The organism is Streptomyces sp. NPDC050418 (genome assembly GCF_044458745.1).
In the GTDB taxonomy this organism is placed as follows: Bacteria; Actinomycetota; Actinomycetes; order Streptomycetales; family Streptomycetaceae; genus Streptomyces.
This window is the reverse complement of the sequence record NZ_JBITIG010000008.1, coordinates 338,960-395,083: the sequence shown is the minus strand read 5'-3', so window position 1 is coordinate 395,083 and position 56,124 is coordinate 338,960. Positions and strand designations below refer to the sequence as shown.

Annotated in this window: 50 protein-coding genes and 1 pseudogene (2 of these 51 only partly in view); 24 read left to right on the top strand and 27 right to left on the bottom strand. The window is 71.3% G+C overall.

Features of this window, described 5'->3' with window-relative positions; all coding sequences use genetic code 11:
- A protein-coding gene (locus tag ACIBI4_RS21930) for a cytochrome P450 (protein WP_399205640.1) crosses the window boundary here: on the bottom strand, positions 1-104 show its start. 970 nt of this gene lie to the left of the window's left edge; the window shows 104 of its 1,074 coding nt (coding positions 1-104); it begins with the start codon at positions 102-104; the stop codon falls past the left edge of the window.
- A 261-nt stretch (positions 105-365) separates the two neighbouring features.
- Between ACIBI4_RS21930 and ACIBI4_RS21925 the strand changes: the two genes are divergently transcribed.
- The gene (locus ACIBI4_RS21925; RefSeq protein ID WP_399205639.1) at positions 366-1,064 is read left to right on the top strand and encodes a TetR/AcrR family transcriptional regulator; all 699 of its coding nucleotides are present in this window, start codon (positions 366-368) and stop codon (positions 1,062-1,064) included.
- On the opposite strand, the gene ACIBI4_RS21920 is transcribed toward ACIBI4_RS21925, so the two are convergent.
- From ACIBI4_RS21920 to ACIBI4_RS21910, 3 genes are all read right to left on the bottom strand, one after another.
- Positions 965-2,194, bottom strand: a complete 1,230-nt coding sequence (locus ACIBI4_RS21920; protein WP_399205638.1) for an MFS transporter — start codon at positions 2,192-2,194, stop codon at positions 965-967. The two genes, ACIBI4_RS21925 and ACIBI4_RS21920, sit on opposite strands and share 100 nt — an antisense overlap.
- A 4-nt stretch (positions 2,195-2,198) precedes the next feature.
- On the bottom strand, positions 2,199-3,551 hold the full coding sequence (locus tag ACIBI4_RS21915) for an NAD(P)-binding domain-containing protein (protein WP_399205637.1): 1,353 nt from the start codon (positions 3,549-3,551) through the stop codon (positions 2,199-2,201).
- Positions 3,552-3,627: 76 nt separating this feature from the next.
- Positions 3,628-3,804 (bottom strand): hypothetical protein, encoded by a 177-nt coding sequence (locus ACIBI4_RS21910; protein WP_399205636.1) that lies wholly within the window; start codon positions 3,802-3,804, stop codon positions 3,628-3,630.
- Positions 3,805-3,914: 110 nt separating this feature from the next.
- On the opposite strand from ACIBI4_RS21910, the gene ACIBI4_RS21905 reads away from it, so the two are divergent.
- On the top strand, positions 3,915-4,304 hold the full coding sequence (locus ACIBI4_RS21905; RefSeq protein WP_399205635.1) for an ArsR/SmtB family transcription factor: 390 nt from the start codon (positions 3,915-3,917) through the stop codon (positions 4,302-4,304).
- 142 nt (positions 4,305-4,446) lie between these two features.
- On the opposite strand, the gene ACIBI4_RS21900 is transcribed toward ACIBI4_RS21905, so the two are convergent.
- Genes ACIBI4_RS21900 through ACIBI4_RS21890 form a run of 3 tightly spaced genes read right to left on the bottom strand, consistent with a single transcriptional unit; the run spans position 4,447 to position 6,889 of the window.
- Positions 4,447-5,499, bottom strand: a complete 1,053-nt coding sequence (locus tag ACIBI4_RS21900) for an ArsO family NAD(P)H-dependent flavin-containing monooxygenase (protein WP_399205634.1) — start codon at positions 5,497-5,499, stop codon at positions 4,447-4,449.
- Entirely contained in the window at positions 5,496-6,584 is a 1,089-nt protein-coding gene (arsB, locus tag ACIBI4_RS21895; protein ID WP_399205633.1) for an ACR3 family arsenite efflux transporter, read from the bottom strand. Before arsB ends, ACIBI4_RS21900 begins: the two co-directional genes overlap by 4 nt.
- Positions 6,581-6,889 (bottom strand): ArsR/SmtB family transcription factor, encoded by a 309-nt coding sequence (locus tag ACIBI4_RS21890; RefSeq protein ID WP_399205632.1) that lies wholly within the window; start codon positions 6,887-6,889, stop codon positions 6,581-6,583. The genes arsB and ACIBI4_RS21890 overlap by 4 nt, the downstream gene beginning before the upstream one ends.
- Before the next feature lie 102 nt (positions 6,890-6,991).
- On the opposite strand from ACIBI4_RS21890, the gene ACIBI4_RS21885 reads away from it, so the two are divergent.
- The 3 genes and pseudogenes from ACIBI4_RS21885 to ACIBI4_RS21875 all read left to right on the top strand — a co-directional run bounded on the left by ACIBI4_RS21885 (position 6,992) and on the right by ACIBI4_RS21875 (position 9,738).
- Positions 6,992-7,405, top strand: coding sequence for an arsenate reductase ArsC (locus ACIBI4_RS21885; protein ID WP_399205631.1), 414 nt, complete (start codon positions 6,992-6,994; stop codon positions 7,403-7,405).
- Positions 7,402-7,748 (top strand): annotated as a pseudogene (locus ACIBI4_RS21880) (FAD-dependent oxidoreductase); the annotation flags it as partial. The gene ACIBI4_RS21885 and the pseudogene ACIBI4_RS21880, both read left to right, overlap by 4 nt.
- 64 nt (positions 7,749-7,812) lie before the next feature.
- Positions 7,813-9,738: a TerD family protein gene (locus ACIBI4_RS21875; protein ID WP_399205630.1), complete on the top strand. Its 1,926-nt coding sequence runs from the start codon at positions 7,813-7,815 to the stop codon at positions 9,736-9,738.
- A gap of 69 nt (positions 9,739-9,807) precedes the next feature.
- Here the strand turns inward: ACIBI4_RS21875 and ACIBI4_RS21870 are convergent, their stop codons facing one another.
- Together ACIBI4_RS21870 and ACIBI4_RS21865 are read right to left on the bottom strand one after the other, a co-directional pair.
- Positions 9,808-10,575, bottom strand: a complete 768-nt coding sequence (locus tag ACIBI4_RS21870) for a formylglycine-generating enzyme family protein (protein ID WP_399205629.1) — start codon at positions 10,573-10,575, stop codon at positions 9,808-9,810.
- Positions 10,576-10,689: 114 nt separating this feature from the next.
- Positions 10,690-11,493: a DUF1963 domain-containing protein gene (locus ACIBI4_RS21865; RefSeq protein WP_399205627.1), complete on the bottom strand. Its 804-nt coding sequence runs from the start codon at positions 11,491-11,493 to the stop codon at positions 10,690-10,692.
- 275 nt (positions 11,494-11,768) lie between these two features.
- Here ACIBI4_RS21865 and ACIBI4_RS21860 point away from each other — a divergent pair, with 275 nt between their 5' ends.
- The 5 genes from ACIBI4_RS21860 to ACIBI4_RS21840 all read left to right on the top strand — a co-directional run bounded on the left by ACIBI4_RS21860 (position 11,769) and on the right by ACIBI4_RS21840 (position 14,314).
- Positions 11,769-12,260 carry a GNAT family N-acetyltransferase gene (locus tag ACIBI4_RS21860; RefSeq protein WP_399205626.1) on the top strand — a complete coding sequence of 164 codons (492 nt, stop codon included), beginning with the start codon at positions 11,769-11,771 and terminating at the stop codon, positions 12,258-12,260.
- 179 nt (positions 12,261-12,439) lie between these two features.
- Entirely contained in the window at positions 12,440-13,105 is a 666-nt protein-coding gene (locus ACIBI4_RS21855) for a cysteine hydrolase family protein (protein ID WP_399205625.1), read from the top strand.
- Complete coding sequence (locus ACIBI4_RS21850; protein WP_399205624.1) at positions 13,102-13,608, top strand: putative immunity protein; 507 nt, start codon at positions 13,102-13,104, stop codon at positions 13,606-13,608. Before ACIBI4_RS21855 ends, ACIBI4_RS21850 begins: the two co-directional genes overlap by 4 nt.
- Before the next feature lie 19 nt (positions 13,609-13,627).
- On the top strand, positions 13,628-13,954 hold the full coding sequence (locus tag ACIBI4_RS21845; RefSeq protein WP_399205623.1) for a hypothetical protein: 327 nt from the start codon (positions 13,628-13,630) through the stop codon (positions 13,952-13,954).
- A gap of 117 nt (positions 13,955-14,071) precedes the next feature.
- Positions 14,072-14,314, top strand: coding sequence for a hypothetical protein (locus ACIBI4_RS21840; RefSeq protein ID WP_399205721.1), 243 nt, complete (start codon positions 14,072-14,074; stop codon positions 14,312-14,314).
- A gap of 142 nt (positions 14,315-14,456) precedes the next feature.
- Here the strand turns inward: ACIBI4_RS21840 and ACIBI4_RS21835 are convergent, their stop codons facing one another.
- The 5 genes from ACIBI4_RS21835 to ACIBI4_RS21815 all read right to left on the bottom strand — a co-directional run bounded on the left by ACIBI4_RS21835 (position 14,457) and on the right by ACIBI4_RS21815 (position 24,069).
- Positions 14,457-19,571, bottom strand: a complete 5,115-nt coding sequence (locus tag ACIBI4_RS21835) for a DUF5979 domain-containing protein (protein WP_399205622.1) — start codon at positions 19,569-19,571, stop codon at positions 14,457-14,459.
- A 245-nt stretch (positions 19,572-19,816) separates the two neighbouring features.
- Positions 19,817-20,836, bottom strand: a complete 1,020-nt coding sequence (locus ACIBI4_RS21830; protein WP_399205621.1) for a TIGR00341 family protein — start codon at positions 20,834-20,836, stop codon at positions 19,817-19,819.
- A gap of 3 nt (positions 20,837-20,839) precedes the next feature.
- Complete coding sequence (locus ACIBI4_RS21825; protein ID WP_399205620.1) at positions 20,840-22,198, bottom strand: chloride channel protein; 1,359 nt, start codon at positions 22,196-22,198, stop codon at positions 20,840-20,842.
- A gap of 57 nt (positions 22,199-22,255) precedes the next feature.
- Positions 22,256-22,666, bottom strand: a complete 411-nt coding sequence (locus ACIBI4_RS21820) for an SHOCT domain-containing protein (RefSeq protein ID WP_399205619.1) — start codon at positions 22,664-22,666, stop codon at positions 22,256-22,258.
- Complete coding sequence (locus tag ACIBI4_RS21815; RefSeq protein ID WP_399205618.1) at positions 22,663-24,069, bottom strand: hypothetical protein; 1,407 nt, start codon at positions 24,067-24,069, stop codon at positions 22,663-22,665. Before ACIBI4_RS21815 ends, ACIBI4_RS21820 begins: the two co-directional genes overlap by 4 nt.
- Positions 24,070-24,332: 263 nt before the next feature.
- Here ACIBI4_RS21815 and ACIBI4_RS21810 point away from each other — a divergent pair, with 263 nt between their 5' ends.
- Both ACIBI4_RS21810 and ACIBI4_RS21805 read left to right on the top strand, forming a co-directional pair.
- Positions 24,333-24,995 carry a hypothetical protein gene (locus ACIBI4_RS21810; RefSeq protein WP_399205617.1) on the top strand — a complete coding sequence of 221 codons (663 nt, stop codon included), beginning with the start codon at positions 24,333-24,335 and terminating at the stop codon, positions 24,993-24,995.
- Between the two features lie 93 nt (positions 24,996-25,088).
- Positions 25,089-25,748 (top strand): class F sortase, encoded by a 660-nt coding sequence (locus tag ACIBI4_RS21805; protein ID WP_399205616.1) that lies wholly within the window; start codon positions 25,089-25,091, stop codon positions 25,746-25,748.
- 16 nt (positions 25,749-25,764) lie between these two features.
- Here ACIBI4_RS21805 and ACIBI4_RS21800 read toward each other — a convergent pair whose 3' ends face one another.
- Positions 25,765-27,678, bottom strand: a complete 1,914-nt coding sequence (locus ACIBI4_RS21800; protein WP_399205615.1) for an AMP-dependent synthetase/ligase — start codon at positions 27,676-27,678, stop codon at positions 25,765-25,767.
- Between the two features lie 200 nt (positions 27,679-27,878).
- Between ACIBI4_RS21800 and ACIBI4_RS21795 the strand changes: the two genes are divergently transcribed.
- Both ACIBI4_RS21795 and ACIBI4_RS21790 read left to right on the top strand, forming a co-directional pair.
- Entirely contained in the window at positions 27,879-29,582 is a 1,704-nt protein-coding gene (locus tag ACIBI4_RS21795) for a hypothetical protein (protein ID WP_399205614.1), read from the top strand.
- A 161-nt stretch (positions 29,583-29,743) separates the two neighbouring features.
- Positions 29,744-29,935: a hypothetical protein gene (locus ACIBI4_RS21790; protein ID WP_399205613.1), complete on the top strand. Its 192-nt coding sequence runs from the start codon at positions 29,744-29,746 to the stop codon at positions 29,933-29,935.
- A 43-nt stretch (positions 29,936-29,978) separates the two neighbouring features.
- Here the strand turns inward: ACIBI4_RS21790 and ACIBI4_RS21785 are convergent, their stop codons facing one another.
- The 3 genes from ACIBI4_RS21785 to ACIBI4_RS21775 all read right to left on the bottom strand — a co-directional run bounded on the left by ACIBI4_RS21785 (position 29,979) and on the right by ACIBI4_RS21775 (position 35,435).
- The gene (locus ACIBI4_RS21785) at positions 29,979-31,652 is read right to left on the bottom strand and encodes a von Willebrand factor type A domain-containing protein (RefSeq protein WP_399205612.1); all 1,674 of its coding nucleotides are present in this window, start codon (positions 31,650-31,652) and stop codon (positions 29,979-29,981) included.
- A gap of 247 nt (positions 31,653-31,899) precedes the next feature.
- Positions 31,900-32,790, bottom strand: coding sequence for an ABC transporter permease (locus ACIBI4_RS21780; RefSeq protein WP_399205611.1), 891 nt, complete (start codon positions 32,788-32,790; stop codon positions 31,900-31,902).
- Positions 32,787-35,435 (bottom strand): alpha/beta fold hydrolase, encoded by a 2,649-nt coding sequence (locus ACIBI4_RS21775; protein ID WP_399205610.1) that lies wholly within the window; start codon positions 35,433-35,435, stop codon positions 32,787-32,789. Before ACIBI4_RS21775 ends, ACIBI4_RS21780 begins: the two co-directional genes overlap by 4 nt.
- Before the next feature lie 552 nt (positions 35,436-35,987).
- Here ACIBI4_RS21775 and ACIBI4_RS21770 point away from each other — a divergent pair.
- From ACIBI4_RS21770 to ACIBI4_RS21760, 3 genes are all read left to right on the top strand, one after another.
- Positions 35,988-37,283: a hypothetical protein gene (locus ACIBI4_RS21770; protein ID WP_399205609.1), complete on the top strand. Its 1,296-nt coding sequence runs from the start codon at positions 35,988-35,990 to the stop codon at positions 37,281-37,283.
- A 102-nt stretch (positions 37,284-37,385) separates the two neighbouring features.
- Positions 37,386-38,486 (top strand): WxL protein peptidoglycan domain-containing protein, encoded by a 1,101-nt coding sequence (locus tag ACIBI4_RS21765; protein ID WP_399205608.1) that lies wholly within the window; start codon positions 37,386-37,388, stop codon positions 38,484-38,486.
- The gene (locus ACIBI4_RS21760; RefSeq protein WP_399205607.1) at positions 38,450-38,863 is read left to right on the top strand and encodes a GNAT family N-acetyltransferase; all 414 of its coding nucleotides are present in this window, start codon (positions 38,450-38,452) and stop codon (positions 38,861-38,863) included. Before ACIBI4_RS21765 ends, ACIBI4_RS21760 begins: the two co-directional genes overlap by 37 nt.
- Positions 38,864-38,896: 33 nt before the next feature.
- Here ACIBI4_RS21760 and ACIBI4_RS21755 read toward each other — a convergent pair whose 3' ends face one another.
- Complete coding sequence (locus ACIBI4_RS21755; RefSeq protein WP_399205606.1) at positions 38,897-39,529, bottom strand: LysE/ArgO family amino acid transporter; 633 nt, start codon at positions 39,527-39,529, stop codon at positions 38,897-38,899.
- A 106-nt stretch (positions 39,530-39,635) separates the two neighbouring features.
- Between ACIBI4_RS21755 and ACIBI4_RS21750 the strand changes: the two genes are divergently transcribed.
- Positions 39,636-40,571, top strand: a complete 936-nt coding sequence (locus ACIBI4_RS21750; RefSeq protein ID WP_399205605.1) for a LysR family transcriptional regulator ArgP — start codon at positions 39,636-39,638, stop codon at positions 40,569-40,571.
- A 25-nt stretch (positions 40,572-40,596) separates the two neighbouring features.
- On the opposite strand, the gene ACIBI4_RS21745 is transcribed toward ACIBI4_RS21750, so the two are convergent.
- Positions 40,597-41,475, bottom strand: coding sequence for a LysR family transcriptional regulator (locus ACIBI4_RS21745; RefSeq protein ID WP_399205604.1), 879 nt, complete (start codon positions 41,473-41,475; stop codon positions 40,597-40,599).
- An 86-nt stretch (positions 41,476-41,561) separates the two neighbouring features.
- Here ACIBI4_RS21745 and ACIBI4_RS21740 point away from each other — a divergent pair, with 86 nt between their 5' ends.
- The gene (locus tag ACIBI4_RS21740) at positions 41,562-42,296 is read left to right on the top strand and encodes a gamma-glutamyl-gamma-aminobutyrate hydrolase family protein (RefSeq protein ID WP_399205602.1); all 735 of its coding nucleotides are present in this window, start codon (positions 41,562-41,564) and stop codon (positions 42,294-42,296) included.
- Positions 42,297-42,318: 22 nt separating this feature from the next.
- Here ACIBI4_RS21740 and mmsA read toward each other — a convergent pair whose 3' ends face one another.
- The 5 genes from mmsA to iolC are packed head-to-tail and all read right to left on the bottom strand — an operon-like array spanning position 42,319 to position 48,381.
- On the bottom strand, positions 42,319-43,821 hold the full coding sequence (mmsA, locus tag ACIBI4_RS21735) for a CoA-acylating methylmalonate-semialdehyde dehydrogenase (protein ID WP_399205601.1): 1,503 nt from the start codon (positions 43,819-43,821) through the stop codon (positions 42,319-42,321).
- A gap of 51 nt (positions 43,822-43,872) precedes the next feature.
- Positions 43,873-45,768: a 3D-(3,5/4)-trihydroxycyclohexane-1,2-dione acylhydrolase (decyclizing) gene (iolD, locus tag ACIBI4_RS21730; RefSeq protein ID WP_399205600.1), complete on the bottom strand. Its 1,896-nt coding sequence runs from the start codon at positions 45,766-45,768 to the stop codon at positions 43,873-43,875.
- Positions 45,765-46,568 carry a 5-deoxy-glucuronate isomerase gene (iolB, locus tag ACIBI4_RS21725; protein WP_399205599.1) on the bottom strand — a complete coding sequence of 268 codons (804 nt, stop codon included), beginning with the start codon at positions 46,566-46,568 and terminating at the stop codon, positions 45,765-45,767. Before iolB ends, iolD begins: the two co-directional genes overlap by 4 nt.
- Positions 46,569-46,576: 8 nt before the next feature.
- Positions 46,577-47,464, bottom strand: a complete 888-nt coding sequence (locus tag ACIBI4_RS21720) for a deoxyribose-phosphate aldolase (RefSeq protein WP_399205598.1) — start codon at positions 47,462-47,464, stop codon at positions 46,577-46,579.
- A complete protein-coding gene (gene iolC, locus ACIBI4_RS21715; protein ID WP_399205720.1) occupies positions 47,461-48,381 on the bottom strand; it encodes a 5-dehydro-2-deoxygluconokinase in 921 nt (306 codons plus the stop codon). The genes ACIBI4_RS21720 and iolC overlap by 4 nt, the downstream gene beginning before the upstream one ends.
- Positions 48,382-48,591: 210 nt before the next feature.
- Here iolC and ACIBI4_RS21710 point away from each other — a divergent pair, with 210 nt between their 5' ends.
- The 3 genes from ACIBI4_RS21710 to ACIBI4_RS21700 all read left to right on the top strand — a co-directional run bounded on the left by ACIBI4_RS21710 (position 48,592) and on the right by ACIBI4_RS21700 (position 51,010).
- On the top strand, positions 48,592-49,500 hold the full coding sequence (locus tag ACIBI4_RS21710) for a sugar phosphate isomerase/epimerase family protein (RefSeq protein WP_399205597.1): 909 nt from the start codon (positions 48,592-48,594) through the stop codon (positions 49,498-49,500).
- Positions 49,501-49,518: 18 nt separating this feature from the next.
- Positions 49,519-50,472 carry a helix-turn-helix domain-containing protein gene (locus ACIBI4_RS21705; RefSeq protein ID WP_399205596.1) on the top strand — a complete coding sequence of 318 codons (954 nt, stop codon included), beginning with the start codon at positions 49,519-49,521 and terminating at the stop codon, positions 50,470-50,472.
- 340 nt (positions 50,473-50,812) lie between these two features.
- A complete protein-coding gene (locus ACIBI4_RS21700; RefSeq protein WP_399205595.1) occupies positions 50,813-51,010 on the top strand; it encodes a helix-turn-helix transcriptional regulator in 198 nt (65 codons plus the stop codon).
- Positions 51,011-51,068: 58 nt separating this feature from the next.
- Here ACIBI4_RS21700 and ACIBI4_RS21695 read toward each other — a convergent pair whose 3' ends face one another.
- Positions 51,069-53,345: an MMPL family transporter gene (locus ACIBI4_RS21695; RefSeq protein WP_399205594.1), complete on the bottom strand. Its 2,277-nt coding sequence runs from the start codon at positions 53,343-53,345 to the stop codon at positions 51,069-51,071.
- A 200-nt stretch (positions 53,346-53,545) separates the two neighbouring features.
- Here ACIBI4_RS21695 and ACIBI4_RS21690 point away from each other — a divergent pair, with 200 nt between their 5' ends.
- Entirely contained in the window at positions 53,546-54,235 is a 690-nt protein-coding gene (locus ACIBI4_RS21690; RefSeq protein ID WP_399205593.1) for a TetR/AcrR family transcriptional regulator, read from the top strand.
- 1 nt (position 54,236) lies between these two features.
- Here the strand turns inward: ACIBI4_RS21690 and ACIBI4_RS21685 are convergent, their stop codons facing one another.
- Positions 54,237-55,448, bottom strand: coding sequence for a cation:proton antiporter (locus tag ACIBI4_RS21685; protein WP_399205592.1), 1,212 nt, complete (start codon positions 55,446-55,448; stop codon positions 54,237-54,239).
- A 114-nt stretch (positions 55,449-55,562) separates the two neighbouring features.
- Between ACIBI4_RS21685 and ACIBI4_RS21680 the strand changes: the two genes are divergently transcribed.
- Positions 55,563-56,124, top strand: the 5' portion of a protein-coding gene (locus ACIBI4_RS21680) for a PrsW family intramembrane metalloprotease (protein WP_399205591.1). The gene runs 344 nt beyond the window's last position; 562 of the gene's 906 nt are visible here — the first part of the coding sequence; its start codon is at positions 55,563-55,565; the stop codon falls past the right edge of the window.

Below are 56,124 nucleotides of genomic sequence, written 5' to 3'. Positions count from 1 at the left end.
CGGGCGGCCGCGGCGGGACATGGGTGGGAGCGGCCCAGCCGGTCGTCGTCCAGGAGCCGGCGGACCTCCTCGTGGCCGACCACGAGCCAGGCGGGATCCCCCACCCGCGTACGTACGCGGTGTACTGCGCCTTGGCGTTGGAGCGCGTGCAGCAGTGGAGGGAGTTCCAGTGGGTGAGGTTGCGCGAAGGGTAACTGCATGGCGTGAGACCCCCGGTCCCGCTCGTTTGTTTACTCGAACATAAACAACGTTATTTGTATACTCCGAAGCAAACAAGAAGGCAACTGCGCTGGGAGACAGCCGAGTTGAGAGACGAGCGCGCCTCATCCGATGAGCAGAGGTCCGAGCGGACGACCGTCCGGCGAATGCCGCGCGCCGAGCGGCGGGAGCAGATTCTGACGGCCGCGACCCGGGCCTTCGCCGGTGGCGGGTTCACGGCGACCGGGCTCGACGAGGTGGCCGCCGAGGCGGGCATCACCAAGGTGCTGCTCTACCGCCACTTCGAGTCGAAGGCCGATCTCTACCGTGCCGTTCTCGACCGGGCCTGCACCCGGATCGCCGAGGGTGTGGGCAGTGACGACTTCGACGACGACGCCATTCCGGCGCTGGTACGGGCCGCGTCGGCGGACCCGGACGCGTTCCGGCTGCTGTTCCGTCACGCCGCGAGGGAGCCGGAGTTCCGCGAGCTGGTCGACAGTCTGAGCGCCGCGTCCACGGAGGTGGCCCAGCGCAATCTCGCCAGGCTGCTGCCCGAAGGGCCGTGGCTGAACTGGGCGGCCGGCATCGTTCCCGCGTTCACCATCGAGGCGGTGATCCACTGGCTCGACGCGGGCCAACCCGACCCGGACCGGGCCGCCGACCACATCGCGCGGGCGGTGCACGGCATCATCGAGGCCGCCCGGCCTCTGCGATCACCTGACCTCTGCGCAGCCCGCCCCTCTACGACAGCCCGGCGACCTGGGGATCACTCGCTCCGGCGCCCCCGATCGGACGCCCCGCTCGCGAGCGCGAAGAGCACCGCGACCGCCGATACGCCGGACAGCGCGACGAACAGCCCCGGATAGCCGCCCAACAGGCCGGCGAGGCTCGCCCCGGCCCACGGCGCGAGTGCGGCGGCGACGGTCGCCGGGGCGGCGAGCAGGGCGGAGAGACGGCCGTAGTGGGCGGTGCCCCAGCGGTCGGAGACTGCGGTGGCCTGGAGGAGGGTCAGGTTGCCGCGGACCATTCCGGCGAGAACCGACAGGCCGATCAGCAGGGGCATGGGGCCGGGAACCAGGCCGAGGGCGGCGGTGGTTGCGCCGCCGGCGGCGATGAGGGTGACCGTGCGGGTGGTGACGCCGGTACGGGCGGCGAAGGCTGCGTAGAGGGTGCGGCCGAGGGTCTGGCCGGCGCCGCCGAGGCCGAGGGCCCAGGCCGCGGTGGTGGGGTCGGCGCCTCGTTCGGCGAGCAGGGGGACGAGGGCGACGACGACGGCATAGACGGCGAAGCCGGAGAGCATGAAGGCCGTGGCGAGGAGGAGGAAGGGGCGGCTGCGGGCCGTCTCGGCCGCGTCGGCGGTCTGCCGGGCGTGGGCGGCCGGTGCGGGTGGCCAGGGTGCGCGGAGCGCGAGGGCGTGGGCCGGGATGGTGATCGCAGCGAGTATCGCGGCGAGGATCAGGTACGTCGTACGCCAGTGGAAGTGCTCGGCCAGGGCTGCGGTGACGGGCGCGAAGACGGTGGAGGCGAGGCCGCCGGCCAGGGTCACGACGGTCAGTGCGCGGATCCGGTCGGCGCCCCACCAGCGGGTGACCGCGGCGAACGCCGGCTGGTAGAAGGTCGCTGACATCGCCAGGCCGGCGAGCAGCCAACCTCCGGTGAAAGCAGTCAGGTCGGGGGCGGACGCGATGGCGGTCACGGCCAGGACCGCCAGCAGGGACCCTGCGGTCATGACGGTGCGGGGGCCATGACGGTCGAGGATGCGGCCGACGGGTATGCCGGCCACGGCGGAGACGAGCAGGGCCGCGGAGAACGCGGCCGTCGTCGCGTTCGTGGACCAGCCGGTGTCGGCGGTGATGCGGGCGTTCAGGACCGGGAAGGCGTAGTAGACGATGCCCCAGCCGGTGATCTGTGTCGCGCACAGGGCGGGCAGGACGCCGCGAGGCCGCGACCGGTCGTCCGTTCCGGTCGCGGCCTCCTCGGCACGCAGGTCGGCCACCGGGTCAGCAGCCGCCGCCTGTGACGGGGGCGCCGATCTGGAGCGTGGCGGGCGCCCCGCAGCAGCCGCCGCCGTCACTCTCCTCGGCCTGCCCGGGCTCGTCGAACAGGCCCGCGCCGCCGCACACGCCGGTCTCGGGCAGCACCAACTCGACCCTCTCGGCGGCATCCTGGTCACCGGCGAGGGCCGCGGCGATGGAGCGGATCTGCTCGTATCCGGTCATGGCGAGGAAGGTCGGGGCGCGGCCGTAGGACTTCATGCCGGCCAGGTAGGCGTCCTTCTCCGGGTGGGAGAGCTCGTTCACGCCGTGCGGGTAGACCGTGCCGCAGGAGTGGACGTTCGGGTCGATCAGCGGGGCCAACTCGACCGGGGCCTGGAGGCGTTCGTCGAGTGCGAGGCGGAGTTCGTCGACGAAGGTGAGGTCGGGGCGGAAGCCGGTGAGGCCGATGGCCTCGTCGACCGGGTCGAGGCGGCGGCCGTCCTCGCCGACCAGGATCAGCTGTCCGTCCTCGGTCTTCTCGATGGCGGAGGTACGGAAGCCGGTCACGGCGTCCGCGTACCCGTCGTCGACGGCCGCCTTGGCCGCGAGGCCCAGGGCGCCGCGTGCGGGAAGCTGGTCGGCTTCGCCGCCCCCGAAAGTGCTGCCGCTGATGCCGCGGCGCAGGATCCACACCGCGTGGGTGCCGGGCTCCTCCTTTGCCAGGGCGGCGAGGGAGGCCAGGGCGGTGAAGGCGGAGGCGCCGGAGCCGACGACGGCGGTGCGCTTGCCTGCATAACGGGCTCGTACGGCCGGGTCGTTGAGGTCGGGGACGCGGTAGGAGACACGGTCCGCGGCAGCCTTCTCGCCGAGCGCCGGCAGGCCGTCGCCGCCGAGCGGGCTCGGGGTGGACCAGGTACCGGAGGCGTCGATCACGGCCCGGGCGAGCAGCCGGATCCCGGTGCCGTCGGCGTGCTCGACGTGGACGCTGAAGGGCTGCTGCTCACGCTCTGCGTCCACCACGCGGTCGCGGCCGGTGCGCGAGACTCCCGTAACCCTGGCGCCGTAGCGGACCTTGTCGCCGAGGACGTCGGCCAGCGGCTGCAGATAGCGCTCGGCCCAGTCGCCGCCGGTCGGATACGTGTCGCCGTCGGGGCGCACCCAGCCGGTGGGGGCGAGGAGCTTCTCCGCTGCAGGGGCGATGACTTCGGCCCAGGTGGAGAAGAGCCGTACGTGCGACCAGCCGCGTACCGCTGTCGCGGCGGACGGTCCCGCCTCCAGGACCAGCGGCTCGATACCGCGCTCGATCAGGTTCGCCGCGGCGGCCAGACCGATCGGTCCTGCACCGATCACGACCACCGGAAGCTGCTGCTCGCTCATGACTGCTGTCTCCTTGCTGAGGTCTGCGGGATGGGGCTGGAGTGACGAGGGCGGGTGTCCGGGGTGTCCGGAGCGCTCAGCGAACGGGCCCGAAGGCGGCCAGGGCGGTCTCAGTGGCACGAAGCCGGGGCTCGGAGCGGCAGGTGGTGTCGCAGACCTGGGCGCAGCTGTCACAGAAGCTGACGCCGTCCAGGTTGCGGCTCGACAGCCGCGTCTTGACGCCAGCCAGCAGAGCGGAGATGCGTACGGCCATGACGGCCCCCCTGTTTCGATGCTTGTCGATGACTTCGAGATGGAGTCTGTCACCCTGAATCGACGTTCGTCAACATAGACGTTCATCGAAGTGCCAGGTACGGTGGAGCCATGCCCGCTACGAAGACGCCACCGAAGACGCTGCCACTGATCGAGCCCGCCGCCGACGGGGCCGTCGAGCCGTGCTGCCCGCCGCTGACGGAGCGGACCTTCACGGCCGAGGAGGCCGAGCGGACCGCGAGGATGTTCAAGGCGCTCGGCGATCCGGTGCGGCTGCGGCTGTTCTCCGCCGTCGCCTCGCATGAGGGTGGCGAGGCGTGCGTGTGCGACATCTCGGACGTGGGGGTGTCCCAGCCGACCGTCTCCCACCACCTGAAGAAGCTCAAGGAGGCCGGCCTGCTCACCTCCGAGCGGCGCGGCACCTGGGTCTACTACCGCGTGGAGCCCTCCGTGGTGGCCGCGATGGGCCGGCTGCTGACCACACCGACCGGAGCCAACTGACCTTCAGCGCGCGGGCAGCGTGAGCTGTGCGCGATGGAAGTAGAAATGCTTCGCCGGGTAGCGGTAGACACGGGACCTCCCCGTCGGACACCCGCACCGACTGCGTCTCCTTCAGATCAGACGCGGGGGCGCGTATCGGACATCAGGCCAGCAGGGCTCGGATCTCGCGGGCGGCGTCACGGGCCGGGCGTCCCACGCCGATGAGGGTGGCGGAGGCGGGGCCGGTCCAGTCGCCGTAGCCGAGCAGGTGCAGGCGGGGTTCCCCGAGGGCGCGGGTGCCGTCGGTCGGGATGTGGCCACGCGTCCCGCGCAGGCCCAGCGGTGCGAGGTGGGAAAGCGCCGGGCGGAAGCCGGTGCACCAGATGATCGCGTCCGCCTGGGCCGCACTTCCGTCAGCCCACTGGATGCCGTCCGGGACCAGCCGGTTGAACATCGGGGATGCCTTGAGCAGCCCGCGGCCGCGGACCTCGCGGACCGGGGGTACGGCGACGATGTCGCCGAGGGAGGCGACTCCACCCGTATCCGGGCGCCCTTCTTCGAGGGCCCGGCGCCGTGCGGTGGCGGCGTCGAAGAGCGCACGGCCGTCGATGTCGTCCGCGAGGTAGCGCGGCGGACGCTGGGTGACCCAGGTCAGGTCGGCGTCGTACGCGAGATCGGCGGCGATCTGGGCGCCCGAGTTGCCGCCGCCCACCACCACGACGCGCTGACCGGCGAAGTCCCGCGGACTGCGGTAATCGATGGTGTGCAGCTGCCGGCCGTCGAATCGGCCGGGGACGGTGGGCAGGAAGGGCCGCCACCAGGTACCGGTGGCGCTGATGACCGCGCGGGCCCGCCAGCTGCCCGCATCGGTCTCGACGCGCAGGTGGGCCTGGCCGTCGCGGTGAACTCCGCCGACGCGTACGGGGCGTTGGACGGGCAGCTCGTAGCGCTTCTCGTACTCGCTCAGATACGTCACCACATGGGCGGCGTCCGGATACGTCTCGCCCGCCTGGGCGGGCATGAGCCATCCCGGCAGCGAGGAATAGGAGGCTGGGGAGAACAGGTGCAGCGAGTCCCAGGTCTGTTGCCATGCGCCGCCCGGGGTGGACTGTGCGTCGAGGACGACGAAGTCCACGCCGAGGCGGCGCAGGTGGTAACCGGCAGCGAGCCCGGCCTGGCCGCCGCCGATCACCACCACATCCGTGTACGAGGTCACTGGACCGCCGTGAACTTCTTGCGCCAGGCCAGCGAGACATATACGAGCGCGACCAGAACCGGAACTTCGATCAGCGGTCCGACGACACCGGACAGGGCCTGCCCCGACGTGACGCCGAAGGTGGCGATGGCGACCGCGATGGCGAGCTCGAAGTTGTTGCCGGCCGCGGTGAACGCGAGGGTCGCGGTCCGCTCGTAAGCGAGGCCGATCGCCTTGCCGAGCAAGAAGGTGCCGAACCACATCACGGCGAAGTAGACGAGCAGCGGCAGTGCGATCCGGATGACGTCGACCGGCTGCGAGGTGATCGTCTTGCCCTGCAGGGCGAAGAGGATGACGATCGTGAAGAGCAGGCCGTACAGCGCCCACGGGCCGATCTTCGGCAGGAACTTGGCCTCGTACGCCTCGCGGCCCAGCTTCTGCTCGCCGATACGGCGGGTCAGGAACCCTGCCAGGAGTGGGACGCCCAGGAAGATGACGACGTTCAGCGCGATCTTCCCCATGGAGATGTCGAGGTGTTCGCCCTCGCCGAGGCCCAGCCACCCCGGAAGAATGTCCAGGTAGAACCAGCCGAGCAGGCCGAACGCCAGGACCTGGAAGACCGAGTTGAGGGCCACGAGGACCGCAGCGGCTTCGCGGTCGCCGCACGCGAGGTCGTTCCAGATGATGACCATCGCGATGCAGCGGGCGAGCCCGACGATGATGAGTCCCGTGCGGTACTCGGGCAGATCGGCCAGGAAGATCCAGGCCAGCGCGAACATGATGGCCGGGCCGAGGATCCAGTTGATGACCAGGGACGAGATCATCAGCTTGCGGTCGCCGGTGACGGCGTCGAGCTTGTCGTAGCGGACCTTGGCCAGGACCGGATACATCATGATCAGCAGGCCGACCGCGATGGGCAGCGAGATGCCGCCGATCTCGACCTTCGCCAGCGCGTCGTTCAGACCGGGGATCAGCCGGCCGAGCCCCAGGCCGAGGCCCATGGCGAGCAGGATCCAGACGGCGAGAAAGCGGTCGAGCGTCGACAGTTTCGCGACGACCGAGGCGTCCTCGGCACGTATGGTCGCGGGTGGTTCGGTGCGGGTCACGGACAGGCTCTCTTGTTGTCGGCAGCGCAGCGTGCGGATTCGGCCAGGTCGGCGAACTGGCCGGCGAGCTGGGCGATGACGTCCGGCTTGAGCTTGTAGTAGGTGAAGCGGCCGCACGGTTCGGTCTCCACGACTCCGGCCTCGCGCAGCACTCTCAGGTGGTTGGAGAGGTTGGTCTGCTTGGCGCCGGTCTCGTCCACGAGGTGTGTGGTGCACAGCGTCTCGCGGGCGAGCAGAGTCACGATCTTGAGCCTGAGGGGGTCACCCAGGATTCGGATCAGTTCAGTGTCGACTGACGTCATCATGGACTGATACTCTCACATCAGCGCTAGCTGATACCACTCGGCGCTGATGTGTAGTGAGACCGCAGTCCCCGCGAGTCCCCGCGAGACAAGAGAGCCCTTCCGATGTCCGAGAAGCCGTCCGTCCTGTTCGTCTGCGTCCACAACGCCGGCCGTTCCCAGATGGCCGCCGCCTGGCTCAGCCACCTCGCGGGCGACCGTGTCGAGGTCCGCTCGGCGGGATCCGCGCCCGGCGACGCCGTGAACCCGGCCGCGGTGGAGGCCATGGCCGAGGTCGGCATCGACATCTCCGCCGAGGTGCCGAAGATCCTCACCGTGGAGGCGGTCAAGGAGTCCGACGTCTGCATCACGATGGGCTGCGGCGACACCTGCCCCGTCTTCCCCGGCAAGCGCTACCTCGACTGGCAGCTGGAGGACCCGGCCGGCCAGGGCGTCGCGGCCGTGCGCCCGATCCGTGACGAGATCAAGGTCCTGGTCGAGGGCCTGATCGCGGAGATCGCCCCGGAGGCGGCCAAGTGAGCGAGATACGTGACGTGGTCATCATCGGCTCGGGCCCGGCCGGCTACACCGCCGCCCTCTACACCGCCCGCGCCCAGTTGAGGCCGCTGCTGTTCGGCAGCTCGATCTTCGTGGGCGGCTCGCTGACCACCACCACTGAGGTGCGCGACCTGCGATGGCTTCTTCTTCCGTGACCGCGACATCGCCGTGGTCGGCGGCGACACCGCCACGGAGGAGGCCACCTTCCTCACCCGCTCGGTCACCACTCTTCACCGGCCAGCTCGAGTTGGACGCCGAGGGCTACCTGAAGGTCGCCTCGCCCTCGACCCGTACGAACATCCCAGGCGTCTTTGCCGCCGAAGACGAACAAACGTGGGCAAAAAGGCATCAGGTTGAATGTGTGCTGGATGTCAGATCATCCTTCCGCCATGAGTCTCGTCTCCGCCACCTTCGATGTGCCCGACAGGGGCGATTACGCACACGACTGGGCCTTGGTAGATGTGGAGACATCGGGTCTCATGGCCCGGCGGGATCGCGTCCTCTCCGTCGCTGTGATCACGATCGGTCCGGACGGCGAGCAGACCGGCGAGTTCTCCACCCTGCTCAATCCTGGCTGCGATCCGGGACCGGTGGAGGTACATGGGCTGACCGTCGAGCGATTGCAGGGGGCACCGACCTTCGGCCAGGTCGCCGGGCAGATCGGAGCGATGCTTCAGGACCGGGTGCTGGTCGCCCACAATGCCCAGTTCGACTACGAGTTCCTGGCCTACGAGTTCGCCCGTGCGCGGATGTGGCTGCCGGTTTCACAGCGGCTGTGCACCCTTGCGCTGAATCGACAGGTGGATCCGCCGACGGACGACATGAAGCTTGGCACCCTCGCCGCCCATTACGGCACCCCTCAGCAGCGCGCGCACGATGCGCTGGACGACACTCGAGTGCTGGCCGGAATCCTTCGGGCGTTACTGCGTGAGGCAGCTCGGCTCGACCTGCCCCTGCCGCTGGTGACCTGCCCGCCCCGGGCGGAGTCGCAGTTCACGCCGCAGCCGCCGAAGACACCCTGCGCTTACCGCAATCCCGGACGGCTGACTTCAGGTGGACCACTCCAGCAAGGGATGAAGGTCGCAATCACGGGTGAGACGGCCCACGCCAGGGCGGAACTGGTGGGGCGTGCGGTCGCCGCCGGGCTGAACATGATGACCTCCGTCAGCCGGCACACCAGTGTGCTGGTCACCAATGAACCGGCGTCCGATTCGGCAAAGGCCCGACGGGCCATTGCCGAGGGCGTACCGGTCATCGACGAGCCGACCTTCCTACGGCTGCTGGCCGACGTACGGCCGGGTACAGCGCATGAACCGGTTACAGCGCATGAGACGACGGCTGCCGTCGCCGCCCCTGCTCAGCCGGAAGCTGAAGTCGTTGCCGGAGACGCCGAGTCGGCGCCCTCCGCGCCCTCTGCCGAGGCGGTCCCGGAACCCGCAGCCCTCACCACGGCCGTACCCGGCACTGGGGTGCCCGCACCACGCGTACCAAAGCCGTCCGTCGGCACGCCGGACAAGCCGCTGGCCGGGCGTCGCGTGCTGGTGCTTGGTGGTATCCATGCCGATGCCGCAGCAGCTCGGACCCGCGTCGTCGAGCTCGGCGCGTCCGCGGCGATCAACCTGTCCGCCAGCGTCACCGACGTCGTACTCCTGGAGGGAGGGCAGAGCGACCGGCGCATGAGACGTATCACCGCCCTCCAACTCCCCGTGCACGACGTCCTCTGGCTCGCTTCTCCAACCGCCGGCGCCCCGGCCGAGGCGCTTCGAACGCAGGAGCCGCAGGTGATGCCCAGAGGCGGCGTCATCGACCTGCCCATGCCGCCACACGGCAGACCCGCGCCGGAGTGGTACGTCACCGCCGGCTGGGCCACGCAGGACGGGCACGAGATCGATGTCGTCGCCTTTCTCCTCGACGAGGACGAACAGGTCAACCACGACGAGGACTTCATCTTCTACGGCGCTCCCGAGAACCCCGCCGGAACCGTGCGGCTGCTCACCGGTGGCCCCACCGAACAGTCCATCGCTCTCGACCTGGCCTCCCTGCCGCTGGCGACGCGCAAGGTCGTCGTCGCCGCAGCCATCGACGGTGCCGCGACCTTCGGGACGGTCGGTGCGATCCAGGTCGGCACCGCCCTCGGCAGCAGCGGCGCACCGCTCGCCCGCGCCACCCTCGATGCCGCCACCACCGAACGCACCATGCTGCTTGCGGAGATCTACCGCAGAGGTCCGGTATGGCGCCTACGCGCCGTCGGGCAGGGTTACGACCACGCCCTCGGCGCGCTCGCTCGCGGATACGGTGTCGACATCGCCGACTGAAGGCGCGCGTCCGGTACTGCGCACCCGGCCCTTGATACGCCCCCTGCGAGTGCGAGTTAGCCGCCGCCGTCAGGCACGCTTATGGTCGGCAGGCACAGACGCCACAGGGCGAACTGCGGTGAAGTCGGCGAACTCGGACCGGGTTGCGGAGAGCAACAACAGCCACTCGTCGCAGCCTTGCCATGGGTGGAGATCACCGGCACCGCCGCGCACCACGCGCGCCCCGTCCCCGGTACGGGGACGGGCGTTCCCCGGCGCGTCCACGAAGTGCGGAATCCATACATCGGCACACATCTCGTTCGCCGATCCCATGGCAGCCAGTCCGAAGGCGTTCTGCGCTGCGGCGACGCGCATTTCGTCGGCGAAGTCGTTGAGTACCTGATCCTCGTCAGGCCTTCCGTCGCCGTGGAACGTCAGCGTGCTGGTGCCGGCCCGGGCTGCGTACTCCCACTCCGCCTCGCTCGGCAGCCGGAACGGCAGCACCTCGAGCAGGGCGTCCAGGTCGCCATCGAGCCGGGCTGTATTCGAGTCCTCGTCGGCGAATTCATCCTCGAATTCGGGCAGCCAGTGCCGTATCTGCGCGACCGTCAGCGGGTGCCGCGCAATCAGGAACGGCTCAACCAGCACGTCCCGTACCGGCTGGGCCTGGACAGCTGCGGCGAAGAACGGTTCGAGATCGTCTTCGGCTCCATCGGCCCGTTCGATGGCACGGACGGCCTCCAGCTCGCCGTCGGAGAGTCCCATCCGGAACGTTCCACCAGGCACCTCCCGGAAGACCACTCCCGATGGCGTGTGCCGCCACGCGGGCAGGCCGGAGACAATCTCTTCGGTCCACATGGCGCCGGACGGTAGCAGCCGGATATCCCACCGCCAGAGGCAGGTTCAAGACATCGACGCCGGCGAGGGTGTCGGAGGCCGAATGATCGCCAAAAGCCCGCTCGCAAGGCCACGTCAGTGACAGTCGTACCGCCAGTCCCACGGCAGGTCGGAGCATCGTCGGCAGAGGAAGAAGTAAACGCCGCCGCAGTCGCCCAGTTGGATGTCGCCGGTGATCGTCAGGAGGTGCTCCATGCGGTGGCCGCACGCGCAGTCCGGCCAGTCGGCGGGTTGGGTCCAGGCGGGCCAGCCGCCGGCCTTCGTGCCGATGAGGTTGGAGTCGGGGGGCCATATGGTTTGGCCGGTCGGCGTCCGGAAGCGTGGTTCCCAGGTCTCCCGCATGCCCTCGGGCAGATCAAGCCACCTCGGATAGTCCTCTGCGATCGTCGGGGACAGCGTGGACGGTTGCGGCATGTTGTACTCGTCGAACTCGCCCTTGCGCGCAATGGGGATCTCGGACAGCAGGCCGTCAGTCATGAGTTCTGCCTCGTTGCGCCAGTACAGCTGCGGCATCACCAGCAGCCTGTCGTCATGCTCGTGCATCAGCGCGCACCACACCAGTTGCAGCAGGTCCTTTCCCGCCGGAAATTCCAGCGCCGGTACATCACGGGCGAACAGCTGGAGGATCGGCACCATCGGTACCGTTCCCGCCACAATCTCCGTGGGCAGATTGGAGCCGAGCGTCCAGTGGTCCTCCTGGGCGCAGTACGGCCACGGCTCGTCCGCCGGCCAGAGCGGCTTGCCTCCAAGCGAACTCTCGCGCGGGTCAGGGAGGCCGGGCTCGGGATTGAGGAGGACGGTTTCGCGGGCGAGGCACGCGTACTCGGGTATGAGAGTGCGCAGGCTCTGGGCAGGCGAGTCGGGCTCGTCTTCGGGCAACTTGGCTCCTCGGCCGTACGGGTGTGGGTGGGGTGGAACGCCCCGGGCACGGTAGTACGGGCCACCGACAACCCTGCCTACCGTTTCCCGTCGCTCCGATGACCGCGGTGGTTGCTCTGTCGGCGGGGTTCCTGGTCCACGCTCACGGATGTCTCAGGCATGTCCCCCATCACGTCCACCCCCACGCCTTATCCCACAGGTCCCTCCCGTACAGCCCTTCCACGCGCTGCCGGGATCGTAGACACGCCCCCGCCCCGTGGTCGACCATTCCCTGCATGCCCGTATGGACCATCAGGCCAGAGCACGTCACCGGTCCCGAGATCGATGGCGTGATGTGGGAGTACTTCGCCGAGATCGCGCAACGTGTCATGGGGCGGCCGGCCGTGGAGGCCGAGTTGCGGTGGGCCATGGGCCGAGATCCGCATGACGATCTTGCCCCGCCCACGGGGCAGTTTCTGGTGGCGCGGCGCGCGAGTGGGGAGCTGCTCGGCTGTGCCGGGGTGCGGCTGCTGCCGCTCGTGCCGGGGACGACGGAGCTCAAGCGGATGTTCGTACGCGATGCCGGGCGCGGCACGGGGCTGGGGCGAGGGCTCCTCGCGGCCGCCGAGGAGGCGGGGCGCGAGCTGGGGGCCACGCGCATGGTGTGCGAGACGAACAGTCCGCTCACCGAGGCGCGGGCGCTGTACGCGACGAGCGGGTACGAGGAGACCGCGCCGTACGAGGGGCACGGTAGGGCGGATCATTGGTTTGCCAAGGATCTTGGGTGAGTTGACGGGCGGGTGGGCGGGGCGTCGCGGACGGACAGGGCGTCGCTGGTAGGCAAGGCTCCGCGGTCACGGCGCTGTCAGTGGTCGTCTGTACGGTCTCTTGTGGGTCCGCTGCGCAGCAGACCGCGAGTATCAGGAGTACGGCACGCACGACGAGGCTGGGGGACGGCATGGGGAACATGAGCGGCGTTCGGGATCCGTATACCGAGCCTCACTTCGAGAGCTCCGCTCTCATCACCATCGATGTGCAGCGCGACTTCCTCTCCGAGGCGCCGTACGGCATACCCGGCACGAGTGAAGTGCTGCCGCAGCTCAGGGAGTTGGCGAAGGCGTTCCGGGAGGCCGGGCGGCCCGTCGTGCATGTGGTGCGGTTGTACGAGGTCGGGGGCGGGAACGCCGAGCCGGTGCGGCGGCGCCTGTTGGAGAGCGGAGTGGAGCTGGCCGCGCCCGGGAGTGAGGGGAGTTGGCTGGCCGAGGGGATCGCGCAGGAGGGGGCTCCCGAGGTGGACGGGGAGATGGTGACGAGTGGCGTGCCTCAGGTGCTCGGGCCCGGCGAGTACGCCGTGTTCAAGCCGCGGTGGGGCGCGTTCTACGGCACCTCGCTCCAGGAGCTGCTCACCGAGTTGAAGGTCGACACGCTTGTGTTCGCCGGGTGCAATCTGCCCAACTGCCCGCGGGCCAGCATCATCCAGGCCTGTGAGCGCGACTACCGCGTCGTGCTCGCGTCCGATGCCGTCTCGCGTGTGAGCGAGCAGGGTCTGGAGGAGATCGCCGGGCTCGGCGTGCATCCGCTCGGTACGGCGGGGATCGTCGCGGCCGTGACCGGAGGGAGTGCGGCGGAGTGATTCTGCCGAAGGTGCGCGACCCGCGGTTCGTGACGCTCCGGCGGGGCGGCACCCTCACCGACGAGCATCATCGGCTGCTCGCCCTGTGGGCCGCCGAGTGCGCCGAGCATGTGCTCGGGTACTTCGAGGCCGAGCAGCCCGCGGACACCCGGCCGCGGCAGGCGATCGAGGACGTACGCGCCTGGGTGCGGGGCGAGCGGAAGATGATGGAGACGCGGGCGTCCGGTGGGCATGCCATGGGTGCCGCGCGGGAGTTGAAGGGTGCGGCGCGGCATGCCGCGTATGCCGCCGGGCAGGCTGCCGTCGTCGCGCACGTCGCCGCGCATGAGCTGGGGGCCGCGGCGTACGCGATCAAGGCGGTGCGGGCGGCCGAGGGCGAGGACGCGGGGCGGGCCGAGTGCCGGTGGCAGCGGGAGCGGCTGCCCGAGGAGATCCGTGACCTCGTGCTCGACGACCAGCGGCTGCGGAACAGCATCTGCTGGTACGTGTTCGAGGAGGGCTGACCCGAGGGGAGTGAGGTTCGTGGAACTGCTGCCTGCGCCCACGGTGCTGGAGGCGCCGGACGGGTTTCTCGACTGGGAGTACACCGCGCCGCTGACCGTGCGCGTGCCCCCGTATCCCGGGATGAGGGCGAACGATGTCGTCACCGTGCACTGGGAGGCACGCGGTACGCGGTACGAGGAGCCGGTGCGGGTGTGGGGGACGGATGCCGGGATCCCCCTCATCGTGCGGGTGCCGAACCCGTGGCTGAGCAGTGCGTCGAACCGGGTGTCCTACTCCGTGGAGCCGTTCGACGGGGGTGAGGTGTTGCGGTCGGAGGTGTATGTGCTCAACGACCGCGGGTGGTGAGCGCGGCCGCCGAAGACGCGGGGAGCCGCACCCGAAGACGCGTGCGCTGCAGCCCGGTTGGGGTGCGATGGGGACACGGCCATGACAACCCCTTCCTACGCTGCCCTCATGAAGCCCATGGATGAAGCGAGTGACGCGCATCTGCAGCGCTGCACCCAGTGCGGGACCGTCGGGCTGGGAGAGGGATTCGTCGAGGACGACGGGCAGTACGCGAAGGGGTACGCCCGGTGGATTCCCGGACGCCTGGAGCGCGGGCTCTTCGGCGGTGCCCGGCGGATGGGGCGGCCCCGGTGGCGGATCGAGGCGTTCCGCTGCCCGCAGTGCGGCCACCTGGAGTTGTTCGCGCGCCGGCCGGCGTGACCCGTACGCCCGACAACCGTACGCCCGACAACCGTGCGCATACGGCCCGTACAGCAAAGGCCCGTACAGCAAAAGCCCGTACACACAACAGTGCCGCCGCCGGAGCAGACCCCGGCGGCGGCACCGTCACTTCAGCAGGCGTTTACGCGATCAGCCGCTCCCTCCGGCCGGCCGCCCAGCGGATCCCGGCTCCGGCGAGGACCAGCGTCACGAACAGCGCGCCGATCGTGGTGGTCCAGTCGTCCGGGCCCGTGTGGGCCAGGAAGCCGCCCTTGTCGTCGTCCTTGTCCTTGTCGGGGCCGTCCGGGTTCGGCGGCGGCGGGAACTTGTTCGTCACCGTCACCGATGCCGAACCCTTCACGTCGACCGAGCCGTCCTTGTCGCCCTCCGAGTTCGCGTAGGTCACCGTGGCCTCGGCCGCGACGTCCCGTTCCGTGACCGTGCAGTGGGCGCCATCGGGAACCGAGATGACCTTCTTCTCACCGGCGCCGAGCGTGAACTTGGCGTCACCCGGGGCCAGTGCCACATCACCTTCCGCGGTCGTGCAGACCACGGTGAAGGAGTAGGAGAGCGCCTCGTCCTCGCCGATGATCTTCTTCGTGACGGTCAGGCTCGCCGCCTTGAAGGTGTTCGTGGCCGTGATGGTGGCCTGCTCCTCCGCACCGTCCTCGGTGATCACGACCGCCGTGCGCGGCGTGCCGTGATCGACGACCGCGGTGTCGGCGCCGCCCGTGTCGACCTCCGCGGCCCAGCAACGGGTGTTCACCGGGAGCGGCTTGACGGTCACGGGCTTGTCGGCCGTCACCTCGTAGGTCTTGGTGAGGATCCGGTGCGACGGCTTGCCGTCGGCGCCGGGCAGGGCGCAGGTGACCTTGACGTCGAAGGTGCGGTCCTTCGCGTACGAGGCACCGTCACCGGCCAGTTCCTTGACGAGCTTGAGCTCGCCGAAGCGGAAGGCGTTGGTGATCCGGGCCGTCTCGACGGTGGTCGTGCCGAGCCCGGGCTCGATCGTGACCTCCAGCGGGTCGTCCTTGGTGTGGGTGGCCTGGCCGCCGTGGGCCGAGGTCTCGTAGACCTCGCAGTCCGCGCCGGCCGGGATGCCCGTGACGGTGACTGGCTTGTCGGCGGTGACCTTGTAGTCGGCGTCGATGACCGTGCGGTCGTCGCCGCCCTGCGGGTGGATGACGCAGGTGACGTGGAACGTGAACGGCACCTTGGCCAGGACCGGGTCGAGCGAGTCCGGGCTGTCCCCGATCCGCTTGACCAGCTTCAGGTCGCCGTAGGCGAGGGCGACACCGACCTGGATGGGCTCGTTGGGCTGCAGGACCCGCGGGCTGCCCGCACGGTCCGTGGTCTCGTTGTGGGCGTAGGAGTTCCAGGCGATCGTCGGGTCGCCGTTCTTCTTCACGTCGAGCGGGGTGTCCATCGCCCAGGTGATGTCCACCGTCTCGCCCGGCGCCATGGCCGGGGCGAACTTCAGGTCGAAGCGGGCGCCGACGGCCTGCGCGCTGTACGGGTCGTCCCACACGGAGGCCGGGCACTGAGGCTCACTGGAGCCCGCCCCGCCCATGTGCAGGTCGTCGGTGCACAGGGGTTCGGTGTTCTCGTACGAGGTGGTCATCGTGCCCGGGCCGGTGAGCTGCGGCTCCGAGGCGAGCGTCGGGCGCTTGTCCCAGGCGGTGCCGCGCTCCTGGTCGAGGAGCACGCCGCGGTCGCCCTGGACCGGGAAGCGCTCGACGATGCGCATCGCCGTACCCGACTCCGTACCGGAGTTCTGGATCCGCATCAGGTAGTGGTACTCGTCGCCCGGGTTGACCAGGGCGATGCAGGGGTTGGCGGTGTAGTTGCGGCCTTCCGCGTCCGTGGTCGCCAGGCAGGAGGGGTCACCGACGGGGACGGTCTTCTTGGTACGGGAGTTGTACCAGCCGAGCGCGTCGTTGCCGGAGACCCACTTACGGGCGGCGAAGGCCGCGCCCGACTTGGCGGTGAGCGTCGCGGTGTCGGTGCAGTAGAGACCCTCGCCGAAGTCCCCGTCCGTCTCCGAGGTGCCCTCGCAGGCGAGGTCCTCGTCGGAGGAGGTGGCGCCGGTCTCGTTGGTGACCACGTCACCGGCGCCGATCCCGGGCTCGAGGCGGACACGGATCTCGATGGTGAGCGTGGCTCCGGGGGCGAAGACCCACGGCTTGCCGTCCGCGTCCTCGGAGAAGTCCCAGGCGAGGGCGGAGATACGGTCACCGCTCGACGTCGGTGTGAACACCGGCGTCGGGACGGCGGGGGTGCCCTCGGGAACCTTGGTGTTGATGACCTTGTACGGCTCGCCGTTGTCACCGTCGAAGGTGTCGACGAACTCGATGCCCTCGGGCAGCAGGTCCTTGACCAGCAGGTCGGGGACGTTGGCCGTACCCGTGTTGGTGACCTTCAGGTAGAAGGGAGCGTCCGCACCGGGCGAGAGCACGGTGTCGGGGTCCTTGCTGACGGTGAGCCGGGGCGTGCCCTTGACCAGGTCGAGGGTGGCGTCGACCGGGTCGATCGCCTTGGGGTCCCCGTCGGTCTGCAGCTTGGTGAGGAAGCTGCCGCTGACCGTGTCCTCCAGGTGACTGGGGACGGGTTCGCCGTTGGAGCGCAGGGAGTGGCGGGGGCTGACGTCGAGGACGAGGATGCCGGAGCAGCTGCTGCCGCCGCACAGCGGCTTGATGACATAGCCGTCGTTGCTGGTGCTGGTCGAGCTGTAGGTGGCGCGGATGCCGGTGACGTCCGCGGCGTTCACTCCGGCGGGCAGCGCCGCCGACGAGGACGGGGTGCCGTTCACCCACTCCCCGTCGACATACGCGTCGATCTGGACGCGGTTGGCGCCGGCGGGCATCTGGTTGGACTTGATGGAGACGAGGTCGACGGCGTCGAAGAAGTCCTCGTCGCGGTCGGTCATCTGCAGCGTCTTGGCGGACATGTTGCCGGTGTTGGCGATGGTCAGCGACATGTCGGCGTGCTGGCGCGGCAGACCCGGGACGTATTCGGGGAGCGTTCCCGGGCTGATCGACTTGTTCAGGGAGGCCGAGTCGGAGGCCGGTGCGGTGTCCATCGAGGGGCCGCAGACCGGGGCGCCGGGCGTGTAGTCGCCGCCCGCGTCGATCGAGTAGCAGTTCTGCAGAGTGGTGCCGTCCGGGACGCCTTCGCGGCGCTCGGCGACGATGATGACCGTGAAGCTTGTCTGCGGGGACATCTCGCCGTCGTAGCTGCCGCGGACGCCGGTGGCGCGCTCGAGGAGTGCGGCATCACTCGCGTCATACGGGACCCAGGCGCCGGAACCGCCGTCCGCCTCGGGGTCCCACAGTTCGAGGTCCACCGGGGCGTCGGAGGGGCTGACGCTCACCGAGGTGATCTGCAGGACGTCGAACGGGGAGGTGGAGGCGGGGGCGCCGTCCGGGCCTGCCGCAGGGTCGGTGACCACCGGCGAGACAAGCGGCTTGTTGCCGTTGTTGCTCACCTTCAGGTTCATGGTGATCGGCTGGTCGGCCGGGATCTCCTGCTGCGAGGAGTCCTTGGTGCCGCTGCCCGAGGTGTTCGGTGACTCGATCGCCAGGTTCTTGCAGGCATCGCCGGCGGCGGTGCCGCTGCCGTCGGTGCGGCCCGCGTCACCCTTGTACGAGGCGCAGTTGTCGATACCGGGGCTGGTGCCCGCGGGCAGGTCCTCGGCGGTGACGTCGTCGGTGAGGGTGCCGTGCAGGTCGAGACCGGCGGTGGTGCCCTCGGCGATGGTCGGGTTGCCGTCCTCGTCCACGCCCGTGTAGGTCACCTCGACCTTGGTGACGGTGGTGCCGGCCTTGGCGACGTCGACCGTGGTGTTCTCGGTGTACGTCTCCTCGAACTTCGTGCCGTCGGCGTAGGTGACGGTCAGCTTCGCCTCGGTGGCGCCCGAGGGGAAGCGCAGCCGCACCTTGTCCACGTCGATCTTGTCGAACTCGTTGGGCGTGTCCGCGGACGGCTCGATGATGGTGATCGACTTCACCGGGAACGGCGAGGCGTTCTTGACGTCGACCTCGGTGCTGACCGGCGAGTTCTCACCGAGCACCGCGTGCTCGCCGGTGTCGGCCGCGCCGCCGAAGTCACCATTGGTGTCCGGGTAGAACCGCTTCGTGGGCTGGAGCACCAGGATGTCCGGCAGGATGTCGTACGTGTCGCAGGCCTCGGTGCCTTCGACCGCGCCCTCGGTGGCCTCCTCGACGGCGGGCGTCGCGCAGTTGTCCACCGTGACCTTGTCGGTGGGCCGCAGCGGCGAGTCGTCCGAGCGCTTGGTGTCGCGGAGCTTCATCTCCACCTCGACGGTGCCGCCCGTTTCGTCGTACGGGAGCGGGTCACCGTCGCTGTTGGTGAAGACCACCTCGAAGCCGACCACGTCCTCCGGGTCCACGCCGGCCGGCAGCGGCAGCTCGCCGGGCTCGGTGATCGCGGGGCCGGTGCGGGTCGTGCCGCCGGCGGTGGTGACCACGAGCTGCGCGGTGTCGGCGCCCTTCGGGAAGCGGGTCACCGAGGCGCTGACGAAGTCGAAGTTCTCGAAGGTCTCCTCGGTGCTGTCGGACACCGACAGTTCGGTGACCTCCGCCGAGGACGAGGACTGGTTGCGCACGTTCAGGGTGATCGTGCTCGTCTCACCGCTGCCCGCAACCGCGGAGCCGTCCTCCCAGGTCTTGGTGGCGACGGGCTTGACCACGCGCGGGATGGAAATGGTGACATCCGTGTCGGCGGTGTGGGCGGGCGCGTTGTCGGCCTTGACCTCACCGGTGTTGGTGATGGTCGTGCCGTCGGTGAGCTGGGTGTCGGCAGGCACCCTCATCCCGATCTCGATGCTGCCTGCCTGGCCGGCCCGCAGACCCGTCTCGTCGTCGGGGTTCTGCAGGGCCTCCTTGTAGACGATCGTCAGCTGCCGTGTCGACTCGTCGTACGTGACATCGCGGGTGCTGGTGGACTGCGGCAGGCTCGTGACGTCCAGGCCCTCGGGCAGGGTGTCCGTGACCGTGAAGTTCACGCAGTCCACGGTCAGGCCCGAGCACTGGGCGGTGAGCGTGTAGATGAAATCGTCGCCGGGCTCCAGCGGTTCGCCGCCGGTGTCATTGGTCTTGGTGATGCTGACAGAGCTCTGCGGGTCGTCGGGCGCCTTCGCGGCAGCCGGTACCGCGACCGCCTGGGCGCCGTACAGCAGCGCGAGCGCTGTGATCGTACTGAGGGTGAGGCGGGCCGGCCCGCGCTTGTTTCCCGGCATGCAGATCCTTCGTCCGTGCCGGGATGCGCCGCGGTGGCGACTGCCTGGTCCGTCTCCGCGCGCACGCGGCCGCTGCCTGTGCGATTCCGGCCGAACCTACGGACGCATTAGTACGAATAATGGGGCGCCACGCCCCGGAGGGTCCCGGGCGCTTCGGGAATACAGCCGTATGCAGCACACATACCGTCGGACGGGACGAGCGGGACGGGACGAGCCGGACAGGACGCGTCAGACAGGACGAGGCCTCAGCTGCGGGCAGATTCCTTCACCGTGCAGGTGTCCGTGTCCGCCGGGCACCAGTGGGTGCGGCCGCCCACGAGGTGGAGTTCGAGGTCCGCGTCGCGCATGCCGTGGCGGTCGAGTGCGGTGCGCAGGGCCGCGGGGGCCGGCTGGGGCGGAAGGCCCAGGACGCCGATCACGATGATGCCGTTACGGGCCTCGACGGAGGCGATCTGCCAGTGGCCGGTCGCGGCCCAGGCCTCGGCGACCGGGCGGGCGTCGGCCACGAGGGAGCGGTCACGGGCCACCGTGACCGTGCCCGCGGTGAGGGGCACGGCGACAAGGAGCACGACGCCGAGGACCACGGCCAGGGTGCGGCCGCCGAACTGCCCGACGGTCAGCCCCGCTTCGGCCGCGGCCTCCCGCACTCCGTACACGAGGAAGACGATGGTGCCGGTGGCCACGATCGCGGCCACGTTGGTGGCGAAGAGCAGGGCCGACTGACCCGCGTCGTGGTAGCGGCGCACGGTGATCAGGAGGCCGGTCACCACCAGCGGAGGGACGAGCGAGATGGCGATGGCGACGCCCGGCAGGGTGTCCGAGATATCGGTGCGGACCAGGGCGAACGCGCCGACCGTGCCCGTCGCGAGGGCCGCGAACAGGTCGATCAGCCGGGGGCTGATCCTCGACGAGACCTGGCTGTTGGAGGCGAAGGCGTCCGGTGGCGAGACCACCCAGCCGAGCAGCATGCCGATGGCGACGACGGCACTCGCGCCGAGCAGGACCAGGAGCACGCTGCGCAGCACGTGGTCACGGTCGGCGAGGACCAGGGCCAGGGCACTGCCCAGGATCGGGGTCATGAGCGGGGCGACGATCATCGCGCCGATCACGGTGGCCGTGGAGTCGCCGATGACGCCGGCGCCGGCGATCACGGAGGCGAGCGTGAGCAGCGCCCAGAAGCGGGTGGAACTGGGGCTGCGCAGGGAGCGTTCGATGAACAGGGCCTCGGTCATCCGCCGTGCGGCGGCCGCGTCGACACGTGCCATGGGTCAGGCTCCGTCCGGCAGGGCGGCGGGCAGGCTGTCGCGCCGGGGCACGAGCTGGGCGGCGACCAGGGCCACGACGACCGCGACGACGATGACGGGCATCTGGTTGTGGGCGTCCTTGCCGAGCAGCAGCACCGTCAGGACCGAGCTGCTCAGCGGCAGTCCCGTCACGACCGCGCTGCCCGCGGCCATGCCGAGCGCGAGCGCGGGGGTGGTGCCGAGGCCGGGCAGGCCGGAGCAGGCGAGGCCCACGGCGCCGCCGAGCAGGATCGCCGGGAAGATCGGGCCGCCGCGCAGGCTGCCGAGGCAGAGCGTCCAGGCGAAGCCCTTGAAGAGGAACAGCAGCAGCAGCGCCACCACGGACCAGTTGTGCGGATCGGCGGCGAGGGCGCCGAGCGTGGCCTGGCCGGAGAGCGCGGCCTCTTCCGGGGAGCGGTCGGTGAGCAGCGCGTACAGGGCGATCAGGACGCCCGCGCCGAGCGCGCAGAGCACGATGCGCTGCGCGGTCCGGTGCGCCACCCAGCGCTCGACCGCGTAGCCGAGGCCGCGCAGGTACGCGACGGCCACACCGATGACGGCGGCGATCGGGATGCCCCACAGGAAGTCGCCCGCGTCGGGCGTCATGTCCGGCGGCACCTTCGGCAGGGACAGGGCGCCGATGGACAGGCCCGTCCAGTCGCCGAACCCGGTGAAGACGAGTGCGCCGGTGGCGCTGGCGATCAGGCAGGGCAGCAGGAGCATCACGAGGGCCGCGCCGCCGAGTCCGGCGCTCTCGACGACGAGGACGGCGGCGATGATCGGGCCGCCGAAGATGCTGGAGATCGCCGCGGTCGATCCGGCCGTGGCGAGCAGCATCGGGGCCTTGGCCGCGGCCGCGCCGCCCTGGGCGGCCTGCTGTTTCATCCCCTTCACGGCCAGCAGCGCGAGTCCGCCGCCGATCGCCATCAGGGGCGCCTCGGGGCCGAGGACGACACCGAGGGGCAGGGCGGCGAGCGCGGCGAGGACCACGCTGGGCAGATCGGCGGGGCCGAGCGGCGCGCCGCCGAGTCCGTGCACCGGGACGTGACCGCCGTGACCGCGCATGCGCGTGATGACCGGCGCGAGGATCAGTCCGGCGACGAGCAGTGCGGGCAGCGGCCACCACCAGGGTGCGCGGTCGTAGCCGAGGGCGTCGGGGAGTTTCTCCCAGACGGCGTGCTGGATCTCGTGGCTCGCGGTGAGGAACGCGAAGCAGGCGAGAGCGATCGGGACGCCGGTCAGGGCGCAGAGCAGCAGCAGCCGGAGGTAGCCCGGGCTGAGCAGGGTGCTGCGCAGCAGGGCCGGGCCGGTCTCCGGCGGGCTCTGTTCCCCAGTGGCGTTCAAGTCGTCGCTCCCGCCTGTCCGTTACGTGCGTGCCATGAGGGCCGGGGCTCTCGGGGCTCAGGCGAGGAACTTCTCCTTGGCCTTGACGAACTCCTCCTCGGTGAGCGCACCGCTCTCCTTGAGCTGCGCCAGCTTGGCCAGTTCGTCGGTACGGGACGGGCCCTGCCCGCCCTCGGAGCCGGCCGCCTCGCGTACGTAGTCCTTGAACGCGGCCTCCGCCTTCTTGGCCTGCGCCACGTCCCGTTCGCCCATGGAGCGGCCGCGGACGATCACGTAGACGAAGACGCCGAGGAACGGCAGCAGGATCGTGAAGATCAGCCAGCCCGCCTTGCCCCAGCCGCTGAGGTCGTCATCGCGCAGGACGTCGCCGATGATCTTGAAGAGCAGGAAGAACCAGAGCACCCAGAAGAACAGCAGGAGCATGGTCCAGAAGAGGCTGAGTATCGGGTAGTCGTAGGCGAGGGTCATCGCGTACTCCTTTGTGAGGGGCTTTCCGGGGTGGTGGTGTCGGGAGTGGCTTCGGTGGCCTCCTGGCCGGTGGGGCCGGCGGCCTCGGTGGGGCCGGTGGCCTCGGGGTGGTCGCGGGGTCCGGCCAGGAAGTCCACGACCGCGAGCGCGAACAGGAGCGCGAGCGCGAGGCCGACGACGACCCAGCCCGTGGGGTAGCTCCAGAGCACGTACGTGAGGACGGCGGCGGCGATGAGCACCCAGACGATCCACCGGCGGTGCGCGGCGGCCCAGGGCCCGACCGGCCCGAGCTTCAGGCCCGCGCGGTCGGCGGTGGAGCGGACGGCGCCGATGCCGGAGAACCAGAGGTTGCGTACGAGAGAAGCCCGGCGGCCCCGCCCGGTGAGCCAGGCCGCCAGGGCGACCACGACACCGAGCGCGATGACCATGCGGACGGTGGTACGCAGGAATCGCGTCAGCGTGTCGTAGACCGAGCCGGCCGCGCCCTGCGAGACGCCCGCCGGGAGCGCGTCGAGGTAGACGGGCCGGAAGACGGTCAGCGCGATGCCGAGCAGCCCCACCGCGACGGCCGTGCACAGGGCCGCGGTGACAACGGCCTTGCGGCGGTTGCGGGCGAGCAGGACGCCGCCCGCGATGAGCAGCAGGGCGAGCACCGGCAGCCAGTTGCCCACGAGCTGCAGCAGCCGGAAGCCCGTACGGGCCTTGGTGATGTCCTCGGACTTGGCGACCGCGAACTCGGTGTGGACCTCGGGGATCTTCTCCGCGAGCGTCAGACCGGAGTCGACGAGGCGCTCCTTGACCTGCTCGACCACCGGCGCGAGGTCGACGGTGACGGTGTTGTCGTCGAGCTTCACCAGACCGCCGCCGTCGCCGGTGAGGGCCTTGTTCATGGCGGCGTGCGCCTTGCGGTTCACCTCGGTCCACAGCGTCTCGAAGGCGCTGGAGTCGACGACGTCGCGCGCCTTGTCGTTGACGAAGCTGCGGACCGAGTCCTCCAGGGAGTCGCCGAGCCTGCCCAACGCCTTCTCCAGGAGCGGGCGTTCGTCGCTCGCGGCGGAGGTCAGCAGGTCGCCCAGGTCGATGTGGTCCATCGCGACGTCGGTGACACGGGCCGCGACGGCGTCCTGGACGTCCGGGTCGGAGGCCAGCGGCTGCACCGTGGACACATAGCGGTCGGTGTCGCCGATGACACCGGAGGCCCATGCGGCCACCACGCTCAGCGGAGCGAGCAGACAGCCGATGACGATGAGGACGGTCGCGAGCGCGGAGCGGCCGCGGCGCCGGGGGCGGCCGCTCCCCGTCGAGGCGGACTGTCCGGCCCGGGCCGCCTGTTCGGCCTCCAGCGCGGCGACGCGGGCGCGCAGGCGCTCGACCTCGTCCGAGGCACTCGTCTCGTCGGGCACGTCGCCCACCTCCCGGTTCCGTGACGCTCAGCGAAACCCGGGGCCAAGGCGGTGGCGATCCACGGAGGGCCGAACGGGTGACCCGGGGCCGGGCCCGCCCGTCAGCCATCCGGCCCAGTGCGTCACCCGGCCCGGCCAACCGGGACCCCTTTCCGCATGCGGACGGGCCGCTCTGCCCCTTGGCTCTAGGGGATGGAGCGCGGGCGCCAGGCGACCGAGGCGGACACGGTGCCGCCACCCCGGGCTTCGCTGGAGGCATACGGATGCGGACGCAGCGGAACGTGCGAAGGACCGTCGTCACAGCAGCCCCGGTCGTCGTGCTCGCCGTCCTCGCGGGCGGGGCGGCGCTCACCCTCCTGCCGAAGGACGGGGCGGGCGGCAAGGAGGGGACGAAACCCGTCGCGGGCGCGGGAGCCGCGGGAATCAAGGTGACCGTCAACGGCTCGACCGTGCAGGCCACCACCTCGGCCTGCTCCAAGGGCGGCCGCGCCTCCCTGATCGGCGGCGGCAACGGCAGCTTCGCGGGCGGCCAGCAGGCCATGCTCACCGGCGGCTCGGCCACCTGGAACGGGGTGAAGCCCGGCACCTACACGGTGGCGGTGGTGTGCAGTGGTGGTGACGCGGCGGGTTCGCAGCGGGTCACGATCTCCGGTTCCTCGGCGGCCACGCCCACGACCGCTCCCACGACACCCACCACCCGTCCGACGGGCACGGTCACCACGCCGACCCTCCGCCCGCAGCCCGTGTCACCGGTGGTCCCGCAGGGCCGGGTGTCGGCCGGGCTCGGCGGCGGCGCCCCGGAGCGCGTCGACACCTCGGTGCAGATCGCGGGCGGCGCGGCCTTCGCGCTCACGGCGGGCGCCGGCGGCGCGTTCCTGATCCGCCGCCGCAACCGGCGCGCGGCGGCCGCGGACCGGGTGGCGTAACCCCCACACCCATCCCACGCCGGCGCCAACTCCCGTATACAGCAGGCCACTTCAGCCAAGCGCAAGCACAAGGACAAGGACAAGGTGCAGCCCATGCCCGCCCCTCGTCGCCACCGCCTCCCCGGCATCAAGGCCCCGCTCGCCGGTACGACCGCGCTCGCGGTGCTGCTCGGGGCGTGGTTCGCGGCCGAGGGCGTACGGAACGCGGATGCCGTGGAGGCGCCGCCGAAGCTGTCCGTGCCGGCGCCGCAGCAGACGACGGCGGACGGGATTCCCGCGCTGCCGCCCTCCCGGCCGCTCGGGCTGCGGATCCCGGCGATCGGGGTGCAGACGAGCCTGGTCGGGCTGGGCGTCCGGCCCGACGGCTCGCTGGACGTCCCGTCCCCGCTGACGCCGGAGCTCGCGGGCTGGTACGAGCAGGGCACGATGCCAGGCGCGGCCGGCACGGCGCTCGCCGTCGGGCACTACGACTCCTCGAACGGGCCCGCGGTCTTCTACCAGCTGACCCAGCTCGGCCCTGGCCACACGATCGAGGTCGACCGCGCGGACGGCCGGGTCGCCGTGTTCACCGTGGACTCCGTCGAACTGCACGACGGCAACGCCTTCCCGGACTCCAAGGTGTACGGCACGACCGGCCGCCCCGAGCTGCGGCTCCTCACCTGCGGCGGCGCGTACCAGCCCGCCGCCCCCGGCATCACGGGCGGCTACCAGGCCAACACCGTCGTGTACGCGCACCTCACCGGAGTGCGCTGAGCGCCGCGGCCCCGGCTCAGCGCCCCTCGTACAACTCCTCGATCTCCTTGGCGAAGGCCGCCACCACCGCACCGCGCTTGACCTTCATCGACGGTGTGAGCAGCCCGTTCTCCTCGCTGAACTCGCCCTCGACCAGACGGAACGCACGGATCGACTCGGCGCGCGACACCGCTTCGTTCGCGTAGTCCACCGCCCGCTGCACATCCGCGATCATGCGCGGATCCTTGATGATCTCGGCGAGCGGGGTGTCCGCGGGCAGTTTGCGGACGGAGAGCCAGTGCGTCACCGCGTCCGGCTCGAGGGTGACCAGGGCGCCGACGAAGGGGCGGTTGTCGCCGACGACAAGGCACTGGCCGATCGGCGGGCGGCTGCGCAGCCGGTCCTCCAGGACCGCGGGCGCGACGTTCTTGCCGCCGCTGGTGACGATGATGTCCTTCTTGCGGCCGGTGATCCGCAGATAGCCGTCGTCGTCGAGGGCGCCGAGGTCGCCGGTCGCGAACCAGCCGTCGTCCAGGGCCTCCCCCGTGGCCTCGGCGTTGTTCCAGTACGCGCCGAAGACGATGCCGCCGCGGATCAGCACCTCGCCGTCGTCCGCGATCCGCACCGCGGTGCCGGGGACGGGCAGGCCGACCGTGCCGGGGCGGGGGCTGAGCGGGGGTGTGATGGTGGCGGCCGCGGTGGTCTCCGTGAGGCCGTAGCCCTCGTAGATGATGATGCCCGCCGCGTAGAAGAAGAGGTTGAGCCGGGCGTCGAGCGGGGAGCCGCCGCTGATCGCGTAGCGCAGCCGGCCGCCGAGCTCCTTGCGGATACGGCGGTAGACGAGCAGGTCGTAGAGGCCCCAGGCGAGATACGTGCCGAGGGTGGGGCCCTTTCCGGTCTCCAGGAACCTGCGCAGATACGCCTCGCCGAAGCGCACCCCGATCCGGTCCGCGCGCTCGAACGAGGCGCCGCGGCCGATCTTCTCGGCGGTCGCGCGGCCCGTGTCGTGGATCTTCTCGAAGAGGTACGGGACGCCGACGATGAACGTCGGCCGGTACGAGCGGAGTTCGGGCCGCAGTTCGTCGGGCTTGATGCTCGGGCAGTGCGCGATCTCGATCCGGGCGAGAAGGCAGGCGATCTGGATCGCGCGGCCGAGGATGTGCGCGAGGGGCAGGAAGAGGAGCGTGGAGGCGACCTGGCCGGTGACCTCCTTGAACACGGGGTGCAGCAGCTCGACCGTGTTCGCGGCCTCGGCGTGGAGGTTGCCGTGGGTGAGGACGCAGCCCTTGGGACGGCCGGTGGTGCCCGAGGTGTAGCAGACCGTGGCGATGGTGTCGGGCGTGAGGGCGGCGCGGCGCTTGTCGACCTCCTCGTCGGCCATGTCCCCGCCCAGCGTGGCCAGTTCGACGACGGCGCCGGCGTCCAGCTCGAAGAGGCGCGCCTGCGACTCGTTGACGACCGAGCGCACGGTGGCGGTGTTCTCGGCCGTCTCGGTGATCACGAAGCGGGCGCCGGAGTCCGCGACGATCCAGGCGATCTGGTCGGCGGACGAGGTCGCGTAGATGGGGACGCTCTGGCCGCCGGCCGCCCAGATCGCGAAGTCGAGCACGGCCCATTCGTAGCGCGTACGGGACATCAGGGCGACGCGGCCGCCGGGTTCGAGGCCCGCGGCGATCAACCCCTTGGCCGCGGCGGTGACTTCGCGGGCGAAGGCCTCGGCGGTCACCGGGCGCCACTGGTCGCCGTCCTTGCGGCGGACGACGACGGCGCGCGGGTCGTCCTGCGCGTTGACGAAGGGGATGTCGGCGACGGAGCCGCCGGACCGCTCGTCGACCAGGGCCGGTGTGCGCACCTCGCGTACCACTCCGTCCTCGCGGAGGAGCTCGGTGCGGGTCCTGGCCGCGAGATCGGTGCGCTGCTTCGCCCGCTTCAGGTCCTTGCGTACGCCCATGGTCGGCTCCGTGGTCCGCAGTGTTGGAGGGGGGTGCTCACGGTGGTGCCCGGTGGTGCCAAGTTCTTTACGCATGAGTCAACTTACCGGCGCGTAATGAGAAATCAATGCCCCCGACAGGGCAGTTCACGTGCACCCGTCAGGCCCACACCCCGGCGCGCCCGCACGGCGCCGGGCCCGTGCCGGGTGAGGGTCGGGACATGGCCACGACGTACGCACCCTCCCCCACCGCGGAGTTCACCGAGGACGACGCCCCCACGCGACGGTGGCTGCGGCCCGCGCTGGTCGCGCTGCCCGCGCTGGTGATCCTCGTCGCCGGGTACCAGCGGCGCTGGATGTCCGACGACGCGCTCATCTATGTCCGTACGGTCCGCCAGATCCTCGCGGGCAACGGCCCGGTCTTCAATCCCGGCGAACGCGCCGAGGCCTCCACCGGCACGCTCTGGCAGTGGCTGCTCGCGGCCGCGGGCAGCACGGGCCTCGACCTCACCTCGGCCGCGGTGTACGGCGGCCTCCTCCTGACCGCCGCCGGTTTCGCGCTCGCCGCACTCGGCTGCCTTGCGCTGTACGGGAGTCACGGCTCGCCGTCCGTCCTGCCGCTCGGCGCGCCGCTGCTGCTCGCCCTGCCTCCCGTCTGGGACTTCGCGACCTCCGGCCTGGAGACGGGCCTCGCCACCTGCTGGCTCGCGGGCGGCTGGCTGCTCCTTGTGACACGGCCCGCGTCGGTCTGGACGGCCGTCGCGCTCGGGCTCGGGCCGCTGGTCCGGCCGGATCTGGGCCTTGTGTCGGCCGTCTTCCTCGGGGCGCAGTGGCTGCTCGTGCGGCCCTCGAAGAAGCGCGCGGCGGCCGGGCTCGGCGCGGCGCTCGCGCTGCCCCTCGCGTACGAGATCTTCCGCGCGGGCTACTACGGGCACCTCGTCCCGCTGCCCGCCGTCACCAAGGAGGCCTCGCAGAGCCTGTGGGCGCGCGGATTCGCCTACGTCGGGGACTTCGCCGGACCGTATCTGCTGTGGGTACCGGTGCTGTTCGTGCTCGCGGCGGCGGTGCCCCTGCACGCGCGGACGCGGGCACGCGTGCGGACGCGGACGCAGGTGCCGCTCGTACCGGTCCTCGCCCCCGTCGTCGCCGGCGCGCTGTGCTGGGCGTATGTCATCAAGGTGGGCGGGGACTTCATGCACGCGCGGATGCTGCTGCCCGGCCTCTTCCTGATGCTGCTCCCGGTGTTCCTCGCGCCCGCGAGCCGCGCGACGGCGCTCGCGTCGGTGGGAGTCGCGGTGTGGGCGGCGCTGTGCGCCGGGGCGCTGCGGATCGACTACGAGGGGCGGGTCGGCCCGGGCGGGATCGCCGACGAGCGCGGGGTGTACGTGGCGCAGAACGCCGATCCGCACCCGCTGCACCACACCTTCGCGGGCGCGCCCTGGCACGCGCGGTACGGCGAGGCGGCACGCACCGCCGTACCGCCCGCGCTGCTGCTCGGGCGCAGTTCACCGCTCCCGGGCGGGAGTCCGTCCGTCACCGGCGTCTATCCGGTGCTCGGGCACAACGGCACCTCGGTCCCGCTGGACGGCGCCGCGCTGGACCCGATCGGTCTCGCCTATCCCCTGGCGGCGCACTCGGAGCGGGTGTCGGGCGGGCGGGTCGGTCACGACAAGCGGCTGCCGGACGCGTGGATCATCGCGGACCGGGGCGCGGCCGAACTGCCGCGCGGAACCGACCCCTTGGCGGTCGCCTCCGCCCGCCGCGCGCTGCGGTGCGGAGCCCTCGCCGAGCTGCGGGAGGCCACCCACGCCCCGCTCACGGTCGGGCGCTTCGTCGCCAATCTGACGGGTTCGGTCGAGCGCACGACGTTCCGCTTTCCCACGGATCCGGCCGTGGCGGAACGGGAGTTGTGCGGCGGAAGGTAGGACGAGCCGAGTCCGCGGCCGTTCCCGGTGAACCCTTCCGCCCTTCTGGACGTCCTACCGGGCCCGGGGCGGATCGCCGCCCCGGGCCCCGGGCTGCCAGGATGGTCCGGACCGTTGTTCACCCCCGGGCCGGGCCCGGGGCTCTCAGGGGGAACCTCATCGTGACCGCGCTCGTGCTGCTTGCCATCCTCGGCGTCGCCGTCCTCGGCTGTGTCTGCGTCGTCTGGGCCGCGCGGGGCGGGCCGCGGTGGGTGCGCGGGGTGGCCTCGGCGACGCTGACCGCCGGCGAGGTCGTGCGGCGGGCGCAGCGCGGTGACCGGCGGACGGGGCCCGGGCCGCAGGACAACCTGTAGCCGCGCCGCGGTTGGACCGAGGGCCCGTACCGCCCGGTGGTCCTTACAGCTCGCCCTCCGGTTCACCGTCGTCCGAGCCCTCGTCCGGCGGCGTCTCCAGGCCGAGCAGCCTGCAGGCCTGGCCGAGCGCCGTTGCCAGCTCACGTACGGCCCCGTCACCGGTCGACGACGCCAACTGGCCCGCCACCGCACGCAGCTTGGGGAGCGACGGTGCGCCCGGGAGCGTCCCGGACGGATCCGCGGTCCGTGAGCCCTCGCCGCCCTCACTGCACACGGTGTCCGACTCGCACGGCCGGTAGCCCGACGCGGCCCGCAGCCCGTCCGCGAAGTACCCGGCCACGGCCGCGACTTGGAGCGGCTTCGGCGTGCCGTTGCCCCACAGCGGCCCGCTCAGGGCCGACGCCTCGACCTGCTCGGACTCCTCGTGCGGCGCCCGGCTGCCGGGGTCGAGCCAGCGCACGCTTGCCGTGGCGACATGTCCGCCGGCGGCGCCGTCGCGCAGCTTCACCGCGTACAGGGCCGTCACCGTGTGACCGGGGCCGACCTCGCCGCCGTCGACGCTGTCGTCGCGGAAGTCCTCGTCGGCGACCTTGCGGTTCTCGTAGCCGATCAGCTTGAACTGCTTGACCGTCTCCGGGTCGAACGCGACCTGCGCCTTGGCGTCGCGGGCACGCAGTTCGATGTGGGCGGGCAGCTGCTCACAGAAGACCTTCTCGGCCTCGCCGATGTCGGAGACGTACGTGGTGTGGCCGTCGCCCTTGTTGGTGAGCCGCTCCATGAACGCATCGCCGTACTCGCTGCCGACGCCCACCCCGAACAGGGTGATCCCGTGGTCCTCGCGCTCGTCCTCGATGCGGTCGAGGATCGCGTCCGCGTCGGTCTCGCCGGTGTTGGCGAGCGCGTCGGAGAGCAGCACGACGCGGTTGGTGGAGCCGCGGACCTTGCCGTCGACGGCGGTGTCGTAGCCCTCCTGGACCCCGGCCGAGACGTTGGTGGAGTCGGTGGGCCGCAGCCCGTCGATCACGTCGTGGATCCGGTCCTCGTTGCCGCCGATCCGGGTCATCTCCAGGACCGTCTCGGCCTCGCTGCTGAACGTCACGATCGCCACGCGGTCGTCGGAACGCAGCCGGTCCGTCATCAGGCCGAGCGACGTCCGTACGAGGTCGAGGCGGCCCGCCTCGGACATGGAGCCGGAGATGTCCACGACGAAGGTGAGCGCGGCCGGGGGCCTGCGCTCCTCGTCGCTGCCGCGGGTGGCGAGGCCGACCCGCATGAGGGACCAGTTCTTCTCGTGGGTGCGGGCGCCGTCGACCGTCACCGAGAAGCCGTCGCCGTCGGGCCGTTCGTAGTCCTGGCGGAAGCTGTTGACGAATTCCTCGGGCCGGATGTCCGCCGGATCGGGCATCCGCCCTTCCTTGAGCGAGCGGCGGGCGTAGCCGTACGAGGCCGTGTCCACGTCGAGCGCGAACGTCGAGAGGTAGTCGGGCTTCTCGGGCGCGATGCCCTTCTGCGCCTCGTCCTGCTGCGCGCCCTCGGTGCCCTGCGGCTGATCAGGTGCGGGCATGGGCGCGCTGTCCTGTTTTCCGCCGCCCTCCCGGGAATGCTTTGCGCCGTCGCTGCTGTCGCCCCCTCCGCAGCCGGTGGCGAGCATCGCCCCGGCGAGCACCAGGGCGACGGCCCCGGTCCTGGCCCGTACTCCTGTCCGTACGCGTCCCATTGAGTACCCCCTTGTCAATGTCATGTGACTGTGACGCAGGGGGTGCGCGGAACGTGCGGCCCGGGGGATTGCGGAAGAGTTGCGATGCGGCAACGTCGGTCGCGGGCCGATAACGAAGATCGCGGGGCGGTCACGGGGCGGGGACGGCGGGGTCACCGCAGTCGCGGAACCATAACGTCCGGGCGGGGTGGGGCAGTTGGGGCCGCGGGGTCGGAGCGTCGGTACGCCCCGCCCGGCGGCCGCTGCCTCAGGACACGATGTCCTTGCGCGAGAACGCCCGGAACGCCAGCGCGAACAGCACCACGCCGTACGTGACCGAGACCGCCGCGCCCTGCAGCATCCCGCCCCACTCCAGCTTCGGCTGCAGCGCGTCGATCCACGCGAACTGCCAGTGCGCGGGCAGCACATCGCGCCAGTCGCCGAGCGCGGTCACCGCGTCGAGGACGTTGCCCACGATGGTCAGGCCCACCGCGCCGCCGACCGCGCCGAGCGGCGCGTCCGTCTTCACGGAGAGCCAGAACGCGAGCCCCGCGGTGACAAGTTGGGACAGGAACACATAGACGGTGACGATGAGCAGCCGCCCGGCCGCGTCCCCCGCCCCGAGCCCGCCGCCGGTCGGCAGCTGCAGCGGTCCCCAGCCGTACGCGGCCGTGCCCACGACCAGGGCGACCAGCGGCAGCAGCACCATGGCCGCCGCGCTGAACGCCAGTGCCACGGCGAGCTTGCTCCACAGCAGCCGGGCGCGCGGCACGGGCGCCGCGAGCAGATAGCGCAGCGAGGACCAGCTGGCCTCGGAGGCCACGGTGTCGCCGTGGAACAGCGCGACGGGCACCACGAGCAGGAAACCGGCGGAGACGAACAGACAGGTCGCCGCGAAGTTCGCGCCCGACTCGGTGGCCGTCTGCATCAGGGTCGGGCCGCGGTCGCCGTCCCCGTCGGGGGTGCCGCCGATCGCGAAGGCCGCGACGAGAATGAACGGCAGGACCGAGAGGATCCCGGCCATCACCAGCGTGCGGCGCCGCTTGAGCTGGCGCAGCGCCTCGACGCGGAAGGGCAGGGTGCGCCCGGGCCGGTAGCCGGGGGCGGCCTCGGCCGCTTCGGCCGCCGCGGTGCGGGGCGTGTCCGTCTTCGTGCTCACGCCGAGCCTCCGATCAGGTTCAGGAAGGCGTCCTCGAGGCGGCGGTGCGGGCCGACCCCGGTCACCGGCACTTCGAGGCGCAGCAGTTCGGCGAGGAGCTCCGGCACGCTCGCGCCGTCGAGCCGTACGAGCAGACCGCCCTCGGTGAGGACCGCGGAGCCGATGCCCGGCAGCGCGTCGATCTTCTCGGCGAGCGCCTCGCTGACCGGCTCACCGGTGGCCACGAGCAGCGTCTCGCCCGAGCCGACGATCTCGCCGACGGGCCCGGCCTGCACGAGCCGCCCGCGGTCCATCACGACCAGATGCGTGCAGGACTGCTCGACCTCGGCGAGGAGATGGCTGGAGACGATGACGGTGCGACCGCCCGCCGCGTACCGGATCATCACCTCGCGCATCTCGCGGATCTGTGGCGGGTCGAGCCCGTTGGTCGGCTCGTCGAGGATCAGCAGATCCGGCAGGCCGAGCATGGCCTGGGCGATGGCGAGGCGCTGGCGCATGCCCTGTGAGTACGTGCGCACGGCGCGGGCAAGGGCGTCGCCGAGGCCGGCGATCTCCAGCGCCTCGTCGAGGTGGGCGTCCTTGGCCGGGCGGCCGGTCGCCGCCCAGTACAGCTCCAGGTTCTCCCGGCCGCTGAGGTGCGGCAGGAATCCGGCGCCCTCGACGAACGCGCCGACCCGGGAGAGGACCGGAGCGCCGGGGCGGATGGCGTGCCCGAAGACCCGGATCTCGCCGCCGTCGGGGGTGATGAGGCCCATGAGCATGCGCAGGGTGGTGGTCTTGCCCGCGCCGTTGGGTCCGAGGAGACCGAGCACCTGGCCCTTCTCGACGCGGAAGCTCAGGTCCCGTACGGAATACCGCTCCGACTTGCCGTACTTCTTGCTGAGGTCCGTGATCTGCAGCGGTACTTCGGCGAGCGCGGGGTCCGCGGGCGGTGCGGCCGCGCGGCGGCGGGCGGACCACAGCAGTCCGGCCGCGAGCGCCGCGCCGAGCAGCGGCAGCATCCACACCCATGCGGGCAGCGCGGCCGCCTCGGTCTTCACACCGGGGGCCGTGGGCACGGTGAGGTCGCCGAGCAGCGTCACCTTGTACGTGGCCGGGTCGACCGGGGAGGCATAGCCGAGGTCGGTCGAGGAGAGGGCGAGGCGCAGCTTGTGGCCGGACTGCACCTCGTAGTCGATCGCGGGCAGGGTGAGGTCGACCTCGCGGCCGTCCTTCGCGTCACTCACCCGCAGCGGAGCGACGAGCTGCGAGGGCAGCACCTGCTGCTGCCCGTCGGGCCCGACGTCGTAGACCTTCGCGAAGAGCACGGCCTCGCCGCTGTCGGACTGCACGCGGACGCGCGCGGTGGGCGAGCCGGTGACGCGCAGGTCCTCGGTGAGCGGCTTCGAGTCGAAGCTCGCGAACTGGCCGGGGAAGTCGAGCGAGAGCCCGCCGAGCCCGAGCGACGAGAGCTGGCTCAGGCCGCCGCCGAGGCCGGGCACGGTGGAGACCGCGGGCGGGCTCGAACCGGCCGGGTTCGTCAGGGACTTGGTGCCCTTCGCGAGGGGGACGGCCTTCGGTCCGGAGTCCAGGCCCGGGTACTGCCCGTCGGTGGCGCCGCGCAGCTGGGCCCGTCCGTCGGTGGAGTCCACTCCCCCGGTGCGGGTGACGCGGAACGCGGGGCCGGTGTCGGCGCCCTCGTTCTCCTTCAGATAGCGGTCGAACCAGGCGCCGACGCGGGCCTGGGCCCGTCCGGTCTCCATGTCGCCGCCGTCGTGGCCGCCGGCGATCCAGTCGACGGCGACCGGTCCTCCGTTGTCCCCTATGGCCTTGGCCATCGCATCGGCCTGGCCGAGCGGGAAGAGCGAGTCGGTCTGGCCCTGCAGGATCAGCGTCGGCACATCGATCTTGTCGCCGACCGCGGACGGGCTGCGCATCGCGAGCAGCTTCTCGGCCTCGGCGTCCGGCTTCCCGGCGACCGCGACGCGCTGGTACATCTCGCAGACGGTCGGCTCGAAGCGCTCGCAGCCGCCGCCGGTGGAGAGGAAGATCCCCGCCCAGAGCTTCTTGAAGACGCCGTCGGGGAACAGCGCGTCCGCCAGGTTCCAGTACGTGATCATCGGTGCGATGGCGTCCACGCGCCGGTCATGGCCCGCCGAGAGCAGCGACACCGCGCCGCCGTACGAGGCGCCGGTGACGCCCACCCGCGGGTCGCCCTTCTTGTCGAGCTGGACCTCGGGGCGCTCCGCCAGCCAGTCGATCAGGCGCGAGACGTCGCCGACCTCGGTCTGCGGATTGTTCAGACCGATCTTGCCGGTGGACTTGCCGAAGCCGCGCGCGGACCAGGTCAGGACCGCATAGCCGTCGCGCGCGAGGCGCTCGGCCTGCTCCCGTACATCGTTCTTGCTGCCGCCGAAGCCATGGCCGATGAGGACGGCGGGCCGCTTCTCGCTCTTGTCGCCCGCCGTGAAGTACGAGGTGTCGATCCGCGCCCCGTTCGTGGCGATCACCCGGTCGCTGCGGTGCACGGCCGGGTCGTCGTCGGCGGCCACGGCCGTCCACGTGCCGGCGCCCACGAGCACCGCGAGCGCGGCGCCCGCGGCGGCGAGCCGGCGGGGGCGTGACCACGCGCGGGCACGCGTGAGCCGGGGCAGTCGAAGATCCATGCCTACGAGCGTAAGCGGCCTGTGTGACAACCGCGGCCCCCGCCGGACGGAATCGGATGGCCTCCCCGGGACGTAGACGGCGTGGCCGGTGTACCGCAGACGCAGTACGTGGCCGTCCATCGGAAACAGGCCGCGTAAAGCGCACCTTACTCAGGGCATTACGGACAATCCGGAATGGGAGCGGTACCACTTCTGATGGACCGTCAAAAGCTGCCTTGGGCACCTTTCACATGTCATTGACATCTCAGGCACCTGGCGCCCTAATGCGGTCACCGCACCGAGCCGCACCACAGCACCCGTTGCGCATGATGCGCAACGACAAACGAACAGGACAGACGAACACAGAGAACCGGCCACCCTTTCCCGCGCCAACAGGTCAAGGGTGGCCGGTCTGTCGGCACAGGAGTGCCGGTCCCAATGTAGGCGCATCACCCCGCGGACCGACACCTCCTGTGATCGCGTACGGCCTCAACTCCCGTACGCGTAACTGGATATCTCGATCCAAGGGGGCACCAAATAGTGAGAACCACCCGTAGACGAAGTCTGGCCTGCGTGGGAGCGCTGGCCCTGGCCGTGGGGGCGGGAGTCGTCGGGCTCGCGGCCCCGGCGAGCGCCGTGACGGGCACCGCGACGGCGTCGATGCACTGCACGCTGCCGGCGGGCTCCCCGGCGCCCAACCCGCGGGACATGAACTCCACGTACACCGTGGAGGTGCCGGACGAGGTGCAGCCCGGCGATGTGATCCCGGCCGGTGCGATCAAGGTGACGCCCTCGGCGACCGGTGTGACGGTGCCGCTCGCGCTCACCCTGACGATGACACCCTCGGTCACGTTCGAACTGGACAACGCGGGGATCGCGGACGGCACCACCGTCACGGTCACCGGTGACGTCCAGGCCTCGCAGGACGTCCCGGCGAACGGCGAGCCGGTGATCGAGCCCTGGACGAACAACGCCCCGGTCACCGTCCCGGCGAGCGCGACGCCCGGTGCGATCGACTGGCTGGTCCACTCGTCCAAGACGATCACCACCATCACCAACCCGCCGCTCGGCAACCAGGAGACGGTCTGCACGGCGAACGCCCCGATGGTCAAGGTCGTGACGAACCAGATCCCCGTCCCGACCGTCCCCACCACGACCAAGCTGACCCCGAACAACGGCGGTCCCGGCACGGCCGTCACGGCGACGGGTGTCAACTTCGCGCCCGGTCCGGTGACCTGCACCGCCTCGCTGGCCGGCGTCGACACGGACACCGGTACGGGCACAGCGGACGCCGCGGGCAACGCGACCTGTGCGCTGACCGTGACCACCAAGGCGGACAGCATCCGCATCGGTGACACTCCGGGCAAGGCCTTCGTCTGGGTCACCCCCATCGAAGGCGTGCCGCACCCCGTCGACATCGAGGTGCTGCCCGGCGCCCTGGCGATCGGTCCCGCGGGCGGTCTGCCGACCCTCGACATGGGCTCGATCACCATCAACGGAAAGTCCCAGACGGTGACCGGCACGTTCAACGCGGCCGCCGTGCAGGACTTCCGCGGTGGCAGCCTCGGCTGGGACGTGACCGTCACGAGGACCCCGTTCCTCAACACGGACACGGGCCACGCGATGAACACCGCGGCGCTGACCATCGCGCCGACCTGCACCGTGACCAACCCGGACAGCCCGAGCGCCTGCGCGGTCGGTGCAGCCGGGGCGATCACGGACACGCCCAAGCAGGTCGCCTCCCAGGCGCCCGGTGGTGAGGAGCTCACCGGTGGCGAGTTCGCGGTCGGCGGCGGAGCCTCGCTGAAGCTCCCGCCGTTCATGTTCGCGGACGCCTACCAGTCGGTCGTCACGTTCTCGATGGCGTAACCGACGGCACAACGGTGCAGGGTGCGCCCCGGCTCGCTGGTCTCAGGGCGCACCCTGCACCACCTTCCGTCCGCCCCCTCGTACCGCACGCTTGGAGCAGGCATGCCCAGACCGTACGCGTTGATCGTGGCCGCAGTCGCCGGCCTGCTCCTGGTCCTGAGCGGGCCGCCGCCCGCCGCGCAGGCCGCGGACAACGGCACCTGGGCGGTGTTCCCGACCCCGCCCGAGGGCAGCGACAAGCGCAGCCGTGAGTACTTCGCGCACTCCGCGGACCCCGGCGGTGTGATCGAGGACAGCGTGACCATCGCGAACACCTCGGAGAAGGACCTCACCTTCCGGGTCTTCGCGACCGACGCGATGAACACCCCGCAGGGCGGCGCGTTCGCGCTGCTGCCCGTGGAGCGCGAGCCGAAGGACGTCGGCACGTGGATCGAACTCGGTGCCAAGGACAGGGCACGCGACGCGACGATCACGGTCGGCGCGAAACAGCGGGTGGACATCCCGTTCCGTCTGAAGGTCCCCGCGAACGCCTCGCCCGGTGACCACGTCGGCGGCATCGTGGCGCTCAACACCAAGGTGGAGTCCGTCCGCAAGAAGGACAAGGTCCAGGTGGGCGTGCAGCGTTCGGTGGGCGCGCGGATGTATCTGCGCGTCAACGGGCCCGCGGCACCGGACCTGGCCGTCGAGTCCGTGACCGTCGGCCGCAGCGCGCCGCTGCTCCCGTGGACCGCCGACGCCAAGGCCACGGTCCGTTACGTCCTGGTCAACCGCGGCAACGTCCGGCTGCGCCCGACCGTCCAGCTCTCCGCCGAGGGCCTCTTCGGACGCGACGTCCTCACTCAGCGACCCCGCGCACTGAAGCTCGAACTGCTCCCCGGGCAGCGCGTCGAGTTCACCGAACGCTGGGCGGACGCGCCCCAGTTGGACTGGGTGGACCTGAAGGTGACGGCGGGCGCATTCGACGAACCGAAGGTGGCGCGCACGACCGCCGAGACCTCCTTCGTCGCCGTCCCCTGGCAGGCGCTCCTCGGCCTCGTCGGCCTGCTCCTGCTCGTGTGGGGCGGGCGCCGCATCCGCCGCAGAGGCGGGCTGCGCGCCATGGTGCGCCGGATCCGGCGGCGTAAATCCGCTGCGTCCTCAGCGGACTCCCGTGATACCGATGAGGAATGGACATCCGCCGCGCCATCGACCCTGACCAGGTGAGGGCCGCCGCCCACCTCTTCGACGGACCGCCGCGCGAGGACGCCACCCGGAGCTTCCTCGCGGCCGCCGGCCACCACATGTTCCTCGCGTACGAGGACGGCGGGCCGGTCGGCTTCATCACCGGCATCGAGATCCACCACCCCGACAAGGGGGTGGAGATGTGCCTGTACGAACTGGGCGTGGACGCCCCGTACCGCCGCCGGGGCATCGCGACGGCCCTCATCGCCGAACTGGCCGCGCTGGCCCGGGAGTCGGGCTGTTACGACATGTGGGTCCCGGTCGACACGGACAACGAGGGTGCGCTGGCCACCTACCGGGCGACCGGGGCGAAGGACGACGGGGTGTGCGCGGTGCTGCTGTGGGAGTTCGGCCGGTAGGCGCGGGGCCGCTCGCCGCGGACGGCATCCGGCTCAGAACGTACGCAGCAGCAGCATCCCGCCGAGCGCGAGCATCGTCACCGCGACCACTCCGTCGAGCACCCGCCACGCGGTGGGCCGGGCCAGCACTCCGCTGAGCAGCTTCGCCCCGTAGCCGAGCGCCGTGAACCACACGAGGCTGCCCAGCATCGCGCCGATCCCGAACACCCAGCGCAGATCGCCGCGCTGCGCGGAGACCGAGCCGAGGAGCAGCACCGTGTCCAGGTAGACGTGCGGGTTGAGCCAGGTCAGCGCCAGACAGGTGAGCACCGCGGCCCGCACGGACCGGGTACCGGCCCCCTTCGTCTGCAGTCCCTCCCCCTCGGCCGCCGGACGCAGCACGCGACGCCCTGCCATGGCCCCGTACGCGAGCAGGAACGCGCCTCCCGCGAGGCCGACCACCGTCATCGCCGCGGGCCAAGCGGTGACCACGGCGCCCAGTCCCGCCACGCCGAGCGCGATCAGGACGGCGTCGGAGGCGGCGCAGATCGCCACGACCGGGAGCACGGCCTGGCCGCGTACGCCCTGGCGCAGCACGAAGGCGTTCTGTGCGCCGATGGCGACGATCAGGGAGAGGCCGGTACCGAAGCCCGCGGCGACGGCCGGAAGGAGTCCACTGCTGTTCATGGCTTCGACGCTAGGGGTCTTGACGTCATCAGTACAGCTACAGTTTCTTAGGTACCTTCAGCGATGCTAATGATCGCGTGTGGCCGGCGAGGGAACGGAAGCGTCCATGGAACTGCCCCACGACCTGGTCCGCACCCTTCTCGCCGCCGTCGACGAGGGCACCTTCGACGCCGCCGCCGCGTCCCTGCATCTGACCCCGTCCGCCGTGAGCCAGCGCATCAAGGCGCTCGAACAGCGCACCGGACGCGTCCTGTTGATGCGTACGAAGCCGATCCGGCCCACCGAGTCGGGCGAGGTGGTGGTGCGTTTCGCCCGGCAGCTCGCCGCCCTCGAACAGGCCGCGCAACTGGACCTCGGGCTCGCCGACGACACCGAGGCCGACGGCCCGCGGGCGGCGGCCCGGCTGACCGTCGTGGTGAACGCCGACTCGCTCGCCACCTGGTTCCTGACCGCCCTGACCCGGGTGCCGCAGGACCCGCCGGTCTGCTTCGAGCTGCTGCGCGAGGACGAGGGCCACTCGGCGACACTGCTGCGCGAGGGCCGCGTGATGGCGGCCGTGACCTCCTCGGCGGAACCCGTGGCGGGCTGCACGGTGCGGCCGCTCGGGCTCGCGCGCTATCTGCCGGTCGCCACACCTGAGTTCGTACGGCGGTGGCTGAGCCCGGGCCCGCCGAGCCGCCGGCTGCCGCATGCGCCGGTCGTCGTGTACGACCGGCGCGACGAGCTCCAGGACCGCTTCGTGCGCACCCTGACGCGGGGCCGCACGGGCGCGGGACCGCTGCGGCACCATGTCCCCACCTCCGAGGGCTTCCGCGACGCGGTCGCCGCGGGTCTCGGCTGGGGTCTGGTCCCGGACATGCAGGCGGCGCCGCTGCTCGATGCGGGAACGCTCGTCGAACTGGTGCCGGGCAAGCATCTCGACGTACCCCTGTACTGGCAGCAGTGGAAGCTGGACACCCCGTCCCTCGCCGCCGTGGCCGAGGCGGTCGCGGCGGCATCGCGGGAGCTGCTGCACAGCCGCGGTGGAGGCGGCCGCGGCTGAGCTTCCCGCGGCAGCGACGCCGCAGTTACGTTGCAGGCCCCTCTCCCGACCCGACCCGCTCGGCCCATTCCGCCGCCGCCCCCGCGGGCAGCCGTCCGTGGACCACCTCCACGCGGTGCACGATGCGTGGCGCCGAGATCCCCGTCGCGGCCACTCCGTCGAGCCGGGCGACCAGCGCTTCGGGCAGCAGCGCGAGGCCGTGCCCGGCGGCGATCAGCGCGCCGAGCGTGAGCACGTCCGTGCCCTCGTAGGTCATCCGGGCCCGGAATCCGTCGGAGCCCGCCGCCACCCGCAGGCGGGACAGTTCCACGCCCGTGTCGGGGGCATCGATCCAGTGCGCCTCGGCCAGGTCGGCGAGGCGCACCGAGCGGCGGCGGGCCAAGGGGTGGCCGAGCGGCAGGGCGACGGCGAGCGGGCCCTCGGTCACCCGCCGCGTGGTGAGCGGGCCCAGGTCCGCGAGCGCGAGGGGGTCGCTCGGGGCGGCCGCCCCGTCCACCAGCGCGAGGTCGACGTCCCCCGCGGTCACGGCCCGCAGCGCCTCCTTCCGGCCGAGCACCCTGAGCCGCGGAGCCCGTCCGGGCAACGGCACGGAGAGCAGCGCCGGGCGCGCGAGCGGCGTGCAGGCGAGCGAAATCCCTTGCGCGGGCGCCTCGTTGAGGCGGGCCAGGTCGGCGCGGGCGGCGTCGAGGCGCAGCAGCAGCGGGCGGGCGTGCTCCATCAGCCGGGCCCCGGCCGCGGTCGGCGCGACGGGCCTGCGGGTGAGCAGCGGGGCGCCGAGGTCGGCTTCCAGGGCGGCGATGTGCTGCGAGACGGCCGACTGCGTATAGCCGAGCGAGCCCGCCGCGGCCGAGAAGGAGGCCTCGTCGACGACGGCCACGAAGGTGCGCAGGAGATGAGGGTCCACGGCGACCAGTGTGCATCACGATCGCTGATGCACTCTCCAGTAATCATCGTTGGACCTGATGCACAGGGCCGGTCCAGGATGACGCCATGACCACGACTCACGAGAACACCCGGGCCCGTATCGCCCTCGTCGCCGACCGCTCCCCCAACGTCCGCTCGCACACCCGGATCTCGGGGATCCTCGCCGCGCTGCGCGAGCGCGATCACCTCGATCTGGAGGCGTACTGGATCCCGACCGAGGAGGCGGCCGCCGAGGGTGTGGAGGGTTTCGACGGAATCTGGGTGCTGCCCGGCAGCCCCTACCGCAGCGAGGCGGGCGCGGTACGGGCCGTGCGCACGGCGCGCGAGCAGGGCATCCCGTTCCTCGGCACCTGCGGCGGATTCCAGCACACGCTCCTGGAGTTCGCGCGCGACGTCTGCGGCCTGCCGGACATGGCGCACGCCGAGAACGACCCCGAGGCGCGGGAGCATCTGATCGTGCCGCTCGCCTGCTCCCTGGTCGGGCACGAGGGCGCGATCCACGTGCGGCCGGGCACGCTGCTCCAGGAACTCCTGGGCGCCGAGACCTCGTTCGAGCGCTACCACTGCTCGTACGCCCTGCGCGAGGAGTACGTGGACACGCTGACGGCCCACGGTCTGCGTTTCAGCGGTACGGACGAGGCGGGCGACGTCCGGGTCGTCGAGCTTCCGGACCACCCGTTCTTCCTGGCCTCGCTGTTCCAGCCGGAACTGGCGGGCGACGGCACCCGCGCGCACCCGGTGATCCAGGGCTTCGCCGCGGCGGCGGTGAGGGCCGCCGCCGCGACGAAGAGCCTGGTGTGACCGAAGGCGTCAACCGGACGCGTCAGTGGTTCCTGGGGAAGCCCAGGTCCACGCCGGACGGCGCCTCGGACGGGTCCGGCCAGCGGGTCGTGACGACCTTGCCGCGGGTGTAGAAGTGCGTGCCGTCGTTGCCGTAGATGTGGTGGTCGCCGAAGAGCGAGTCCTTCCAGCCGCCGAAGCTGTGGTAGCCGACGGGCACCGGGATCGGCACGTTGACGCCGACCATGCCGGCCTCGACCTCCAGCTGGAAGCGGCGGGCCGCGCCGCCGTCCCGGGTGAAGATCGCGGTGCCGTTGCCGAACGGCGAGGCGTTGATGAGGGCCAGGCCCTCCTCGTACGTCTCGGCGCGCAGCACGCAGAGCACCGGGCCGAAGATCTCGTCCTTGTACGCGTCGGCGGTGACCGGGACACGGTCGAGGAGCGAGAGGCCGATCCAGTGGCCGTTCTCGTGGCCCTCGACCGTGTAGCCGGTGCCGTCGAGGACGACTTCGCTGCCCTGCGCCTCGGCGCCGTGCACGTACGAGGCGACCTTGTCGCGGTGGGCGGCGGTGATGAGCGGGCCCATCTCGGACGTCGGGTCGTCGCCCGGGCCGATCTTGATCTTCTCGGCGCGCTCGCGGATCTTCGCGACCAGCTCGTCACCGGTCGAACCGACCGCGACGACCGCGGAGATCGCCATGCAGCGCTCGCCCGCCGAGCCGTAGGCGGCCGAGACGGCGGCGTCGGCGGCCGCGTCGAGGTCGGCGTCGGGCAGCACCAGCATGTGGTTCTTGGCGCCGCCGAGCGCCTGGACGCGCTTGCCGTTCGCGGAGGCGGTGGTGTGGATGTAGCGGGCGATCGGGGTCGAGCCGACGAAGGAGACGGCGGCGACGTCCGGGTGCTCCAGGAGGCGGTCGACGGCGACCTTGTCACCGTGCACGACGTTGAAGACACCGTCGGGCAGCCCGGCCTCGGCGAGCAGCTCGGCGATCTTCAGCGACGCGGACGGGTCCTTCTCCGAAGGCTTCAGCACGAAGGTGTTGCCGCAGGCGATGGCCAGCGGGAACATCCACATCGGCACCATGGCCGGGAAGTTGAACGGCGTGATGCCCGCGACCACCCCGAGCGGCTGGCGGATCGAGGCGACGTCCACACGGCTCGACACCGACGTGGACAGCTCGCCCTTGAGCTGGACCGTGATGCCGCACGCGAGGTCCACGATCTCCAGACCGCGGGCGACCTCGCCGAGCGCGTCCGAGTGCACCTTGCCGTGCTCGGCGGTGATCAGCTCGGCGATCGCGTCACGGTTGGCGTCGAGCAGCGCACGGAACTTGAACAGGATCGTGGTGCGCTGGGCGAGCGAGGACAGGCCCCACGTCTGCCAGGCCTCCTTGGCCGCGGCGACGGCCGCGTCCACCTCCTCCACGGAGGCGAAGTCGACCTGCGTGGTCACGGCGCCGGTCGCCGGGTCGGTGACCGGCCCGGAGCGGCCCGAGGCACCCTCGACGGTCTTGCCACCGATCCAGTGGTGCACGGTCTTCGTCATGGCGTACTCCTCGAACTCCTGCTGGTTGTCACAGATGGGGCCGGGCGCCGGTCAGAGATGCCGGCGACGGGCCTGCACCCGCCGCTCGTAGGTCCTGCGCGCCTCCACCGCCGCCTTACGGCTCGCGGTCTCGGCCACGGGAACATCCCACCACGCCTGCCCGGACGGCACGCCCGACACAGTGTCTGCGGATCCGGTCTCCACATAGACACATGTGGGCACATCGGCGGCGCGCGCCTCGCGCAGCGTTTCCCGCAGCTCACGCACGGTCCCCGCGCGCAGCACGCGCATCCCGAGGCTCTCCGCGTTCGCCCCGAGATCCACCGGCAGCGGCTCCCCGGTGTACGAGCCGTCCGCGGCCCGCATCCGGTACGCGGTCGCGAAGCGCTCGGCGCCGACGGACTCGGAGAGGCCGCCGATGGACGCGTACCCGTGGTTCTGCAGGATCACGACCTTGATCGCGATGCCCTCCTGCACGGCGGTGACCAGTTCGGTCGGGTTCATCAGATACGTGCCGTCCCCGACGAGCGCCCAGACCTCCCGCCCGGGTTCGGCGAGCTTGACGCCGATGGCGGCGGGGATCTCGTAGCCCATGCAGGAGTAGCCGTACTCGACGTGGTACTGGTCGCGTCCTCGCGTACGCCACAGCTTGTGGAGGTCGCCGGGGAGGGAGCCGGCGGCGTTGATGAGGACGTCGCGGTCCTCGGCCAGCTCGTCGAGGGCGCCGAGGAGCTGGATCTGGGTGGGGCGGGCCTCGGGGTCGGGCGCGGCGTAGGCGCCGGTGACCTGGGACTCCCAGTCCGCTTTGGCCTCGGTGTACTCGGCCTCGTACGTCGCGGGGACGCGGTAGGCGGGCGTCACCACCGTGTCGATGGTGTGCTCGCGCAACAGGCGGCGCAGCTGCGCCATCCCCGTGTGCGCGTCCCCGACCAGCGACACCGCCCCCATCTTGTGGGAATCGAACCCGGCGATGTTCAGGTTCACGAAGCGGACGTCCGGGTTGTCGAAGAGACTCCCGGAGGCCGTCGTGAAGTCCGTGTAGCGGGTGCCGATCCCGAGCACCAAGTCGGCGGTACGCGCGAGAGCGTTGGCCGTGAGCGTCCCGGTATGCCCGATCCCGCCGACGTCCGCGGGGTGGTCGTGACGCAGCGAGCCCTTGCCCGCCTGGGTGGAGGCAACCGGGATCCCGGTGCTCTCGGCGAGCACCTGCAATGTGTACTCGGCGCCTGCGTGCCGCACACCGCCGCCCGCGATGATGAGCGGACGGCGTGAGGCGCGGATCAGCTCAAGCGCCTCGTACAGATCCCGGTCGTGCACCTCGGGCCGCGCGACCCGCCACACCCGCTCCCGGAAGAACTCCTCCGGCCACTCCCACGCCTCCGCCTGCACATCCTGCGGAAGCGCCAGCGTCACCGCCCCGGTGTCCACCGGGTCCGCGAGCACCCGCATCGCGCTCAGCGCCGCCGGGATCAGGGCCTCGGGGCGCGTCACGCGGTCGAAGTACTTCGAGACGGGCCGCAGACAGTCGTTCACCGACACATCGCCCGCGTACGGGACTTCGAGCTGCTGCAGTACGGGGTCGGCGGGCCGCGCGGCGAACACGTCACCGGGCAGGAGCAGCACGGGCAGGTGGTTGATCGTGGCGAGCGCGGCGCCCGTGACCAGGTTGGTGGCGCCCGGGCCGATCGAGGTGGTCACGGCGTGCGTGGACAGGCGCCGCGAGTGGCGCGCGTAGCCGACGGCCGCGTGCACCATCGCCTGTTCGTTGCGCCCCTGGTGGAAGGGCATCTCGTCGCCGTACTCGACGAGCGCCTGCCCGAGTCCGGCCACGTTGCCGTGCCCGAAGATCCCCCAGGTCGCGGTGATCAGCCGCTGCCGGATGCCGTTGCGTTCGGTGTACTGCTGCGCCAGGAAGCGGACGAGGGCCTGCGCCACGGTGAGCCTCATCGGTAACCCTCCGAGAAGTCGGGGTGGAACCGGATCCGCCACTCACGGCCCGCCCCCGGACCGGCCATCACGTTCAGGTAGTACATGTCGTGCCCGGGCTGGGCGACCGAGGGCCCGTGCCAGCCGTCGGGCACCAGGACCGCGTCGCGCGTACGGACTTCGGCGAGCACGTCCGTACCGCCCTCGCGCGACGGGCTGACCCGCTGGTAGCCGAGGCCTTCGGGGCCGCCGTCGATCTCGAAGTAGTAGATCTCCTCCAACTCGCTTTCCTCGCCCGGCACTTGTTCGTCGTGTTTGTGCGGCGGATACGAGGACCAGTTGCCGCCGGGGGTGAGGACCTCGACGGCGATCAGACGGTCGCAGGCGAAGGCGTCGGCGGCGGCGAAGCCCCGCACCTGGCGGGCGCACCGCCCGCTGCCGCGCGCTTCGAGCGGAACCTCCGCCGCGGGGCCGTAGCGAGCCGGGAGTCTCCGCTCGCATTTCGCTCCTGCCAAAGCGAACCGGCCTCCCACGGCGGAGGCGATCTGGGCGTGGGCGTCACGCGGCACGTACGCGAAGTCGGTGGCCCCCGCGTAGACGTTCTTGCGTCCTTCGAGCTCGAAGAGCTCGCCGTCCACGACGGCCGTGCAGCCACCGGTGAGCGGCAGGACGATCCACTCGCTGTCACCGGCGGCGAGGGTGTGCGAGCCGCCCGGCGGCAGGTCGATCACCCGAAGCGACGCGTACGTCCAGCCCGCCCGCGCCGGATCGATGTCCAGGGCGTACGGGCCGTGCGCCGTCTCACCGGCGGGTACATGCATCGCCACTCCTACAGCAGACCGACGGCGGTCCGTACGGCCGCCGTCACATCATCATCGGGCGGATAGAGCAAGGAGCGGCCCACGACAAGCCCTTGCACGGTGGGCAGTTGCAGCGCGCCCCGCCATTTCTCGTACGCGGCGTCCTGATCGCCGCGCGTGTCCCCGCCGAGGATCACCGAAGGGAGCGTCGAGGCGGCCATGACACGCTCCATGTCGTCGGGGTTCTCCGTGACGGGCACCTTCAGCCAGGTGTACGCGGAGGTGCCGGCGAGCCCGGAGGCGATGGCGATCGAGGTGGTGACGGCCTCGGCGGACAGGTCGTTGCGCAGCCGTCCGTCGGTGCGGCGGGACACGAACGGCTCGACGAACACGGGGAGTTGATGCCCCGCCATCTCGTCGATCGCGCGGGCGCTGGAGTGCAGGGTGGCGAGCGAGCCCGGGTCGTCGTAGTCGATGCGAAGGAGCAGCTTGCCGCCGTCGAGGCCGGAGCGTACGAGGTCGGCAGGGCGGTAGCCGGTGAAGCGGTCGTCCAGTTCGAAGGCGGAGCCCGCGAGGCCGCCGCGGTTCATGGAGCCGAGCGCGACCTTGCCGTCGAGGGCGCCGAGCAGGAGCAGGTCGTCGAGGATGTCGGCGGTGGCGAGGACCCCGTCCACGCCCGGCTGTTCGAGAGCGAGGCAGAGCCGCTCCAGGAGGTCGAGCCGGTTGGCCATGGCGAGCCGGCGGTCGCCGACAGCGAGGGCGCCGCGGGCGGGATGGTCGGCGGCGATGATCAGCAGCCGGCCGCTCGGGCCGATCAGCGGCCTGCGGGAGCGGCGCGCGGCCGCCTCCGCCACGGCCTCGGGCCGGATGGCCCGGGTGCGCGCGAGCGCGGCGGGGCTGATCACGGGGACGCTCACACCCGGCCGCCTTCCAGGACGGCCTCGACCTCGTGCGCGTACGGCATGGCGGCCGAGCACGCGAGCCGTGAGGCGACGATCGCGCCCGCCGCATTGGCGTACCGCATGATGCGCTCCAGGTCCCAGCCCGCCAGGAGGCCGTGGCAGAGCGCCCCGCCGAAGCCGTCCCCGGCCCCCAGGCCGTTGACCACCTCGACCGGGACGGGCGGCACCTCGGCGCGCTCCCCCTTGCTGTTCACGGCGAGCACCCCCTTGGGGCCCTGCTTGACGACAGCGAGTTCCACCCCGTACGAGAGCAACTCCCGGGCGGCGGCCAGGGGTTCCCGTACACCTGTGGCGATCTCGCACTCGTCGAGGTTGCCGACGGCGACCGTGGCCCGGCGCAGGGCCTGCTCGTAGTACGGGCGCGGCTCCTCGGTCCAGAACATGGGGCGCCAGTCCAGGTCGAAGACCGTGAGCCCGGCGCGGGCTCGTTCGGTGAGCGCGGTGAGGGTCGCGTCGCGGCTGGGCTGCTCGCTCAGACCGGTGCCCGTCATCCAGAAGACGCGGGCGGCGCGCACCGCTTCGAGGTCCAGCTCATCCGGGTGGATCACCAGGTCGGGCGCCTTGGGCTGCCGGTAGAAGTAGAGGGGGAAGTCGTCGGGCGGGAAGATCTCGCAGAAGGTCACGGGGGTCGGCAGGCCCGCGACCGGGGTCACCCAGCGGTCGTCGACGCCGAACTCCCGCAGCGCCTGGCGGAGATACGTGCCGAACGCGTCCGCGCCCGTCCGGGTGATCACCGCGGTGCGCCGCCCCAGGCGCGCGGCCGCGACGGCCACGTTCGACGGGCTGCCGCCGAGGAACTTCCCGAAGGTCTCCACGTCGGCGAGCGGCACTCCCGACTGCAGGGGATAGAGGTCGACGCCGATCCGGCCCATGGTGAGCACGTCGAACGGATCCCGCCGTTCGGACTGACCCTGCGGTTCGGACACCGGCCACACCCTTTCGGTTTCGCCCCGGTCCAAGTCGTACCGCCGACCCCAGGTCTAATGCCGCACGCCCCGCACTGTCAACGGATTGTCCTTACATTCGGACCACGCCCGTCAGGCTCCTTGACACCCTTCTCGCACCGCCGGAAAGCTGGCGTAATGACGCCGGCGCCTGGCCTTTCCCGCATCCGAATCGGCTCCGCCCCCGACTCGTGGGGCGTGTGGTTCCCCGACGATCCGCGGCAGGTGCCCTGGCGTCAGTTCCTCGACGAGGTCAGCGCGTCGGGGTACGAGTGGATCGAGCTGGGACCGTACGGCTATCTGCCCACCGATCCGGACGTGCTGCGTGCGGAGACCGAGCGGCGTGGTCTGAAGGTCTCGGCGGGCACCGTCTTCACCGGCCTGCACCACGGCCCATCCGTGTGGGACTCCACCTGGGAGCAGGTCTCCCGGGTCGCGGCGCTCGCGCGGTCGCAGGGCGCGGGCCATCTCGTCGTGATCCCGTCCTTCTGGCGGGACGACAAGACGGGCGCGGTCCTGGAGGAGCGCGAGCTGACGGCGGAACAATGGCGTGAACTGGCCCGTGGATACGAGCGGTTGGCGCGCGAGGTCCGGGACACGTACGGGCTGCGGATCGTGGTCCACCCGCACGCGGACACCCACATCGACACCGAGGAGCACGTCACCCGCTTCCTCGACGCGACGGACTCCGGCCTCGTGTCGCTCTGCCTCGACACCGGGCACTACGCGTACTGCGGCGGCGACACCGTCAAGCTGATCGAGACGTACGGTTCCCGGATCGGCTATCTGCATCTCAAGCAGGTCGACCCGGCCGTGCTCGCGGCCGTGCACGCGGAGGACCTGCCATTCGGGCCCGCGGTCGGCCGCGGCGTGATGTGCGAGCCGCCGGCCGGAGTTCCGGCGCTGCCCCCTGTTCTGACGGCCGCTCAGGCACTGGGCATCGAACTGTTCGCGATCGTCGAGCAGGACATGTACCCGTGCGAGCCGGACCGTCCCCTGCCCGTCGCGCGCCGCACCCGCGCCTATCTGCGCTCCTGTGGGGCGTGACGACCTGGGAGGACCGAGGTGCGGACCAAGGCCGGCAGGACCCAGAGGTGCCCCGACGGCACCTGGGAGCGTGCGCTCGGCGTGCCGCATCCGCGGCTGCGGCCGGGCATCCTCGCGTACCGCGGCTTCCGCTTCGCCCTGGACGGGCCGCGGCGCCGGCTGGAGACGCCCGTCCCGGCCGTCACGCTGCTGCTCGGCTTCGACCGGCCGCTGCGGGTGCACCACGCGCGACGGCCGACGGTCACGCGGGTGTGCGCCGTGTCGGGGCTCGCGACGACGCCGGTGGTCGGTGAGCACGACGGGCGGCTCTCCGGCATCGAGGTCCTGATCGCCCCCTGGGCGGCGTTCACGCTGTTCGGCGTCGACCAGCACGAACTCGCCGACCAGGTCGCCGATCCGGTGGACGCGCTGTCGGTCGTACGGGGCGGCTGGTGCTCCGTGACCGCGCTGGCGGACGCGCTGGGCGCGCTGCCCACGTGGTCCTCGCGCTTCGCGCTGCTCGACGAGGTCTTCACGTACTGGTACGAGACCGGCACGCCCTGCTCGGCGCGGACGGTCGCCGCCTGGGACGAGCTGGTCCGTACGTCCGGGGCCGTCCCGGTGGCGGTGCTCGCCGAGCAGGTCGGCTGGAGCGTACGGCAGTTGGAGATGCGCTTCCGTGAGCAGATCGGGCTCGGGCCCAAGGCGGTGGCGCGGGTGCTGCGGCTGCAGCGGGCGCGCCGGATGCTGGCCGCGGGGCGCAGCCAGGCGGAGACGGCGGCGGCCTGCGGGTTCTACGACCAGTCGCATCTCAGCGGGGAGTTCCGGGCGATGACGGGGTGCACGCCCGGCGAGTTCACGGCGGCCCGGCGGCTGCCCGCCGCGCCGGCGGCCGGACCGCCGGACCCGGACCGGCTGCAGGGCGAGGCCACGAGCCTGCTCCTGTCACCGGACGGAACCGCGCCTTTCTCCAAGACCGCCCCCACGCGCTGAGGCAAGGTGGGCGGGTCGACCTGCCGACGGGGGAACGGGGGCCGACAGGGCCGGGCTCCCGTGCAGTGAGCCCGGCCCTTTGTCGTCCCCGATCACCGGCAAACCAGGGCAAAACTCTGCGGTTTTGTTGCAAACGTCCCCCTTGCGTCACAGACGTCTCACTCACGCGGGTTTCCCGTCACGCCCCGTCAACAGCCCCACCCCTCCCGTCGCTGTGCGTCGTTCACGGGGCAAAGGCTGGGTGATCGTCAGCAGACGTTGAGTGATCACCGTGACACGCACGCGGCTCCCCCGACGGCTCCCCCCGGGCCGCCGCCGCGCTGCGCACAGGGAGGTGCACATGACCGACCGCGAACTCTGGTCGTACAAGGACATCGCCGCACACATCCGGGTCCAGCCGGACACCGTGCGCTCGTACCGCAAGCATGGGCTGCTTCCCCCGCCGGACCACGTGGAGTCCGGCAAGCCGTACTGGTACCCCGATACCATCCGCCGCTGGGTGGCCGCGCGTCCGGGCAACCGGGGGCGCCGGGAGTGACCGGACGCGCCGGGGCCCTGCACCTCTTGTCAGGTGCAGGGCCCCGGCGTTTGCGCGGTCAGGCGTCGACGGGCACCTTCTCGCGAGGCGTGGACCCGTCCGGCGCCGGCCCGTCCGGCGCGGGTGACGACTCCCCTTCGCTCAGACCGAACCGGTCGTGCAGCCGCCGCAGCGGCCCGGGCGCCCACCAGGTCCAGCGGCCCGTGAGCTTGAGGACGGCCGGGACCAGAAGGCTCCGTACGACCATCGCGTCCATCAGGACCGCGAGCGCGATACCGAGGCCGAGCATCTTGGTGTTGGTGACGCGGGACGTGCCGATCGCCACCATCACCAGGGCGAGGATCACCGCCGCCGCCGTGATCAGACCGCCGGTGTGCTGCAGTCCGAACTTCACCGCGTGCTCGTGCCGGCCCGTGCGGTCGTACTCCTCCTTGATCCGGGAGAGCAGGAACACCCCGTAGTCCATGGAGAGTCCGAAGGCGACACAGAACATGAGCACCGGCAGGGTCGTCTCGATGTCGCCGGTCGAGGCGAAGCCGAGCAGTCCGGACAGATGGCCCTCCTGGAAGATCCACACCATCGCGCCGAACATCGCGGTGAGACTGAGGCCGTTGAGCAGCACGGCCTGCAGCGGGATCAGGACGCTGCCGGTGAGCAGGAAGACGAGGAGCAGTGTGACCACCGCAATGATCGCGAGCGCCCACGGCAGCCGGTCGCCGATCGCGGACTTGGAGTCCTCCAGCTGAGCCGCCCGTCCCGTCACCGAGGTCTCGAACGGGGCGTCCTGAGCGCGCAGTTCATGGACGAGATGCTGCGCCTGCTCGCCGACCGCCTCCCCTTCCGGCAGCACGGTGAAGTACGCGGCGTCGCCCGAGGCGGACGGCACCGGGCCCTCGACCCGCAGCACGTCCGGCAGTCCGGCGAGCTCGGTGCGGTAGGCCCCGTACTCCTCGGGCGTGCCGCGGCCCGCGAGCACCTTGAGCGCGCCGTCGGGGCTGCCCGGGAAGCCGTCGCGGATGTGCTGCTGCACGACATGGGACTCGGCGCTCGCGGGCAGCTGCCGGTCGTCCGGGGTGCCGAACTTGACGCCCAGGAACGGCAGGCCGAGCAGCAGCAGACCCGCGGTGGTGACGAGGGCGAAGACAGGGGCGCGGCGCATCACGAGGCCGGCGGCCCTGCCCCAGGCCGCGCCCTGCTCCTTGGGCTGCGCCTGGTCCGTAGGGCGGCTACCACGATTGCGGCGCCAGAGCCTGCGCAGGTCGAGGGAGTTGACGCGGTCGCCGAGCAGCATCAGCGCCGCGGGCAGCAGGATCAGTGCGGCCGCCGCGGCGAGCAGGACGACGGCGATCCCGGCGTACGCGAACGAGCGCAGGAAGTACTGCGGGAAGAGCAGCATCGCGGCGAGCGAGACGGCGACGGTCAGCGCGGAGAACAGGACGGTCCGCCCGGCGGTCCGCAGCGTCGTCCCGACAGCCGCCCGCGCCTCGGCGCCCGCGGCGAGCTCCTCGCGGTAGCGGCGGACGATGAACAGGGCGTAGTCGATGGCGAGTCCGAGCCCGAGCGCGGTGGTGAGGTTCATCGCGAAGACGGAGACATCGGTGAACTCGGTGATCCCGCGCAGCACCGCGTTGGTGCCGAGGATCGCCACGATCCCGACGAGCAGCGGGAGCAGGGCGGCGACCGCGCTGCCGAAGACCATCACGAGCAGCACGAGGGTGATCGGCAGCGCGATCATCTCGGCCCGCAGCAGGTCCTCCTGGATGATCTCGGTCATCTCGTGCTGCACGGCCACAGGGCCGCCGATGGAGACCTCGACCGGTCCGTGGCGGCCCTTCAGGTCCGGTGCGATCCGTTCGAGGGTGGCGGCCGCGGTCTTCTCGTCGCCCTCGATCCGGGCGGAGACCAGCGCGCGCCGGCCGTCCTCGGCGCGGAGTGCGGCCCGGGCCTCCTCGGGCGCCTGCCAGTACGAGCCGACGCCGGTCACCCCGTTCTGCGCGGCCAGCTCGCCCGCGAGGCGCTTGCCCTCGGCGGCGACGGCGGGGGCGTCGACCCCGGCCTTGCCGCTGTCGACGAGGAGCAGCACGTTCGGCTCGGAGTCGGGGAATTCGCGTTCCAGGATCTCGGCCGCGGCGGTGGATTCGGCGGCCGGGTCCTCCCAGCCGCCGCTGCCCATCCGGTCCGCGACCCCGCTGCCGGCGAACACCGCGAGCGCGGTGATCACCAGGGCGACCAGGAGCGAGAGCCGGGGACGGGCGGTGACGAAGCGCGTGAAGCCGCCCGGTGCGGGCGGGCCTGCGGGTTTGGCGCCGGGCGGGTTTGCGGGTTCGGCGGGCATAGCGGTGTCCCCTTCACCGTGGTAAACCGAGGTAAACACGAGCCAGCGCTCGCATTTATTAGAATGCGAGTCACCGCTCGCATTTGTCAATCCAAAACCCGAGTCGTCGCTCGCATTTCTGTCCGGCGCAGGGCAGGCGGTCTCCGCGGCCGCCTCGCATAGGCTCGGCACCGCACGGATCAAGCAGTGGGGAGACATCGATGCCCGACCAGGAGCACCAGGCCACCGCACCCAAGCCGCGCCGCCGTCAGGCGCGCGGCGAGCGCCGGGCCGCGCAGCTTCTGGACGCGGCGGCCGTGGTGTTCAGCCGGGTCGGGTACACGGCGGCGAGCACGAACGCCATCGCACGCGAGGCGGGGGTGTCGCCGGGGACGCTCTACCAGTTCTTCCCGAACAAGGAGGCCATCGCCGTCGACCTGGGCAACCGGCTCCTGGAGCAGTGGCGCGAGTCGTACGGCCAGGCCCTGTCGGCCGCGAACCTCGAACTGCCGCTGGCCGAGATGGTGGACGCGGTGGTGGACCCGCTGCTCGACTTCAACGCGCAGAACCCGGCGTTCCACGTCCTGATGCACGGCCCGGACACTCCGGGCCAGGTCACCGACGCCTTCGAGGTCTTCCACTCCGTGGTGCTGCGGAGGATCGAGGAGATCCTCACCGGCTATCTGCCCGACATCCCGCCCGCCGAGGCCACCCGGGTGACCACCACGACGCTCGCCCTGTTCAAGGCCGGACTCGACCTGATCGCCGCACACCCCGACGAGCGCGAGGCCTATCAGGCGGAGCTCAAGAAGGTGCTCTTCCGCTACCTCGACCCGATGCTCTGCGAGATCCCGCCGGGACCGCCCGCCGCGGAGGCGCCCGTCGCGGAGGCGCCCGCCCAGGCCGGCTGAGTCACCACGCCTCCGCCCCCTGCCGCGGCCCCTCCGGCAGCTTCGCCCCCTCGCCCGCCCGCAGCCTCATCGCGACCAGCGGGAAGACCAGCACGGACACCATCGCGGCCCCGACCAGCGCGGCCGCCTCGCTGGTCTGCAGCAGTTCCTCCTCCAGACCGATCGTGGTGATCGCGACGACGAGCGGGAGCGCTGTGGACGCGTACACGCTGAGCGCCGTGCGGTCGCGTGTCCCCAGGTCGCGCGGGGCGAGCAGCCACACGGGCAGGCCGCGCACCACGAGGAAGAGCACCAGGAACAGGGGCAGCAGCAACAGGGCCCGGCCGCCGTCGAGGAGGGCGGCGAGGTCGAAGCTGATCCCCGTGACCACGTAGAAGAGGGGCACCAGGAAGCCGAAGCCCATCGCCTCCACCTTCGAGACGACCTCGTGCGCGCTCTCGGGCGCGGCCCGGTGCAGCACGATGCGGGTGATCACCCCGGCCGCGAAGGCGCCGAGCAGGACGTCGAGGCCGAGCCAGGTCGCGAGGCCCAGCATCAGGGCGAGCATCAGCACGACGAGCCGGACCGCGAACTGGCCGCTGCTGTGCAGGGTCTTGGCGATGACGTTGGCGAACCAGGGCTGGTGCGGCCGCATCGCCCACCAGACGGCGCCGGCGGTGAGCAGCCCGAAGAGCACCAGGATGACCGTCGACTTGCCGGGGCTGCGCCCGCTGAGCAGCACCGCCATCGCGATGATCGGCCCGAACTCGCCGCAGGCGCCGACCGCCTGCATCACGGATCCGAAGCGCGTGCGCAGATCGCCCGCGTCGCGCAGCAGCGGGATCACGGTGCCGAGCGCGGTGGAGGTGAGCGCGGTGCCGATGCAGACGGCCTTGCTGAAGCCGCCGGACGCCAGCAGCAGCCCCGCGCTCAGGCCCAGGACGAGCGCGCAGCCCCAGGCCCAGGCCGCCCGGGTCAGGGTGTCGCCGCGGATCCGGTCGAACTCGATCTCGTATCCCGCCAGGAAGATCAGCATCGCGAGGCCGAGGTGGGAGAGGCCGTCGACCAGTTCGCCGTCGGTCGCCCAGCCGAGGACGTCGGGGCCGATGACGATGCCGAGGCCGATCTCGAAGATCACGAGCGGGATGGGCAGCCAGCGGCCCACGCCGTAGGCGAGCAGGGGCGCGAGGACCGCGATGGACATGATCAGGATCAGCGTCCCGGACTGCGACATAACGGCTGTCTACCATAAACTCCGGACAAAACGCTCCCGCAGCCTGCCCCGTGCGGACCGACCGCCCTCGTCTCATACGACCGGTCAAATCCGCTGAATCCGGAGGTACTTGCCATGCCGCCCATCCCCGCGAGCGACGGTCCGGAGATCACCCCCGGCCTCTGGAAACGCTGCCTGTGGGGCGGTCTGGCCCTCTGGCTGCTGACCGCGGTCGTCACGTACTTCACCAAGAACACCACTCTGCTCCCGACCCTCATCCTGCTCGGCAGCTTCCTGGTGCCCGCGGTCTTCGTGATGTGGGCCTACGAGCGGCACGGGCGCGACATCGGCGTGGGCGTGATCCTCGGCTGCTTCGTGACCGGCGGCATCCTCGGGGTGCTCGGCGCCTCAGTGATGGAGTACTACCTGCTGCACCCCTCGCTGTGGATGTTCATCGGCGTCGGTCTGATCGAGGAGGCCGTGAAGCTCGCCGCGCTGATCTGGGTCGTACGCCGCCGCCCGCAGCTGCGCGGCATCCGCACCGGCCTGGTGCTCGGCGCGGCGGTCGGCTTCGGCTTCGCCGCGTTCGAGAGCGCGGGGTACGCGTTCAACGCCGCCGTCACCACCAAGGGCATCGACCTGCGCGCGCTTTTGGAGACGGAGCTGCTCCGCGGGATCCTCGCGCCGTTCGGACACG

Bases quoted from the DNA above. Each gene is read 5' to 3' on its own strand.
- ACIBI4_RS21875 (WP_399205630.1), top strand. From the start codon at position 7,813: ATGAGTCTCGTCTCCGCCACCTTCGATGTGCCCGACAGGGGCGATTAC.
- ACIBI4_RS21710 (WP_399205597.1), top strand. From the start codon at position 48,592: ATGACGCCGGCGCCTGGCCTTTCCCGCATCCGAATCGGCTCCGCCCCC.
- ACIBI4_RS21760 (WP_399205607.1), top strand. From the start codon at position 38,450: ATGGACATCCGCCGCGCCATCGACCCTGACCAGGTGAGGGCCGCCGCC.
- ACIBI4_RS21925 (WP_399205639.1), top strand. From the start codon at position 366: ATGCCGCGCGCCGAGCGGCGGGAGCAGATTCTGACGGCCGCGACCCGG.
- ACIBI4_RS21690 (WP_399205593.1), top strand. From the start codon at position 53,546: ATGCCCGACCAGGAGCACCAGGCCACCGCACCCAAGCCGCGCCGCCGT.
- ACIBI4_RS21775 (WP_399205610.1), bottom strand. From the start codon at position 35,435: ATGGATCTTCGACTGCCCCGGCTCACGCGTGCCCGCGCGTGGTCACGC.
- ACIBI4_RS21800 (WP_399205615.1), bottom strand. From the start codon at position 27,678: ATGGGCGTACGCAAGGACCTGAAGCGGGCGAAGCAGCGCACCGATCTC.
- iolD (WP_399205600.1), bottom strand. From the start codon at position 45,768: ATGAGGCTCACCGTGGCGCAGGCCCTCGTCCGCTTCCTGGCGCAGCAG.
- ACIBI4_RS21685 (WP_399205592.1), bottom strand. From the start codon at position 55,448: ATGTCGCAGTCCGGGACGCTGATCCTGATCATGTCCATCGCGGTCCTC.
- ACIBI4_RS21765 (WP_399205608.1), top strand. From the start codon at position 37,386: ATGCCCAGACCGTACGCGTTGATCGTGGCCGCAGTCGCCGGCCTGCTC.
- ACIBI4_RS21860 (WP_399205626.1), top strand. From the start codon at position 11,769: ATGCCCGTATGGACCATCAGGCCAGAGCACGTCACCGGTCCCGAGATC.
- ACIBI4_RS21905 (WP_399205635.1), top strand. From the start codon at position 3,915: ATGCCCGCTACGAAGACGCCACCGAAGACGCTGCCACTGATCGAGCCC.
- iolB (WP_399205599.1), bottom strand. From the start codon at position 46,568: ATGCATGTACCCGCCGGTGAGACGGCGCACGGCCCGTACGCCCTGGAC.
- mmsA (WP_399205601.1), bottom strand. From the start codon at position 43,821: ATGACGAAGACCGTGCACCACTGGATCGGTGGCAAGACCGTCGAGGGT.
- ACIBI4_RS21885 (WP_399205631.1), top strand. From the start codon at position 6,992: ATGTCCGAGAAGCCGTCCGTCCTGTTCGTCTGCGTCCACAACGCCGGC.
- ACIBI4_RS21785 (WP_399205612.1), bottom strand. From the start codon at position 31,652: ATGGGACGCGTACGGACAGGAGTACGGGCCAGGACCGGGGCCGTCGCC.
- ACIBI4_RS21810 (WP_399205617.1), top strand. From the start codon at position 24,333: ATGCGGACGCAGCGGAACGTGCGAAGGACCGTCGTCACAGCAGCCCCG.
- ACIBI4_RS21820 (WP_399205619.1), bottom strand. From the start codon at position 22,666: ATGACCCTCGCCTACGACTACCCGATACTCAGCCTCTTCTGGACCATG.
- ACIBI4_RS21695 (WP_399205594.1), bottom strand. From the start codon at position 53,345: ATGCCCGCCGAACCCGCAAACCCGCCCGGCGCCAAACCCGCAGGCCCG.
- ACIBI4_RS21830 (WP_399205621.1), bottom strand. From the start codon at position 20,836: ATGGCACGTGTCGACGCGGCCGCCGCACGGCGGATGACCGAGGCCCTG.
- ACIBI4_RS21840 (WP_399205721.1), top strand. From the start codon at position 14,072: ATGGATGAAGCGAGTGACGCGCATCTGCAGCGCTGCACCCAGTGCGGG.
- ACIBI4_RS21870 (WP_399205629.1), bottom strand. From the start codon at position 10,575: ATGTGGACCGAAGAGATTGTCTCCGGCCTGCCCGCGTGGCGGCACACG.
- ACIBI4_RS21740 (WP_399205602.1), top strand. From the start codon at position 41,562: ATGACCACGACTCACGAGAACACCCGGGCCCGTATCGCCCTCGTCGCC.
- ACIBI4_RS21915 (WP_399205637.1), bottom strand. From the start codon at position 3,551: ATGAGCGAGCAGCAGCTTCCGGTGGTCGTGATCGGTGCAGGACCGATC.
- ACIBI4_RS21835 (WP_399205622.1), bottom strand. From the start codon at position 19,571: ATGCCGGGAAACAAGCGCGGGCCGGCCCGCCTCACCCTCAGTACGATC.
- ACIBI4_RS21795 (WP_399205614.1), top strand. From the start codon at position 27,879: ATGGCCACGACGTACGCACCCTCCCCCACCGCGGAGTTCACCGAGGAC.
- ACIBI4_RS21700 (WP_399205595.1), top strand. From the start codon at position 50,813: ATGACCGACCGCGAACTCTGGTCGTACAAGGACATCGCCGCACACATC.
- ACIBI4_RS21910 (WP_399205636.1), bottom strand. From the start codon at position 3,804: ATGGCCGTACGCATCTCCGCTCTGCTGGCTGGCGTCAAGACGCGGCTG.
- ACIBI4_RS21855 (WP_399205625.1), top strand. From the start codon at position 12,440: ATGAGCGGCGTTCGGGATCCGTATACCGAGCCTCACTTCGAGAGCTCC.
- iolC (WP_399205720.1), bottom strand. From the start codon at position 48,381: ATGGGCCGGATCGGCGTCGACCTCTATCCCCTGCAGTCGGGAGTGCCG.
- ACIBI4_RS21755 (WP_399205606.1), bottom strand. From the start codon at position 39,529: ATGAACAGCAGTGGACTCCTTCCGGCCGTCGCCGCGGGCTTCGGTACC.
- ACIBI4_RS21890 (WP_399205632.1), bottom strand. From the start codon at position 6,889: ATGATGACGTCAGTCGACACTGAACTGATCCGAATCCTGGGTGACCCC.
- ACIBI4_RS21805 (WP_399205616.1), top strand. From the start codon at position 25,089: ATGCCCGCCCCTCGTCGCCACCGCCTCCCCGGCATCAAGGCCCCGCTC.
- ACIBI4_RS21750 (WP_399205605.1), top strand. From the start codon at position 39,636: ATGGAACTGCCCCACGACCTGGTCCGCACCCTTCTCGCCGCCGTCGAC.